The organism is Pseudomonas sp. V98_8 (assembly GCF_029967975.1).
Classification (GTDB): Bacteria; Pseudomonadota; Gammaproteobacteria; order Pseudomonadales; family Pseudomonadaceae; genus Aquipseudomonas; species Aquipseudomonas umsongensis.
The window spans coordinates 114,498-168,905 of the sequence record NZ_JASCAE010000085.1 but is presented as its reverse complement, the minus strand read 5'-3'; the positions used below and the strand labels follow the sequence as shown (position 1 = coordinate 168,905).

General features: G+C 59.4%; 48 protein-coding genes, 1 tRNA gene and 1 pseudogene. 26 read left to right on the top strand and 24 right to left on the bottom strand.

Annotated features, from left to right (window positions below; translation table 11 throughout):
- Positions 1-119: 119 nt before the first annotated feature.
- From QLG10_RS26980 to QLG10_RS26960, 5 genes are all read right to left on the bottom strand, one after another.
- The gene (locus tag QLG10_RS26980; RefSeq protein ID WP_110751977.1) at positions 120-722 is read right to left on the bottom strand and encodes a DUF924 family protein; all 603 of its coding nucleotides are present in this window, start codon (positions 720-722) and stop codon (positions 120-122) included.
- A gap of 3 nt (positions 723-725) precedes the next feature.
- Positions 726-1,736 (bottom strand): class 1 fructose-bisphosphatase, encoded by a 1,011-nt coding sequence (locus QLG10_RS26975; protein ID WP_015093094.1) that lies wholly within the window; start codon positions 1,734-1,736, stop codon positions 726-728.
- Between the two features lie 272 nt (positions 1,737-2,008).
- The gene (locus tag QLG10_RS26970; protein WP_282488315.1) at positions 2,009-3,388 is read right to left on the bottom strand and encodes a DUF3999 domain-containing protein; all 1,380 of its coding nucleotides are present in this window, start codon (positions 3,386-3,388) and stop codon (positions 2,009-2,011) included.
- A complete protein-coding gene (locus QLG10_RS26965) occupies positions 3,385-6,591 on the bottom strand; it encodes a DUF2339 domain-containing protein (protein ID WP_282488314.1) in 3,207 nt (1,068 codons plus the stop codon). Before QLG10_RS26965 ends, QLG10_RS26970 begins: the two co-directional genes overlap by 4 nt.
- 157 nt (positions 6,592-6,748) lie before the next feature.
- Positions 6,749-9,199 (bottom strand): glycogen/starch/alpha-glucan phosphorylase, encoded by a 2,451-nt coding sequence (locus QLG10_RS26960; protein WP_110751969.1) that lies wholly within the window; start codon positions 9,197-9,199, stop codon positions 6,749-6,751.
- A 258-nt stretch (positions 9,200-9,457) separates the two neighbouring features.
- Here QLG10_RS26960 and QLG10_RS26955 point away from each other — a divergent pair, with 258 nt between their 5' ends.
- The gene (locus QLG10_RS26955; protein WP_008058557.1) at positions 9,458-9,895 is read left to right on the top strand and encodes a YkgJ family cysteine cluster protein; all 438 of its coding nucleotides are present in this window, start codon (positions 9,458-9,460) and stop codon (positions 9,893-9,895) included.
- A 119-nt stretch (positions 9,896-10,014) separates the two neighbouring features.
- Here the strand turns inward: QLG10_RS26955 and typA are convergent, their stop codons facing one another.
- Both typA and thiI read right to left on the bottom strand, forming a co-directional pair.
- Positions 10,015-11,835 carry a translational GTPase TypA gene (gene typA, locus QLG10_RS26950; protein ID WP_008058555.1) on the bottom strand — a complete coding sequence of 607 codons (1,821 nt, stop codon included), beginning with the start codon at positions 11,833-11,835 and terminating at the stop codon, positions 10,015-10,017.
- Between the two features lie 139 nt (positions 11,836-11,974).
- A complete protein-coding gene (thiI, locus tag QLG10_RS26945; RefSeq protein WP_020797429.1) occupies positions 11,975-13,429 on the bottom strand; it encodes a tRNA uracil 4-sulfurtransferase ThiI in 1,455 nt (484 codons plus the stop codon).
- A 328-nt stretch (positions 13,430-13,757) separates the two neighbouring features.
- On the opposite strand from thiI, the gene glnA reads away from it, so the two are divergent.
- The 5 genes from glnA (at position 13,758) to ntrC (ending at position 19,073) form a co-directional block, all read left to right on the top strand.
- Positions 13,758-15,164, top strand: coding sequence for a type I glutamate--ammonia ligase (gene glnA, locus QLG10_RS26940; RefSeq protein WP_020797428.1), 1,407 nt, complete (start codon positions 13,758-13,760; stop codon positions 15,162-15,164).
- Positions 15,165-15,341: 177 nt separating this feature from the next.
- Positions 15,342-15,764 carry a cupin domain-containing protein gene (locus QLG10_RS26935; RefSeq protein ID WP_083350013.1) on the top strand — a complete coding sequence of 141 codons (423 nt, stop codon included), beginning with the start codon at positions 15,342-15,344 and terminating at the stop codon, positions 15,762-15,764.
- Positions 15,765-15,790: 26 nt separating this feature from the next.
- The gene (locus tag QLG10_RS26930; RefSeq protein ID WP_282488313.1) at positions 15,791-16,306 is read left to right on the top strand and encodes a DUF4124 domain-containing protein; all 516 of its coding nucleotides are present in this window, start codon (positions 15,791-15,793) and stop codon (positions 16,304-16,306) included.
- A 248-nt stretch (positions 16,307-16,554) separates the two neighbouring features.
- Positions 16,555-17,640: a nitrogen regulation protein NR(II) gene (gene glnL / locus QLG10_RS26925; RefSeq protein ID WP_020797424.1), complete on the top strand. Its 1,086-nt coding sequence runs from the start codon at positions 16,555-16,557 to the stop codon at positions 17,638-17,640.
- Positions 17,637-19,073, top strand: coding sequence for a nitrogen regulation protein NR(I) (gene ntrC / locus QLG10_RS26920; RefSeq protein ID WP_282488312.1), 1,437 nt, complete (start codon positions 17,637-17,639; stop codon positions 19,071-19,073). Before glnL ends, ntrC begins: the two co-directional genes overlap by 4 nt.
- A gap of 550 nt (positions 19,074-19,623) precedes the next feature.
- Here ntrC and QLG10_RS26915 read toward each other — a convergent pair.
- Positions 19,624-20,064, bottom strand: coding sequence for a hypothetical protein (locus tag QLG10_RS26915; protein WP_033044422.1), 441 nt, complete (start codon positions 20,062-20,064; stop codon positions 19,624-19,626).
- Here QLG10_RS26915 and trmL point away from each other — a divergent pair.
- A complete protein-coding gene (gene trmL / locus QLG10_RS26910; protein ID WP_110751963.1) occupies positions 20,063-20,518 on the top strand; it encodes a tRNA (uridine(34)/cytosine(34)/5-carboxymethylaminomethyluridine(34)-2'-O)-methyltransferase TrmL in 456 nt (151 codons plus the stop codon). The genes QLG10_RS26915 and trmL overlap by 2 nt on opposite strands.
- A gap of 131 nt (positions 20,519-20,649) precedes the next feature.
- Here trmL and secB read toward each other — a convergent pair whose 3' ends face one another.
- The 3 genes from secB to QLG10_RS26895 are packed head-to-tail and all read right to left on the bottom strand — an operon-like array spanning position 20,650 to position 21,847.
- Complete coding sequence (gene secB / locus QLG10_RS26905; protein WP_008058540.1) at positions 20,650-21,135, bottom strand: protein-export chaperone SecB; 486 nt, start codon at positions 21,133-21,135, stop codon at positions 20,650-20,652.
- A gap of 42 nt (positions 21,136-21,177) precedes the next feature.
- Positions 21,178-21,432 (bottom strand): glutaredoxin 3, encoded by a 255-nt coding sequence (gene grxC, locus QLG10_RS26900; RefSeq protein ID WP_008058538.1) that lies wholly within the window; start codon positions 21,430-21,432, stop codon positions 21,178-21,180.
- Between the two features lies 1 nt (position 21,433).
- Positions 21,434-21,847 carry a rhodanese-like domain-containing protein gene (locus QLG10_RS26895; RefSeq protein ID WP_110751961.1) on the bottom strand — a complete coding sequence of 138 codons (414 nt, stop codon included), beginning with the start codon at positions 21,845-21,847 and terminating at the stop codon, positions 21,434-21,436.
- 153 nt (positions 21,848-22,000) lie between these two features.
- Between QLG10_RS26895 and gpmI the strand changes: the two genes are divergently transcribed.
- The 5 genes from gpmI (at position 22,001) to QLG10_RS26870 (ending at position 28,762) form a co-directional block, all read left to right on the top strand.
- A complete protein-coding gene (gene gpmI, locus QLG10_RS26890) occupies positions 22,001-23,530 on the top strand; it encodes a 2,3-bisphosphoglycerate-independent phosphoglycerate mutase (protein WP_282488310.1) in 1,530 nt (509 codons plus the stop codon).
- A 253-nt stretch (positions 23,531-23,783) separates the two neighbouring features.
- A complete protein-coding gene (locus QLG10_RS26885; protein ID WP_110751957.1) occupies positions 23,784-25,079 on the top strand; it encodes a murein hydrolase activator EnvC in 1,296 nt (431 codons plus the stop codon).
- A 34-nt stretch (positions 25,080-25,113) separates the two neighbouring features.
- Complete coding sequence (locus QLG10_RS26880; RefSeq protein ID WP_110751955.1) at positions 25,114-26,433, top strand: S41 family peptidase; 1,320 nt, start codon at positions 25,114-25,116, stop codon at positions 26,431-26,433.
- 1 nt (position 26,434) lies between these two features.
- On the top strand, positions 26,435-27,217 hold the full coding sequence (locus QLG10_RS26875; RefSeq protein ID WP_188265081.1) for a divergent polysaccharide deacetylase family protein: 783 nt from the start codon (positions 26,435-26,437) through the stop codon (positions 27,215-27,217).
- 231 nt (positions 27,218-27,448) lie between these two features.
- Entirely contained in the window at positions 27,449-28,762 is a 1,314-nt protein-coding gene (locus tag QLG10_RS26870; RefSeq protein ID WP_110751951.1) for a Vps62-related protein, read from the top strand.
- Here QLG10_RS26870 and QLG10_RS26865 read toward each other — a convergent pair.
- The 7 genes from QLG10_RS26865 to QLG10_RS26835 all read right to left on the bottom strand — a co-directional run bounded on the left by QLG10_RS26865 (position 28,743) and on the right by QLG10_RS26835 (position 34,581).
- Positions 28,743-29,498 carry an ABC transporter substrate-binding protein gene (locus tag QLG10_RS26865; protein WP_282488309.1) on the bottom strand — a complete coding sequence of 252 codons (756 nt, stop codon included), beginning with the start codon at positions 29,496-29,498 and terminating at the stop codon, positions 28,743-28,745. The genes QLG10_RS26870 and QLG10_RS26865 overlap by 20 nt on opposite strands.
- Before the next feature lie 78 nt (positions 29,499-29,576).
- Complete coding sequence (hisF, locus tag QLG10_RS26860) at positions 29,577-30,347, bottom strand: imidazole glycerol phosphate synthase subunit HisF (RefSeq protein ID WP_007897430.1); 771 nt, start codon at positions 30,345-30,347, stop codon at positions 29,577-29,579.
- A gap of 9 nt (positions 30,348-30,356) precedes the next feature.
- A complete protein-coding gene (gene hisA, locus QLG10_RS26855; RefSeq protein ID WP_007972753.1) occupies positions 30,357-31,094 on the bottom strand; it encodes a 1-(5-phosphoribosyl)-5-[(5-phosphoribosylamino)methylideneamino]imidazole-4-carboxamide isomerase in 738 nt (245 codons plus the stop codon).
- A gap of 42 nt (positions 31,095-31,136) precedes the next feature.
- On the bottom strand, positions 31,137-31,394 hold the full coding sequence (locus QLG10_RS26850; protein WP_020795737.1) for a DUF2164 domain-containing protein: 258 nt from the start codon (positions 31,392-31,394) through the stop codon (positions 31,137-31,139).
- Positions 31,394-32,032, bottom strand: coding sequence for an imidazole glycerol phosphate synthase subunit HisH (gene hisH / locus QLG10_RS26845; protein WP_020795738.1), 639 nt, complete (start codon positions 32,030-32,032; stop codon positions 31,394-31,396). Before hisH ends, QLG10_RS26850 begins: the two co-directional genes overlap by 1 nt.
- On the bottom strand, positions 32,032-32,625 hold the full coding sequence (hisB, locus tag QLG10_RS26840; RefSeq protein WP_007939452.1) for an imidazoleglycerol-phosphate dehydratase HisB: 594 nt from the start codon (positions 32,623-32,625) through the stop codon (positions 32,032-32,034). The genes hisH and hisB overlap by 1 nt, the downstream gene beginning before the upstream one ends.
- Before the next feature lie 291 nt (positions 32,626-32,916).
- Entirely contained in the window at positions 32,917-34,581 is a 1,665-nt protein-coding gene (locus QLG10_RS26835; protein ID WP_282488308.1) for an OFA family MFS transporter, read from the bottom strand.
- Positions 34,582-34,989: 408 nt separating this feature from the next.
- Between QLG10_RS26835 and QLG10_RS26830 the strand changes: the two genes are divergently transcribed.
- The 4 genes from QLG10_RS26830 (at position 34,990) to QLG10_RS26815 (ending at position 38,727) form a co-directional block, all read left to right on the top strand.
- Complete coding sequence (locus tag QLG10_RS26830) at positions 34,990-37,215, top strand: AsmA family protein (RefSeq protein ID WP_282488307.1); 2,226 nt, start codon at positions 34,990-34,992, stop codon at positions 37,213-37,215.
- Positions 37,212-38,279: an A/G-specific adenine glycosylase gene (gene mutY / locus QLG10_RS26825; protein WP_033043801.1), complete on the top strand. Its 1,068-nt coding sequence runs from the start codon at positions 37,212-37,214 to the stop codon at positions 38,277-38,279. The genes QLG10_RS26830 and mutY overlap by 4 nt, the downstream gene beginning before the upstream one ends.
- On the top strand, positions 38,276-38,548 hold the full coding sequence (locus QLG10_RS26820; protein ID WP_282488306.1) for an oxidative damage protection protein: 273 nt from the start codon (positions 38,276-38,278) through the stop codon (positions 38,546-38,548). The genes mutY and QLG10_RS26820 overlap by 4 nt, the downstream gene beginning before the upstream one ends.
- Positions 38,549-38,651: 103 nt before the next feature.
- Positions 38,652-38,727, top strand: a tRNA-Phe gene (locus QLG10_RS26815).
- Positions 38,728-38,889: 162 nt separating this feature from the next.
- Here the strand turns inward: QLG10_RS26815 and QLG10_RS26810 are convergent.
- The 4 genes from QLG10_RS26810 to QLG10_RS26795 form a co-directional block, all read right to left on the bottom strand.
- Complete coding sequence (locus QLG10_RS26810; protein ID WP_110751943.1) at positions 38,890-40,269, bottom strand: APC family permease; 1,380 nt, start codon at positions 40,267-40,269, stop codon at positions 38,890-38,892.
- 183 nt (positions 40,270-40,452) lie between these two features.
- The gene (locus QLG10_RS26805; RefSeq protein WP_110751941.1) at positions 40,453-41,835 is read right to left on the bottom strand and encodes an aspartate aminotransferase family protein; all 1,383 of its coding nucleotides are present in this window, start codon (positions 41,833-41,835) and stop codon (positions 40,453-40,455) included.
- A 48-nt stretch (positions 41,836-41,883) separates the two neighbouring features.
- On the bottom strand, positions 41,884-42,681 hold the full coding sequence (locus QLG10_RS26800; protein ID WP_110751939.1) for a helix-turn-helix transcriptional regulator: 798 nt from the start codon (positions 42,679-42,681) through the stop codon (positions 41,884-41,886).
- A gap of 278 nt (positions 42,682-42,959) precedes the next feature.
- The gene (locus QLG10_RS26795; protein ID WP_282488305.1) at positions 42,960-44,450 is read right to left on the bottom strand and encodes an aldehyde dehydrogenase; all 1,491 of its coding nucleotides are present in this window, start codon (positions 44,448-44,450) and stop codon (positions 42,960-42,962) included.
- Between the two features lie 357 nt (positions 44,451-44,807).
- Here QLG10_RS26795 and QLG10_RS26790 point away from each other — a divergent pair, with 357 nt between their 5' ends.
- Positions 44,808-45,245, top strand: coding sequence for a hypothetical protein (locus QLG10_RS26790; RefSeq protein ID WP_248678721.1), 438 nt, complete (start codon positions 44,808-44,810; stop codon positions 45,243-45,245).
- A 150-nt stretch (positions 45,246-45,395) separates the two neighbouring features.
- Here QLG10_RS26790 and QLG10_RS26785 read toward each other — a convergent pair whose 3' ends face one another.
- Positions 45,396-45,842 (bottom strand): carboxypeptidase regulatory-like domain-containing protein, encoded by a 447-nt coding sequence (locus QLG10_RS26785; protein WP_110751933.1) that lies wholly within the window; start codon positions 45,840-45,842, stop codon positions 45,396-45,398.
- 119 nt (positions 45,843-45,961) lie between these two features.
- Here QLG10_RS26785 and QLG10_RS26780 point away from each other — a divergent pair.
- The 4 genes and pseudogenes from QLG10_RS26780 to QLG10_RS26765 all read left to right on the top strand — a co-directional run.
- Positions 45,962-46,149, top strand: a pseudogene (locus tag QLG10_RS26780) (DUF1016 N-terminal domain-containing protein); the annotation flags it as partial.
- Positions 46,150-46,298: 149 nt separating this feature from the next.
- Positions 46,299-47,261, top strand: coding sequence for an alpha/beta fold hydrolase (locus QLG10_RS26775; protein WP_188265087.1), 963 nt, complete (start codon positions 46,299-46,301; stop codon positions 47,259-47,261).
- A 38-nt stretch (positions 47,262-47,299) separates the two neighbouring features.
- The gene (locus QLG10_RS26770) at positions 47,300-47,716 is read left to right on the top strand and encodes a hypothetical protein (RefSeq protein WP_033038928.1); all 417 of its coding nucleotides are present in this window, start codon (positions 47,300-47,302) and stop codon (positions 47,714-47,716) included.
- 6 nt (positions 47,717-47,722) lie between these two features.
- Positions 47,723-48,175 (top strand): hypothetical protein, encoded by a 453-nt coding sequence (locus QLG10_RS26765; protein ID WP_110751927.1) that lies wholly within the window; start codon positions 47,723-47,725, stop codon positions 48,173-48,175.
- A 71-nt stretch (positions 48,176-48,246) separates the two neighbouring features.
- On the opposite strand, the gene gabP is transcribed toward QLG10_RS26765, so the two are convergent.
- Positions 48,247-49,638, bottom strand: a complete 1,392-nt coding sequence (gene gabP, locus QLG10_RS26760; protein WP_020795752.1) for a GABA permease — start codon at positions 49,636-49,638, stop codon at positions 48,247-48,249.
- 563 nt (positions 49,639-50,201) lie between these two features.
- Between gabP and QLG10_RS26755 the strand changes: the two genes are divergently transcribed.
- The 5 genes from QLG10_RS26755 (at position 50,202) to QLG10_RS26735 (ending at position 54,398) form a co-directional block, all read left to right on the top strand.
- Positions 50,202-50,975, top strand: a complete 774-nt coding sequence (locus tag QLG10_RS26755; RefSeq protein ID WP_007972784.1) for an ABC transporter ATP-binding protein — start codon at positions 50,202-50,204, stop codon at positions 50,973-50,975.
- 13 nt (positions 50,976-50,988) lie between these two features.
- Positions 50,989-51,735 carry an ABC transporter substrate-binding protein gene (locus QLG10_RS26750; RefSeq protein WP_020795753.1) on the top strand — a complete coding sequence of 249 codons (747 nt, stop codon included), beginning with the start codon at positions 50,989-50,991 and terminating at the stop codon, positions 51,733-51,735.
- A gap of 71 nt (positions 51,736-51,806) precedes the next feature.
- Positions 51,807-52,502 (top strand): ABC transporter permease, encoded by a 696-nt coding sequence (locus QLG10_RS26745; protein ID WP_020795754.1) that lies wholly within the window; start codon positions 51,807-51,809, stop codon positions 52,500-52,502.
- Positions 52,499-53,188, top strand: a complete 690-nt coding sequence (locus QLG10_RS26740; protein ID WP_110751925.1) for an ABC transporter permease — start codon at positions 52,499-52,501, stop codon at positions 53,186-53,188. Before QLG10_RS26745 ends, QLG10_RS26740 begins: the two co-directional genes overlap by 4 nt.
- On the top strand, positions 53,169-54,398 hold the full coding sequence (locus QLG10_RS26735; RefSeq protein ID WP_282488304.1) for a methyltransferase: 1,230 nt from the start codon (positions 53,169-53,171) through the stop codon (positions 54,396-54,398). Before QLG10_RS26740 ends, QLG10_RS26735 begins: the two co-directional genes overlap by 20 nt.
- The last annotated feature ends 10 nt before the right edge of the window (positions 54,399-54,408 follow it).

Below are 54,408 nucleotides of genomic sequence, written 5' to 3'. Positions count from 1 at the left end.
AATACCAACCGAAAACAAGTTGAGGGCTTCACCTCAACCATAGAATCTCCCACAGTTGAAACACATGCCCCTGTGGGAGCGAGCCTGCTCGCGAAAGCGGCATCAGCCGCGATGAAGATTCAGAACCTTGAACCGGGTTTCGACAGAAACTCCAATTCCTCAGCCGTAGACTCACGCCCCAACACCGCATTGCGATGCGGAAACCGTCCAAACTGCGCAATCACCTTCTGATGCCGCTCGGCAAAATCCAGATAATCGGCAAACAATGCCCGATCACTTTCCGGTTGTTGCGCCACCAGTTCGATATGGCGCGAGACGCCTTCGTTCTGCACCGCGAGGTTCTCGCTGTGCTCGAACACCAGAAGGATAAACACTTGCTGAATCGGTGATAACTGCCGGTCAAAATCCGCAGCAATGCCTTGGGCGGCCAGCTTCTGGGCCCGCAGATCACCGGAAAAGGCTTTGGGGGTGTCGCGAAAGATCATGCGGGGGAGTTGATCAAGCAACAGCACCAGTGCCAGCCAACCTTCGGGACATTGCATCCACTCGGTCAATCCGCCGGCCAGTGCCTGCTCGACCTGGTCCCCGAAACGCTCTCGCGCCTCGAGGTCCTGGCTGTCACGCTTGCCGAACCACAACTTGCCCTTGTCAGCCGCGATTGCCCTGGCTTCTTCGGCTGTACCGAACCACCAATCGAGCAACGGCTGCCAGGGCGCGTTCATGGTTTATTCCTTGTGGTAAGCCGTAACGCGTGCGACTTCTTCTTTCGAACCGAGGAACACCGCCACGCGCTGGTGCAGACCTTCAGGCTGGATGTCGAGAATACGTTGGTGACCATCGGTGGACGCGCCGCCCGCCTGTTCCACCAGGAACGACATCGGGTTGGCTTCGTACATCAGGCGCAGTTTGCCCGGCTTGGACGGCTCGCGGCTGTCGCGCGGATACATGAACAAGCCACCGCGGGTCAGGATGCGATGCACGTCGGCGACCATAGCCGCGACCCAACGCATGTTGTAGTTCTTTTTCAACGGGCCTTCGTCGCCTGCCAGCAGCTCGCCAACGTAGCGCTGTACCGGGGCTTCCCAGTGACGCTGGTTGGACGCGTTGATGGCAAATTCCTGGGTCGCTTCAGGAATGGTGATGTTTTCGTGGGTCAGTACGAAGCTGCCCATTTCACGATCCAGGGTGAAACCTTTCACGCCGTCGCCCAGGGTCAGGATCAACATGGTCTGAGGACCATAGATCGCGTAACCGGCGGCCACTTGCTGGGTGCCTGGCTGCAGGAAAGCCTTTTCATTCAAGGGCTCGTTCTGGCTCAGGTATTCGTTCGGGCAACGCAGTACCGAGAAGATAGTGCCGACCGGGGCATTGATGTCGATGTTCGACGAACCGTCCAGCGGGTCGAATACCAGCAGGTACGCGCCTTTCGGGTATTTGCCCGGGATCTGGTAGGCATTGTCCATTTCTTCGGACGCCATGCCGGCCAGGTGACCGCCCCATTCGTTGGCTTCCAGCAGGATCTCGTTGGAGATCACGTCGAGCTTCTTCTGCACTTCGCCCTGGACGTTTTCGGTGCCCATGCTGCCCAGAACGCCACCTAGGGCACCCTTGGACACGGCGTGGTTGATCTCCTTGCAGGCACGCGCCACCACTTCGATCAGGAAGCGCAGATCGGCAGGAGTGTTGTTGCTGCGGGTCTGCTCAATCAAATAGCGACTCAAGGTAACGCGGGACATGGAAGGCTCCGGTGGAATGGGGGACTAAAAACCCGCGCAGTTTAACGCGAGTCGGGGCGCATTTCCTCCTATCAGACGTGATCGGCTGAAGAGAGTTCAGGCGCGGGGTTCAGCGTAGTAGTAAATGGGCTGGATGTGAGCAGGAAAATAGCGGTCAAATCAGCATTTTTATTGACTGATCGACCGCCTTCGCGAGCAGGCTCGCTCCCACATGAAACGCATAACCTGTGGGAGCGAGCCTGCTCGCGAATGGTGCGTAGCGCCAGCCATTCTCAGGTGTTGGCGGGCGGCTTGCGCAGCAGGCTGAATGCCATCGCCGCCAGAAACAAAACCCCAAGCAGCAACACCGCCCACAGGCCAAACTTCTTCCAGTCGGTGCCCACCGCCGCCGGCAGTGTCGAAACAGCCGGCGTTGTCACCCTCCCACCATCAACCGACGCCTGGCCCAACGTCGCCAGCTTAGCCGGGCTGTAATCCGGAATCAGCGTCGCCAACGGCAAACTCGCCGCTTTCACCGTCGCATTACCCAACGCCAACGTATAAGGACCAGGTCCGCGCGCCAGAAAAACCAATTGCGTCGCCCTCACGGCGAACTTCACCGTTGGCGCCTGTGCGCCCAGGCCACCACCGCGCTCGTCCACGGTCAGTTTCAACTGTTGCATGGCTTGCCCCGGCAACTGCAACTCGTTCTGCACCACGTCCTCGCCATTCTGGGTCAGGCGATAGAGCAAGCCACTGCTCAACGGCTGCCACGGAAAGCTGCTGTCGCGCCGTCCAGACAGGATGACCGGCGCCAGGCTGTTAGGTTGACTCAATTCAACCTGCACTCGCTCGACGTTCAGCCCCCTCGGTAATTGCCAGGTGTACTCACCTGCCTTCACGCTATTGCCGTCCAACGCGTGGGACCAGGTCAACGGCAGCGGTAAGCTGCGCACGCTTTGCAGCTGCGCCGATGTCAGTATCGGCGCCGATTGCGGCGAGTCCCACAGCAAGCGCAGATAGCGTGCAGGTTGCCCCGGCAGGCCGACCTCATGCTGCTCAACCCGCTCATCGGCAAACGTCAGCCGCGCCAGTTGCCCCTCGCCCCAAGACTGCCAATGCTGCAAATCGTCGCTGGCCTCGATGCTGAACCGCTGGAAGCCATCACGCTCACTGGTCCAGTCGAGAATCAGCTGCTGCAAAGGCGCCTTGATGGCGCTGGCATCCAGTAGCCAGCCCCGTAACGCTTCCTCCCCCACCTCCAACTCAGTGGAAGGCTGCACTTGGACCAGGGTGCCATTGGCGCTCGCTTGCACGCGAACGCTCGGTGCATGCCCGGTGGCGTCCGCCGAGTCGTACAGCGGGAACCATTTGACGTCGGTCAACGTAGGGTTGTCGTCAGCGTGTGCGTTTGCCCGTGACAGGGCATAGGCTTGCGGTTCGCCAGCGGCGTTGAACACGCGCACATCACTGAGGTCAGTCTGGCGTGCGCTCAATTGCACGGCCAGGGGCAGCTCAAGGCGATACCACGGACCTTCACCGCTCAGGGACAACGGTACTTGCGTGGCGAAGTCCGCCGGTGTTTCCTGGGCCCGGGTTTCCTGGAAAGAGACAGAGAGTGCCATGCCCACTGCAAAGATACCCAACCAGGCCCGGTTCAGCTTTTGACTCAAGACGACACTCCTTCGGCTTGCGGCGCCGGTTTTTCGGGGGCCCCGGCAGTTTCGACGCGTTTGGGTGGCAACGGGGCGAAATAGCCCACTACCAGCAGCAGCACGCCCACGCCGATAAACGACACGATCCGCGCCAGCCCGCCACGGTTGCTCAGTTCCACGAAGAACAGTTTCGCCACCACCACGCCAATCAGTGCCGCACCGATCAACCAGACTTGACGCCGATGACGCAAATGGCCGCCAATCATCAAACCCAGCGCCATCAAGGTCCAGACGATGGACAGGCCGGCCTGGACCCGCATCGACTCGAGCAAGGCAGGCAGCTCGAACGGTACGCCGCCCCAATGGTGAGCCGTGCGCATCACCAGGGCAGTGAAGAACATGAACAGCGACGAAGCGACGATCGCTTGCACAGCGGCCGCCGCAGCAGCGCTGTAGCTCCCGGGAATCACCTGTTGCGCTGCCTCACTCCGGGACCAGGCGTAGACACCGAACAACGCAAACAGCAGGCCCAATTCCAGCGGGTTGAGCAGCGGTAAATAGGGCAAGGGATCAGCCTCGCCATCACTGATCATATTGGCCAGCCAGAACCAGCCCAGCATCAACAATGCCAAAGGCGCGGCGGCATACACACGGTATTCGCGAGAGTAGACCGATACCGGCCAGGGCCAGGCACGCGGTGCCGCCATAAGCACCAAATAGAGGCTCGGCAATATTGCCCAACCCAGCCAGCGCCAGGCGTTGTAGTGCTCGGACAACAGCAGCAAGCCATAACGCAGCTCCAGGGCCAGCACACCGATCAGCAACCAACACCCGAGTACGTGAGCGCTGCTCAGGGCAGCGCTCGGCAGGAGGGGCGCCAAGCGTCGCAGAGACAGGAAATGCACGATGAACACCACCGCCCACAGCAACCAGCCAGCGTTGGCGGCCGGATGAAAGCGCGGATGCCAAGCGGCGAGCAACACCAGGCCGGCAGTCGGGATCAGCAAGGTGCAGAGCACACCCAGCGCGGGCCACGCCAGGCGCAGCGCCAACACGGCCCAAAGCGCCACGCTGATTGCCGCAACTGCCAGCAGCAAAGTCGCCTGCAGGGGCAACGGTGCAAACAGCAGCACTTCACTGACCCAGGCCAGCGCCCACCACCCTGCTCCCCACGCCAGCAACACTCGCGACAAACGCTGCAGGTTCACACCATCGATCACCGTGACAGCAAAGGCGACTTGCAAACGCCACGCCCCGATCAATGCGACCAGGCCCAGCATCAGCGGTGACCAGAAGCCAGCATGAGCCAACGGCCGCACGCCTTCGCTGACCAAGGGTTCAGCCACCAGGAACAGTACGGCGCCCAGCAGCTGAACGACAAGCGCGCTCAGCAGGAATGTAGCCGAGCGCAGGTGCAGACCGACGAACAAAGTCAGCAGCCCGGCCATTGCCCAACTGATTGACGTGCCATGGGCGAAAAAGAACATCGGCGCCAGCAAGTAGACAAATGCCAGGCCGAGTGCGGCCAGGACCGGCAGTAAATGACGCTCCCGGGACGACACCTGCCCAGGCAAGGCCTTGTGCAACTGAAGGAAACTGAACAGCAATGCGCCGCCGAGCATCAACGCTCCCAGCGGCGTGCCATCAAGCAAGCTATTCTCGCCGCTGTGCAATTCACCGAGAAACACCAGCGCCGCGCCCGCTTGCAACAACAAGGCAAATGCACGAGCGAGCAAGCGTTGCTGGCGCAGACCCAGCCAGAAAATCCCCGCCCCTTCCACCGCCCATGCTCCACTCGTCCACCGCGCATCCAGCCCCAAGGGAATCGCCAGGCTGGCGAAAATAACACCCAGCGCCAGGCAGGTTTCCGCCAACAGCTGTGCTCGCCCTCCCATCAGCATCCGAGCCAGGCCCATGTAGATCATGCCGAGCGCCAGGGCGCTGAACGCGGCAGCGAACTCCAGATGCTGAACCACGGCGAATTGCAATCCAAAGCCAACCAGCGGTGGACCGAACAGCAGTGTGCCGTCGACGTAATCACCCTTGCGCGCGGACCAGCGCAACAGCGCCTCACGGCTGTCATCCTCGGGCGCGTCCCCCAGGTGCAGCAATTTACGTCGGGCGAACAACAAGCCAATGGCCAGGTACATCACGAAGAAAAGAATCAGGAACGGCTCGGTGCTCCACAGCAACTCTGGCGTATAGGCGCGCAAACCCCAGGCGAACCCGATACCGAAGGTGCCGGTGAAGCCGATCACATTGAGCAAGCGCCAGGCCTTGAACCAGGCAATAACGAGGATGCCGGCGTTGAGCAAGGCGAAGTAACTGAACAACGCGACGTGACTGCCGGCCCCCGTGGAAGCCAGCAGCGGCGCGGCGAATCCGCCCAGCGCGGCGGCGGCGGCCAGGCCCAGTGCGTCCTGGGTAATGGCCAGGATCGCCGAAAACACCGTCACCGCCACCAACAGGCCAAATGCCGCTGAGGGGTCGAGCAACGGATGCAGGCGCATCGCGGCAAACACCGTCAGGTACAGCACGGCAATGGCGGCGCCTTGCAGCATCAAGGCGTAATCACTGTTACGCGTTCGCAGCCACCAGCCCAGACCCAGCAGGCCCATCGCTACCGCCGCGACTCCGGCATAGCGTAATTCGATCGGCACCACCATGCCCTCGGTGGCGTAGCGCAGCAGGAAGGCCAGACCGAGGAACAACAGCATCACACCGACCCGCAGCACGGTGTTGCCACCCAGTAACCACGCACGCGCCGCGTTGATGGCGCGCTCGACGAGGCTTGGTTCGGGGGGATGGGCACGTTCGCGCACGACTGGCGCGGGTTTCCATGCATCGAAGGGCTGTGCATGGCTGGACTGGGTAGCCGCAGCGGTGGCCGTTTCCAGATCGGGCGGCAGTTCCCAGATCAGCTCAGGGGTTTCGACGGGGGCTTGAGTGACCGCGATGTCAGCAACTGGAGCGGTAGCGCTGGCTTCAGGCACCTTGATCCCAGGCCCCTCAAGCAAAGCCAAGCGTTGCTCGACCGCGCGCAGTGCCAGTTGCGCCTGTTCGAGCAGGCGACGCTGCTCACTGGCCTGGGATCCCAGCCTGCCAATGTGAACGGCCTGCCCGATACCCAACCCGAGTAACGCGCCCAGCAACGCATCGCTGAACGACTCGTCGAGTACCCAGCCCAGCACCAGGCCCACAAGCATGAACATCCATTGCATGGTCGATATCCCTAAGCGCAATCAAGGAAGATTAGCGCAGCCAGCTCCAAAAAGATCGCAGCCTCCGGCAGCCCTTACAAGGACATACAAATCCCTGTAGGCGCTGCCGGAGGCTGCGATCTTTTACGGCTGCCAGTATATCGACCCGCTGGAAAAGTTACTCCAACGCCTTCCAGATATCCGTGGCGTACTCGCGAATCGTCCGGTCAGACGAAAACCAGCCCATGCGCGAGGTGTTCAGCACCGCCGATCGCCACCATTCCTGGGAATCGTGCCAAAGGGCTTCGACGCGCATCTGCGCATTCCAGTAGGAGTCGAAATCGGCGCAGACCAGGAAGCGGTCGTAATCCACCAACGAATCGATCAAGCCGGTGTAACGGGACGGATCATCCGGCGAGAACACCCCGCCGCGAATGGCTTGCAATACATCATTGAGCCGATGGGACGCGGCAATGTCCGGTACCGCGCTGAACTCGTGGTTCTGCTTGCGCGCTTCGACCTGCTGGGCGCTGAGACCAAAGATGAACATATTCTCCGCGCCGATGCGCTCGGACATCTCCACGTTGGCACCGTCCAGCGTGCCGATGGTCAATGCACCGTTGAGGCCGAATTTCATGTTGCTGGTACCCGAGGCTTCGAAGCCGGCAGTGGAGATCTGCTCGGACAGATCCGCCGCCGGAATGATGCTCTCCGCCAGGCTGACGTTGTAGTTGGGCAGGAACACGACCTTGAGCAATCCGCGTACAGTCGGGTCGTTGTTCACCACCCGGGCGATGTCGTTGGTCAGCTTGATGATCAACTTGGCCTGGTGATAACTGGCCGCCGCTTTACCGGCGAAGATCTTCACCCGTGGCACCCAGTCGATTTCAGGTTCCGCACGAATCGCCTGGTACAACGCCACGGTGTGCATCAGGTTGAGCAGTTGGCGCTTGTATTCGTGGATCCGCTTGACCTGTACGTCGAACATCGCCGCCGGGTTGACCGCCACCCCCAAACGTTCGTGAATCAGGTAGGCCAGGGCCTTTTTGCTGTGCAGACGCTGTTCGGCGAAGGCTTTGCGGAACGCAGGCTTGTCGGCGAATGGCTGCAGGTCGAGCAGTCGATCCTCGGGCTTGTCCAGCAAGTCCGGGCCGAGGGCATCGACCAGCATTGAGGTCAGTTCCGGGTTGGCCTGGTACAGCCAGCGGCGGAACGTGATGCCGTTGGTCTTGTTGTTGATCCGTTGCGGATAAAGCTTGTGCAGCTCGGAGAACACCGTCTTGCGCATCAGTTGCGTGTGCAAGGCGGATACGCCGTTGACACTGTGGGAGCCGAGGAACGCCAGGTTGCCCATGCGCACGCGTCGACCATTGTCTTCCTCAATCAAAGACACCGCGCGCAACACATCGAAATCATGGATGCCCTTGGCCCGCAGCGAGTCGATGTGCTGGGCATTGATCAGGTAAATGATCTGCATGTGCCGTGGCAGCATGCGCTCCATCAGGCCCACCGGCCAGGTTTCCAGCGCCTCGGGCAGCAACGTGTGGTTGGTGTAGGAAAGCGTGTCGACCGTGACCTGCCAGGCCGCATCCCACGCCACGTCGTAGACATCCACCAATTGGCGCATTAACTCGGCCACGGCAATCGAGGGGTGGGTGTCGTTGAGCTGGATCGCTGCGTGATCGCCCAGGGTCAGGACCGAGGTGTGCATGTTGCGATGACGGCGCAGCAAGTCCTGCAGGGAGGCGGCAACGAAGAAGTATTCCTGGCGCAACCGCAGTTCCTGGCCGGCCTCGGTGCTGTCTGCCGGGTACAATACTCGAGAGATACTTTCGGCCCGGGCCACTTCCGCCACCGCTCCCAGGTGATCGCCGGCATTGAAGCGTTCCAGGTGCAAATCTTCCATGGCCCGCGCACGCCACAGCCGCAACGTGTTCACGCTTGCCCCGCGCCAACCGACCACGGGTGTGTCATAGGCAATGGCCCGTACGGTTTCCGCCGGGTGCCAGACTTGCTTGGATTTGCCTTCGCTGTCGGTCACGGTCTCGACGCCGCCACCGAAGCCGATCGGGTAAACCACTTCTGGCCGCTCGAACTCCCACGGATTGCCGAAGTCCAGCCAGTGCTCGGTCTGCTCCTGTTGCCAACCGTCGACGATGGCCTGACGAAACAGGCCGTGCTCGTAACGAATGCCGTAGCCATGACCCGCGATGCCAAGGGTCGACATGCTTTCCATGAAGCAGGCCGCAAGTCGTCCAAGACCACCGTTACCCAACGCCGCATCAGGCTCCAGCAGGCGGATGCGTTCAAGGTCGACGCCGAGTTCGGTCAGGGCTTCGCGTGCCACGTCGAGCAGGCCGAGATTGCTCAGGCTGTCGTAAAGCAGTCGGCCGATCAGAAATTCCAGGGAGAGGTAATAAACCCGTTTCTGCCCTTTGCGGTAAATCTGCCGAGTGTGGTCCATCCAGTGCTCGACCATATGATCACGCGCTGCCAGGGCAATGGCTTCGAACCAGTCATGATCGAAGGCGTGATCCGGGTCTTTGCCCACCGCGTAGGTGAGTTTGGTCAAGACGGCGTCGCGGAATGCGGCCACCTCTGCTTCGCGAACAAGTGGTTCTTGAGTCATCGATAGGACCTCGAGCGAGCTTGGAGTTGTCTGAGACTAGACGGTCTGACAAACGGTATAGACTCTGGTTCGGCAGTTTTTCCTGTTAATGCGCGTCAAGCCGGCAATACATTGTCATGTACCTGATTCAATGCAGGGGCCGTGCCGGATTAGTGGTGCTGCGTGGATGCCCATGAAAAAAAACTGGCGAAAGGTTGTTCAAAAATCCACCAGTCCCGGTATGATCGCGCGCCCTGATGCACACGCTGGTAACAACCGATGATGAAGCCCAACCTGATCGCCGCCGCGGAGATCGACCGACTCGACACCTGGGCCAAGTACTCTGCCCCAATGTGCGGCTCCTGCCTATCGAGCTGCTGCACCCTGCCGGTCGAGGTCAAGATCAAGGACCTGATCCGCATCGGCATCGTCGACGAGTTCGAACGCGGCGACCCGCCAAAGAACATCGCCAAGCGCCTGCAGAAGGAAGGGATCGTCGAGCGCTATAACCAGAAGTCCGAGATCTTCACCCTCCAGCGCATGAGCAACAACGATTGCCTTTATCTGGATCGTAAGAGCCGTCTGTGCACTATTTATGAAAAGCGCCCGGATACGTGCCGCAACCACCCGAAAATCGGCCCGCGGCCGGGGTATTGCGCGTACAAGCCCAAGGAAGTGGTGCGTGAAACCAATTCCCGGAGTATCGAGCGGTTCTGATCTGATCGTTCACACGCTCCGCGTGGGAACGATCAACCTGGCACAGCACAAATCGCAGACAAACAAAAACGCCCCCGATCTCTCGACCGGGGGCGTTTTCGTTCAGCCTGGGCTAAATCTTATGCCTTGGCTTTCTTGGCAGCGCGGGTACGCTCGCTTTCGTCCAGGATCTTCTTGCGAAGACGGATGGACTTAGGCGTCACTTCGCACAGCTCGTCGTCCTGGATGAATTCCAGGGCCTGTTCCAGGGTGAAGCGAACAGGTGGAACCAGGGCGATGGTTTCGTCTTTACCCGAAGCACGCATGTTGTCGAGCTTCTTGCCCTTGGTAGGGTTGACGCCCAGGTCGTTGTCACGGCTGTTCAGACCAACGATCTGACCGTTGTAGATTTCCTGACCGTGTTCAACGAACAGCTTGCCACGCGCCTGCAGGGTTTCCAGGGAGTAGGTCAGTGCCTTGCCGGTTTCAACCGAAACCAGAACGCCGTTCTGACGGCCGGACATGTCGCCGGACTTCATCACGTCGTAACGGTCGAAGATCGAGGTCAGGATGCCAGCACCGTTGGTCAGGGTCAGGAACTGGTTACGGAAACCGATCAGACCACGAGCAGGGATGTTGTATTCCAGACGCACACGGCCCTTGCCATCCGGCACCATGTTGGTCAGGTCGCCCTTACGCAGGCCCATCTCTTCCATCACCTTGCCTTGGGATTCTTCCGGCAGGTCGATGGTGACGTTTTCGTACGGTTCGTGCTTCACGCCGTCAACCAGACGGATGATCACTTCCGGACGGCCTACAGCCATTTCGAAACCTTCGCGACGCATGGTTTCGATCAGAACCGAGAGGTGCAGTTCGCCACGGCCCGATACCTTGAACTTGTCAGCCGAGTCGCCTTCTTCAACGCGCAGTGCAACGTTGTACAGCAGCTCTTTGTCCAGACGTTCCTTGATGTTACGGGAAGTCACGAACTTGCCTTCTTTACCGCAGAATGGCGAGTCGTTTACCTGGAAGGTCATGGAAACGGTTGGCTCGTCGACGGTCAACGGCTTCATCGCTTCGACATTGTCCGGGGTGCACAGGGTGTCGGAGATGAACAGCGATTCCATACCGCTGATGCACACGATGTCGCCTGCAGCAGCTTCTTCAACGTCTACACGGTGCAGACCGTGGTGACCCATCAGCTTCAGGATACGACCGTTACGCTTCTTGCCGTCGGCGCCGATAGCCACAACCGGAGTGTTCGGCTTGACGCGACCACGAGCGATACGGCCAACACCGATAACACCCAGGAAGCTGTTGTAGTCCAGTGCGGAGATCTGCATCTGGAACGGACCGTCACGGTCTACAGCTGGCGCTGGTACGTTGTCGACGATCGACTGGTACAGCGGGGTCATGTCTTCAGCCATTTCGTTGTGGTCCAGACCGGCAATACCGTTCAGGGCCGAGGCGTAGACGACTTTGAAGTCCAGCTGTTCTTCGGTGGCACCCAGGTTGTCGAACAGGTCGAAGATCTGGTCCAGAACCCAATCCGGACGCGCGCCTGGACGGTCAACCTTGTTGATGCACACGATCGGACGCAGGCCGGCTTCGAAAGCCTTCTTGGTCACGAAACGGGTTTGCGGCATAGGGCCGTCTTGAGCGTCAACCAGCAGCAGAACGGAGTCGACCATCGACATTACGCGTTCTACTTCGCCGCCGAAGTCGGCGTGGCCCGGGGTGTCCACGATGTTGATGTGGTAGCCGTTCCAGTTGATGGCGGTGTTTTTCGCCAGAATGGTAATACCGCGCTCTTTCTCCTGGTCGTTGGAGTCCATCACGCGCTCGTCGTTGAGCTCGTTGCGCTCCAGGGTGCCGGATTGACGCAGGAGTTTGTCTACCAGGGTGGTTTTACCATGGTCAACGTGAGCAATGATGGCGATGTTACGTAGATTTTCGATCACTTGTGTATCTCGATCAGAGGATTCGGTGCGCTGACAAGTCTTGGCAGCGATTTACAGTAGAGTCAGGCCTTGCCGTTACAGCTTGACGGCGGCGTCGGGGGGCCGGTGACGCAAGCCACAGGCAAACAGCCCCGGGCACTTAGCTCGGTCGATAAACGCGCACATTGGCATGTCCCTCACTGAGCAAATGGTGGGCATGCAGGCGACTCATCACGCCTTTGTCGCAATAAAGCAGGTACTGGCGAGTAGGGTCCAGTTCCTTGAAACGAGCGTTCAGTGCATAAAACGGCATCGTTTGTACCTCGATGCCAGCAAGGTCCAGCGGGTCATCTTCAGCGGCATCCGGGTGACGGATGTCGATCACGATCTGACCGGCCAGCGCTTCGCTGACTTCTTCAATTTGCAGGTCCTGGCCCAATTCGTCGATCACGCGATCGATCGGTACCAGTTTGGCGTTCTCGAGCGCACGCTCAAGGACTGCCATGTCGAATTCTTTCTCTTCGTGCTCCACGCGATGGCGCTTGGCAGCAGTCTTGGGGTTCACCGAGATGACCCCGCAGTACTCCGGCATGTGCCTGGCGAAGTCGGCGGTGCCGATTTCGTTGGCCAGGTCGATGATGTCCTGCTTGTGACTGGCGATCAGCGGACGCAAGACCAGCTTGTCGGTCACGCAGTCGATCACGGACAGGTTCGGCAGGGTCTGGCTCGATACCTGGGAGATCGCCTCTCCGGTGACCAGCGCGTCGATGTGCAGTCGATCGGCAATTTGGGAGGAAGCGCGCAACATCATACGCTTCAATACTACGCCCATATGACTGTTATCGACTTTGCCGAGAATTTCTCCCAGCACTTCTTCGAACGGCACACTGACAAATAACACGCGTTGCGAGCTGCCGTACTTCTTCCAGATGAAATGCGCGACTTCCATGACGCCCAATTCGTGGGCACGCCCGCCCAGGTTGAAGAAGCAGAAATGCGCCATCAGGCCGCGGCGCATGATCTGGTAGGCGGCGACAGTGGAATCGAAGCCGCCGGACATCAGCACCAGCGTCTGCTCCAGCGCACCCAGCGGATATCCGCCGATACCGTTGTGCTGGCTGTGGATCACGAACAACCGTTGGTCGCGAACTTCGATGCGCACTTCGATTTCAGGCTTTTTCAGGTCAATCCCGGCGGCACCGCACTGTCGGCGCAACTGGCTGCCGACATATTTCTCGATGTCAATCGAGCTGAACGGGTGCTTGCCGGCGCGCTTGCAACGCACCGAAAAAATCTTCCCGGCCAGCGCATCACCGTAGTGCTGCTTGCACTTCTCGACGATGTCATCGAAGTCACCCAACGGGTACTCGTCGATTTGCAGGAAATGCGCAATGCCCGGCATGCAGCTCAGGCGCTCGCCCATCTCCTTCAGGGCCTTGGGCTCGCTGACGCGGGTCTCCAGCTCGAGATTGTCCCACACGCCGTTCACCACCACAGCCGGGTCCAGATCGCGGAGCACGGCACGGATGTTCTTGGCCAACTGGCGGATAAAACGCATCCGTACCGGGCGGCTCTTGATGGTGATCTCTGGAAAGACTTTTACGATTAATTTCATGGAAACAGCGCGCGCGAGGCCTGCCGAAAAAGGGGGGCGCGGATTATAGCGGAAATTGCTCAAGGTTTAACCAGTTAATGTGCAGAAGGTTTTGCACGCACCAAAACAGGTCATTTATTGAAATAAGCGCCACATTGTAGGGCGATATTTTCCGCATTAAGGTGCTTAACCGCCTTACAAGCGTGAAATTGGGGCAAAAAACCCATGGTGGGGCACTGGCATGCAATTTGCTCCCTTGTGAGGCAGGTTGCCTTGGCAGAGTATTCGCGCCGGCATCACAAACATCTAAGGGCATCCACTACCAGCCCTAATCCACCCGGAGGACACTATGTCGAAGTCGGTTCAACTCATCAAAGATCATGACGTCAAGTGGATTGATCTGCGCTTCACAGACACCAAGGGCACTCAGCACCACGTGACCATGCCGGCTCGCGACGGTCTGGATGAAGACTTCTTCGAAGTCGGCAAGATGTTCGACGGCTCCTCCATCGCTGGCTGGAAAGGCATTGAAGCTTCCGACATGATCCTCATGCCGGACGACAGCACTGCCGTACTGGACCCGTTCACCGAAGAGCCAACCCTGATCCTGACCTGCGACATCGTCGATCCTTCGAGCATGCAAGGCTACGATCGCGACCCACGTGCGATCGCCAAGCGCGCTGAAGAACACCTGAAAGCCTCCGGCATTGGCGACACCGTATTCTGCGGCCCGGAGCCAGAGTTCTTCATCTTCGACCAAGTGAAGTTCAAGTCCGACATTTCCGGTTCCATGTTCAAGATCTACTCCGAACAAGGTTCGTGGATGTCTGACCAGGACATCGAAGGCGGTAACAAAGGTCACCGTCCAGGCGTCAAGGGCGGCTACTTCCCGGTTCCACCGTTCGACCACGACCACGAAATCCGTACCTCCATGTGCAACGCACTGGAAGAAATGGGCCTGACCGTCGAAGTTCACCACCACGAAGTGGCAACTGCCGGCCAGAACGAAATCGGCGTCAAGTTCAACACCCTGGTGAAGAAAGCCGACGAAACCCAAACCCTGAAGTACGTCGTGCACAACGTAGCCGATGCCTACGGCCGTACCGCTACCTTCATGCCTAAGCCTCTGTACGGCGACAACGGTTCGGGCATGCACGTTCACATGTCCATCTGGAAAGATGGCAAGAACACCTTCGCAGGCGAAGGTTATGCCGGCCTGTCCGACACCGCCCTGTACTTCATCGGCGGCATCATCAAGCACGGTAAGGCCCTGAACGGCTTCACCAACCCGGCGACCAACTCCTACAAGCGTCTGGTTCCAGGCTTCGAAGCACCGGTCATGCTGGCCTACTCGGCCCGTAACCGCTCCGCATCGATCCGTATTCCTTACGTGTCGAGCCCGAAAGCCCGCCGTATCGAAGCGCGCTTCCCGGATCCGGCTGCCAACCCGTACCTGTGCTTCGCCGCACTGATGATGGCTGGCCTGGACGGCATCCAGAACAAGATCCACCCTGGCGACGCAGCTGACAAAAACCTGTACGACCTGCCGCCTGAAGAGGCGAAAGAGATCCCACAAGTTTGCGGCAGCCTGAAAGAAGCCCTGGAAGAGCTGGACAAAGGTCGTGCGTTCCTGACCAAAGGCGGCGTTTTCAGCGACGACTTCATCGACGCCTACATCGCCCTGAAAAGCGAAGAAGAAATCAAGGTTCGTACCTTCGTACACCCACTGGAATATGAGCTGTACTACAGCTGCTGATCCGGTAGCGCCTGCGCAAGCGGCGTGACAAAGAGGCCTCCTTCGGGAGGCCTCTTTTTTGTAGGCAACTTCTCACGCAGGGGGTCCATGTTTCCCCGGGCATTCACGGCAACGTCCGGCATAAAAAAATATCGGCTAACCGTAGCCTGTACCGTCTTGAACTCAAAGGACGGCAACATGAAACCTTCCATGCTCACCCCCCTGTTTACCGCCCTCATCGCCCTTGCCCTACAGGGCTGTAGCAACTCAGCGTCCACGGCAGCGATCGAACGCAAAGTCCTGTTGCAAAGCAGCGCCTCCTGGGACAGCACGCCTTACACCCATTACCCTTACGCCGAACCACAACTTTCGGTGCTTAAATTGAAAATTCCGGCCAATACGCAACTTCCATGGCATCGCCACGCCATGCCAAATGCGGCGTATGTCCTCAGCGGGGAGCTGACGATAGAAAGCAAGGAAAGCGGCCAGGTTCGACGCGTCAAACAAGGCGAAGCGGTGGCCGAAATGGTCAATATCACCCACCGCGGAGTCACCGGCGAGGAACCGGTAGAACTTATCGTGTTCTATGCTGGGAGCGAGGGCATTCCTTTGTCAGAGTAATTTTTCGCTGCTCGCAGGGAGCCTGAATGCGACCATTCTTATTATTTCTGGGGCTTTTATCAGGCTTTCCTGCAACGGCCCAAATCTACAAATACACCGATGCTGCCGGCAACACGGCCTACAGCAATCAACCACCCAATGGTGTTAGCGCCCAGACGGTTGATTTACCCCCGCTTAACAGCGTCGATAGTCAACCGGCCAACGAACCTCCTGCGCCCGCCCCCATCGGCAACCCCGAGCAGATAAACAGCACCTACGAGATTCTTGAGCTGACTGGCCTGCCCAACGAAGGGGCCTTGCGCGCCAACAACGGCACCTTCACGGTCAACGTGCTGATCAAACCACGCCTGCAAGGCTCGCATCTGTTCAGGTTGTTACTGGACGAGCAACCCTATGGCCAACCAGGCAACGTTCCGAGTCTTCAACTGGTAAACATCGATCGCGGCCTGCACAGGCTCGCCGTTCAAGTGATCGACGGCGATACGGTGATACAACAAAGTCCCATCGTGACCTTTACCTTGCAGCGGGTGCACAAGCGTTGAAAGCCTGAGCGCGTTTCGCTTCTTTTAACCTCATACAGGATTACGCACTATATTGGTGCGATAGGTTGCACCGCGTTCCAATCACAGCCCATTTTGGTTCGAAACTTCCCGCGAAAGCTGGCAGAACGCCACGCAATCGAGCGTCAAACGCCTGTTTCAGGGGTTTAGCGCTTCTTTTCGGAGCCTTGGTTTGGTTTTTGCATTTTCCTCGCATCAGCTCTTTATTCATGCGCCAAAAGAGGTCCTGAATGACCATCAGCGACGCACTACACCGCTTGCTACTCGACAACCTGACCACCGCCACCATCCTGCTCAACGCCGAGTTGCGCCTTGAGTACATGAACCCCGCGGCGGAGATGCTCCTGGCCATCAGCGGCCAGCGCAGCCATGGGCAGTTCATCAGCGAGCTGTTTACCGAGTCCACCGAAGCGCTCAACTCTTTGCGCCAGGCGGTCCAGCAGGCGCACCCGTTCACAAAACGCGAAGCAATGCTCACCGCCCTCACCGGCCAGACCCTGACGGTCGATTACGCGGTAACACCGATCCTGAGCAATGGCGACACTCTGCTTCTGCTCGAAGTCCATCCCCGCGACCGCTTGCTGCGCATCACCAAGGAAGAGGCCCAGCTGTCGAAGCAGGAAACCAGCAAGATGCTGGTACGGGGCCTGGCCCATGAAATCAAGAATCCGCTGGGCGGTATTCGCGGCGCGGCACAGCTGCTGGCCCGCGAACTGCCGGAAGAAAGCCTGCGTGACTACACCAACGTCATCATCGAAGAGGCCGACCGCCTGCGCAACCTGGTCGATCGCATGCTCGGCTCGAACAAGCTGCCATCACTGGCCATGTGCAATATTCACGAAGTGCTGGAACGCGTCTGCCATTTGGTCGAGGCCGAGAGCCAGGGCTGCATCACGTTGGTGCGCGACTACGATCCGAGCATTCCGGACGTCCTGATCGATCGTGAACAAATGATCCAGGCCGTGCTGAACATCGTGCGCAATGCGATGCAGGCCATCAGCAGCCAGAATGAGCTGCGCCTGGGCCGCATCAGCCTGCGCACCCGCGCCATGCGCCAGTTCACCATTGGCCACGTGCGCCACCGCCTGGTGACCAAGATCGAAATCATCGACAACGGCCCGGGCATTCCTGCGGACCTTCAGGAAACCATCTTTTTCCCCATGGTCAGCGGCCGTCCGGACGGTACCGGGCTGGGCCTGGCCATTACCCAGAACATCATCAGCCAGCACCAGGGCTTGATCGAATGTGACAGCCACCCCGGCCACACCACATTCTCGATCTTTCTGCCACTGGAACAAGGAGCCACATCGACATGAGCCGTAGTGAAACCGTGTGGATCGTCGATGACGACCGTTCTATCCGTTGGGTCCTGGAAAAAGCCTTGCAGCAGGAAGGCATGACCACGCAAAGCTTCGACAGCGCCGATGGCGTGATGAGCCGCCTGGCGCGCCAGCAGCCCGACGTGATCATCTCCGACATCCGCATGCCCGGCGCCAGCGGCCTGGACCTTCTGGCGCGGATTCGCGAGCAACACCCACGGCTGCCAGTGATCATCATGACCGCGCACTCCGATCTGGACAGCGCTGTCGCGTCCTATCAAGGCGGCGCGTTTGAATACCTGCCCAAGCCGTTCGATGTCGACGAAGCGGTTTCCCTGGTCAAGCGCGCCAACCAGCACGCTCAGGAACAACAAGGCCTGGAAGTCCCGGTCGCACTGACCCGCACCCCGGAAATCATCGGCGAAGCACCCGCGATGCAGGAAGTGTTTCGCGCCATCGGGCGCTTGAGCCACTCCAACATCACCGTGCTGATCAACGGCGAATCCGGCACCGGTAAAGAACTGGTGGCGCACGCCCTGCATCGCCACAGCCCGCGCGCCGCTTCGCCATTCATTGCACTGAACATGGCAGCGATCCCCAAGGACCTGATGGAATCCGAGTTGTTCGGCCATGAAAAAGGCGCGTTCACCGGCGCCGCCAACCTGCGCCGCGGGCGATTCGAACAGGCTGACGGGGGCACGCTGTTCCTCGATGAAATCGGCGACATGCCGGCCGACACCCAGACTCGTTTGCTGCGGGTCCTGGCCGATGGCGAGTTTTACCGCGTCGGTGGTCACGTCCCGGTCAAAGTCGATGTGCGGATCATCGCCGCCACGCACCAGAACCTGGAAACCCTGGTGAATGCCGGGAAATTCCGTGAAGACTTGTTCCACCGTCTCAACGTGATCCGCATCCACATACCGCGCCTGTCGGACCGACGCGAAGACATCCCGACCCTGGCCAAGCACTTCCTCAGCCGTGCAGCGCAGGAGCTGGCGGTCGAGCCGAAACTGCTGAAAACCGAAACCGAGGAGTATCTGAAAAACCTGCCATGGCCGGGCAACGTTCGCCAACTGGAGAACACTTGCCGCTGGATCACCGTGATGGCCTCGGGTCGCGAAGTGCATATCGGCGATCTGCCTCCGGAGTTGCTGAGCCTGCCGCAGGACTCGGCCCCGGTGACCAACTGGGAACAGGCGCTACGCCAGTGGGCCGACCAGGCACTGGCTCGCGGTCAATCCAGCCTGCTGGACAGCGCCGTACCGACTTTCGAGCGGATCATGATCGAAACTGCCCTCAAGCACACCGCCGGCCGCCGGCGCGATGCCGCCGTATTGCTGGGATGGGGGCGAAACACCCTGACTCGCAAGATCAAGGAATTGGGGATGAAGGTTGATGGTGGGGATGATGATGAGGGGGATGAGGGTTAATCAGCCTTAGTTCTTCACTGACCGTCACACCCAATTCGCGAGCAGGCTCGCTCCCACAGTGGATTTGTAGTGTTCTCACTATCGAGTGAACGCTACCGAACCTTGTGGGAGCGAGCCTGCTCGCGAAGCTTTTTGGGCTCCCATGCACCGCCTGAAGGCACCGTGAACCGCAATCGCGCACTGCAACGGCTCCGAAATTCCGCCTCCGTTCGTAATCGAACCCCTATTGAAGAAACACGAAAGCCCCGGATTACGGGGCTTTCAGCTTTACTACGCGACTTTCTGTTTCAACTTGTTAAAACCTGGCACGCCCCCTGCAATAGTCTCATCAGTGATGCAGATCACCACCCAGTTTCGGGGACCTTGGTACAGGCAGGCCGGGGATTCCCCTCTTTACACCGGGCTCATACCGCACAAGCGACGAGCCCCCAGTTTTGGGGTCCTTGGTACAGGCAGGCCGGGGATTCCCTCTTTACACCGGGTTCAAGCGCAACGCGCGAGCCCTCCCGTTTTGGGGACCTTGGTACAGGCAGGCCGGGGATTCCCTCTTTTATTGCTCCCGGAGATGGATCTCCAGCCGCCAGCGGTCATCGACCTCGCTACCGGCCCACTCACCCTGCAGGGGACGGGCCGCCACCAGCGTCAACAACAATCCCCCGTCACTCAAGCGCACCCGCCAGTTCACATCCTTGCCGTTGAGCTTGAGCTGGCCTTTTTGCGCCTTGCCTTGAGCTTCGAACAACAACGCAACACTGCCTTCCACGATCTCGCCGTGGGTCTTGGGCTCATTGTTGAACCACACCACCAACCCGTCGCTGGTCACTTCGATCTGTTGCAATTCGCTGGGGTCTGGAGTGGTCAGACGACCAATCATCAACCCCACCATTACCCCCACAATGGCCAGTGAAGCCATCACACGCGGGAATAGTTTCGAACGAGGGTCGGCTTGCGGCGTAGAATGCCGCTCATCTCTACCTTCGGAGCCGTGCATGTTTCACGTCATCCTTTTCCAACCAGAAATTCCGCCGAACACCGGCAACGTTATCAGGCTGTGCGCCAACAGTGGCTGCCACCTGCATTTGATCGAACCGCTGGGCTTTGAGATGGACGACAAGCGTCTGCGCCGGGCGGGCCTCGACTACCACGAGTATGCCACCTTGCAACGTCACGCGGACCTGGCCAGCTGCCTGGAAAGCCTCGGTCATCCGCGCTTGTTCGCCTTCACCACAAAGGGCTCGCGGCCGTTTCACGACGCCAGCTTCGCCCCTGGTGACGCCTTCCTGTTCGGTCCGGAAAGCCGCGGCCTGCCAGCCGAGGTGCTCGACGCTTTGCCCGCTGAACAACGCCTGCGCCTGCCGATGCGCGAAGGCTGTCGTAGCTTGAACCTGTCCAACACCGTGGCCGTCGCCGTGTACGAAGCCTGGCGGCAGAACGACTTCAAATAACACCACATAACAAATGTGGGAGCGGGCTTGCTCGCGAATGCGGTGTGTCAGTCGACTTCAATCTTGACTGATACACCGCATTCGCGAGCAAGCCCGCTCCCACATTGGACTTGCTTCGACACTCAGACCGCTTATTGAACGGTCGGAGTCTCGCCCGCCGCTTGCATGCGTTGCAGTTCTTGCGCGTACAAGGCATCGAAGTTCACCGGAGCCAGCATCAGGGCCGGGAACGAGCCGCGGGTCACCAGGCTGTCCAGCGCTTCGCGAGCGTACGGGAACAGGATGTTCGGGCAGAACGCGCCCAGGGTGTGACTCATCGAAGCGTCGTCCAGGTTCTTGATCAGGAAGATACCGGCCTGTTGCACTTCGGCGATGAATGCCACTTCTTCACCGTTCTTCACGGTGACCGACAGGGTCAGCACAACTTCATGGAAGTCGCCTTCCAGCGCCTTTTGACGGGTATTGAGATCCAGACCGACACTCGGTTCCCACTGCTGGCGGAAGATCGCCGGGCTTTTCGGGGCTTCGAAGGACAAGTCACGTACGTAGATGCGCTGCAAGGAGAATTGCGGTGCGGTTTCTTCTTCGCTAGCTGCAGTGTTCTGTTGGTCAGTCATCTCAGATCCTTTCTGATCTTGGGCTTTTATAGGGTATGGAATTCAGGCCTTGAGCAGCGCGTCGAGCTTGCCGGCGCGCTCCAGGGCAAACAAATCATCACAACCGCCAACGTGGGTGCTGCCGATCCAGATCTGCGGCACGGACGTACGCCCGGCCTTCTGAGCCATTGCGGCGCGCACCTGCGGCTTGCCATCGACCTTGATCTCTTCGAAGGCCACGCCTTTGTTCTCGAGCAGGTATTTGGCTCGTGAGCAATAAGGGCAGTAATCGCTGGAATAGACGACGACGTTGCTCATATCACTTCACCAGCGGCAGATTGTCGGCTTTCCAGCTGGAAACACCACCGGACAGTTTGGCAGCGGTGAAGCCAGCCTTTACCAGTTCGCGAGCGTGAGTCCCGGCCGTCTGGCCCATCGCGTCGACCAGGATGATGGTCTTGGCCTTGTGCTTTTCCAGCTCGGCAACACGGGCAGCCAGTTTGTCGTGAGGAATGTTCAATGCACCAACAATGTGACCGGCGGCGAAATCCTTGGCAGGACGAATGTCGATTACCACGCCCGCGTCTTTGTTGACCAGGCCAGTCAATTCGCCAGTGCTCAGGCTACGACCGCCGCCCTGCATCTGATAGGCAATCAGCAACGCCAGCAGTACGACGAAGATACCGACGAGGATGTAGTGGTTAGTGGCAAATTCAATCAGGTGAGCAACCATCGAAGGAGGTTCCAGGGCGTTAAAATGTCGGCCAGTATACACAGCCACTATGGTGGGCCAAACCCCGTCCGGCGGTGACGTGGCCGGAACTTCGCTTTAAACTGCCACTCCCTTTTCCATCGCCCTCTTTTATCTCAGCCACGAGTGGACTCCATGACTACCACGCCTAAACCTTTGGTCCTGATTATTCTCGACGGCTTCGGTCACAGTGAGAGCCCTGAATCCAACGCCATCTTTGCGGCGAAGAAGCCCGTACTGGACCGTTTGTGGGCCACCGTGCCCAATGGCCTGATTTCAGGCAGCGGCATGGACGTCGGCCTGCCGGACGGCCAGATGGGCAACTCCGAAGTCGGCCACATGAACCTCGGTGCCGGTCGCGTGGTGTATCAGGACTTCACCCGTGTGACCAAATCGATCCGCGACGGCGATTTCTTCGAGAACCCGACCATCTGTGCCGCGGTGGACAAAGCTGTCGCTGCCGGGAAGGCCGTGCACTTCATGGGCCTGCTGTCCGATGGCGGCGTGCACAGCCACCAGGATCACCTGGTCGCCATGGCCGAACTTGCCGCCAAGCGCGGCGCCGAGAAAATCTACCTGCACGCCTTCCTCGACGGCCGCGATACGCCGCCGAAAAGCGCGCAATCGTCGATCGAACTGCTGGACGCTACCTTCCAGGCCCTGGGTAAAGGCCGGATCGCCAGCCTCATCGGTCGTTATTTCGCCATGGACCGCGACAACCGTTGGGACCGTGTCTCCCAGGCCTACAACCTGATCGTCGAAGGCCAGGGCGAATTCAACGCCGCCACCGCTCAGGAGGGCCTGCAGGCGGCTTACGAGCGCGGCGAAAGCGATGAATTCGTCAAGGCCACTTCCATTGGCGAGCCGGTGAAAGTCGAAGACGGCGACGCCGTGGTGTTCATGAACTTCCGCGCCGACCGCGCCCGCGAGCTGACCCGCGTTTTCGTCGAGGACGACTTCAAGGAATTTGCACGTAGCCGTCAGCCAAAACTGGCCGGTTTCGTCATGCTGACCCAATACGCCGCGAGCATTCCCGCACCTTCGGCCTTTGCCGCCGGCAGCCTGGAAAACGTGCTGGGCGACTACCTGGCGAAAAACGGCAAGACCCAGCTGCGTATCGCCGAAACCGAGAAGTACGCCCACGTGACCTTCTTCTTCTCTGGCGGTCGAGAAGAACCGTTCCCGGGCGAAGAGCGCATCCTGATCCCGTCGCCCAAAGTCGCTACCTATGACTTGCAGCCGGAGATGAGCGCGCCTGAAGTCACCGACCGCATCGTCGACGCCATCGAAAACCAGCGCTACGACGTGATCGTGGTCAACTACGCCAACGGCGACATGGTCGGCCACAGCGGCGTGTTTGAGGCAGCGGTCAAGGCTGTTGAGTGCCTTGACCAGTGCGTCGGCCGCATCGTCGATGCCCTGGAAAAAGTCGGCGGCGAAGCGCTGATCACCGCAGACCATGGCAACGTCGAGCAGATGTCCGACGAAACCACCGGCCAGGCCCACACCGCGCACACCACCGAACCGGTGCCGTTCATCTATGTCGGCAAGCGTGACCTGAAGGTTCGCGAAGGCGGCGTGCTGGCAGATGTGGCGCCAACCATGCTGAAGCTGTTGGGCCTGGAGAAGCCGGCGGAAATGACCGGTACTTCAATTCTGGTGTAACCGGGATATCCCAATCACCGAAAAACCCTGTGGGAGCGGGCTTGCCCGCGATGGCGTCGTGAAATTCAACATCAATGTTGAATGACAGAGTGCAATCGCGAGCAAGCGCGCTCCCACAGTGGTTTATGGTGTTTTCGAAATGGAATTCAGTCTGGCACTTGCTCCAGTCATCACACAGTCAGAAATGGGCATTTTTTTTGCTGCTCATGGCGGGCATACTAGGACGTCCCTTTCTTTGGTGTCGCCCGCCTCTATGCTTCGCGTCCTGATAGCCCTCGCCCTGACTTGCCTGCTCCAGCCGGCCTTCGCCGATGAGCGCGCGCAAACCCAGCAACAATTGGACGCCACGCGTCAGGACATTGCCGAGTTGAAAAAACTGCTGGGCAAGCTGCAGGAAGAAAAGTCCGGCGTGCAGAAAGACCTCAAGGGCACTGAAACCGAGATGGGCAAGCTCGAGAAGCAGGTCGACGCCCTGCAAAAAGAGCTGAAGAAAAGCGAAACCGAGTTGCAACGACTCGATGCAGAGAAAAAAAAACTCCAGAGCGCGCGCACTGAACAACAGCGACTGATCGCCATCCAGGCCCGCGCGGCTTATCAGAACGGCCGGCAGGAATACTTGAAACTGCTGCTCAACCAGCAGAACCCAGAGAAGTTCGCCCGCACGCTCACCTATTACGACTACCTGAGCCAGGCTCGCCTGGAGCAGTTGAAGAATTTCAACGAAACCCTGCGCCAGCTCGCCAATGTCGAAAAAGACATCGGCCTGCAGCAGGCGCAATTGCTGGTGCAGCAAAGCAGCCTGGAAACCCAGCGTGGCGAGCTCGAGAAAGTACGTCAGGAGCGCCAGCAAGTCCTGGCCAGGCTCAACGATGACGTGAAGGCTCGCGACCAGAAACTGGCAGCCCGTGAGCAGGATCAGGCAGACCTGTCTAAAGTCCTTAAAACCATTGAGGAAACCTTGGCCCGCCAGGCTCGTGAGGCAGAAGAGGCGCGACAAAAAGCGCTGATCGCCCAGCAGGAAGCCGAAAAAAAGCGTTTACGTGAGGCCCAGGCGCTGGCAGATGCCAACGACGATGCCCCACGCAAACCGGTTAAATCGACACCCGGCCCACTGGTTTCCAGTTCCGGCGAAACCTTTGGCGGCGCATTTGCTTCAACTCGCGGCAAACTTCCATGGCCTGTCGATGGTCGACTGTTGGCGCGCTTCGGTGAAAGCCGTGGCGACGACGCCCGGACCAAGTGGGACGGCGTAATGATCAGCGCTTCTGCAGGCAGTGCGGTGCATGCGGTGCATGGCGGTCGAGTGGTGTTCGCCGACTGGTTGCGCGGCGCCGGGCTGCTGGTGATTCTCGACCACGGTAACGGTTTCCTGAGTCTTTATGGTCACAACCAGACATTGCTCAAGTCTGCGGGTGACGTGGTAAAAGCCGGTGAATCCATCTCCACTGTCGGTAACAGTGGCGGGCAGGACACACCAGCGCTGTACTTTGCTATTCGTCAGCAGGGTCACCCGAGTGATCCGGCGCAATGGTGCCGCGCGCAAGGATAGGCGCTGAGTCACCTACATTAGGAGTTCGTTCGACATGCTGCATTTGTCCCGCCTTACCTCGCTGGCCCTGGCGATCGCCCTGGTGATCGGCGCGCCTCTGGCGTTTGCCGCTCAACCGGCCCCGGCAGTCGCGCCTGCGGGCACTGCCGCGACCACCAAGGCGCCACTGCCGCTGGAAGAGTTGCGCACCTTTGCCGAGGTCATGGATCGGATCAAGGCCGCGTATGTCGAACCGGTAGACGACAAGACCCTGCTGGAAAACGCGATCAAGGGCATGCTCAGCAACCTTGACCCGCACTCCGCCTACCTGGGACCTGAAGACTTCGCTGAACTGCAGGAAAGCACCAGTGGCGAATTCGGCGGCCTGGGCATCGAAGTCGGCGCCGAGGACGGCTTCATCAAAGTGGTGTCGCCAATCGATGACACACCGGCCTCCAAGGCTGGCATCCAGGCGGGCGACTTCATCGTCAAGATCAACGGCCAACCCACCCGCGGACAGAGCATGACCGAAGCCGTGGACAAGATGCGCGGCAAGATCGGCCAGAAAATCACCCTGACCCTGGTACGTGACGGCGGCACGCCGTTCGATGTGACCCTGGCCCGCGCCATCATTCAGGTGAAGAGCGTGAAGAGCCAGCTGCTCGAATCCGGCTATGGCTACATCCGCATCACCCAATTCCAGGTCAAGACCGGCGAAGAAGTGTCCAAGGCCCTGGCGAAGCTGCGCAAAGACAACGGCAAGAAACTCAAGGGCATCATCCTCGACCTGCGCAACAACCCGGGCGGCGTACTGCAATCGGCGGTCGAAGTGGTCGACCATTTCATCACCAAGGGCCTGATCGTCTACACCAAGGGTCGCATCGCCAACTCCGAACTGCGTTTCTCTGCCACCGGCAAGGACGAAAGCGAAGCCGTGCCAATGGTCGCGCTGATCAATGGCGGCAGCGCCTCGGCCTCGGAAATCGTCGCCGGCGCCCTGCAAGACCAGAAGCGCGCGGTGATCATGGGCACGCCGAGTTTCGGCAAAGGCTCGGTGCAAACCGTGCTGCCACTGAACAACGACCGTGCCCTGAAGATCACCACGGCGCTGTACTACACGCCAAACGGCCGCTCGATCCAGGCCCAGGGCATCGTCCCGGACATCGAAGTGCGCAAGGCCAAGATCACCAACGAGCAAGACGGCGACTACTTCAAGGAAGCCGACCTGCAAGGTCACTTGGGCAACGGCAACGGTGGCGCCGACAAACCGAGCAGTTCCGGCGGCAAGGCCAAGCCGATGCCGCAGGACGACGATTACCAACTGGCCCAGGCCCTGAGCCTGCTCAAAGGGCTGAGCATCACATCCGGCCGCTGAGATGCTAGCGCGGGTAGTCCTGGGGCTGTTGTGTTGCCTGGCGGGTGTTATTCACGCTGCGCCCGCCCCTCAAAAGGCTTACATCAGCCTGATCATCGATGACCTGGGGCAAAACCTGCCCCGGGATCGCCAGGTGCTGGCCCTTCCGGGGCCGGTGACGGCGGCGATCATGCCCGATACCCCTCACGCCACCGAATTCGCCCGCGAAGCCCATCGTGCCGGTAAAATCGTCATCCTGCACATGCCCATGGACCCGGCCACCGGTCCGTTCGCCTGGCATCCCGACTTGCCTGTCGAAGAGCTCGAGAAACGCCTGAACGCAGCGCTCAAGGTCGTACCCTACACCGCTGGCATCAACAACCACATGGGCAGCCGCATGACAGCCCAGCGACCGGCCATGGCCTGGTTGATGGCTGACCTGCAGCGTCGGCACAAGCTCTTCTTGGACAGTCGCACCAGTGCGCAGACCGTGGCGGCGGCCGAAGCGCAAAAGATTGGATTGGCGAGTATTTCGCGTGATGTGTTTCTGGATGATGAGCGCACTGAAGCGGCAATTTTCACCCAATTGCAGACAGCAATCAGCCTTGCGCAAAAGCAGGGTTCGGCGGTGATGATCGGGCATCCGTATCCGCAGACGCTGGCGGTACTGGAGCGTGAACTGCCCAAGCTCAAGGCTCAGGGCATCGAGTGGATTGATATCAAGCAGATGGTCAGTGTGCGCGGCAATCAGGCGACGCCTGCACATGGCAAAAACGGACGCTATCTCAACGCCTCAGCCTTCTGAACACCTTCGATGCCACACCGCCGCTGCCCTTCTTTCACAGCGGCCCAGGCATATTCTCTAGTGCACCTGCCCGTCGAGCGACGTCAGCCGGCAGGAACTCCTATCACACAAAGCTCCAGTTATTTATCACGTCCTATAAATAATTACCGCCAGCTGCCTCGCCCCTGCCCGGATAGTGAGACCTGAACAGATCGCGGCTCCCCCGAGCCCTTTGAACTCTCAGGATTGACTATGAACACGAATGGCAATGTGGCCTTACCCACCCGACAGATGACTTCAATAAAATTCAAGAACCTGCTGATCAACTTTACGACGGAATTCCACAGCATCACTTCCACGCAGACCTCGGCTTCGAACCCTGGCAATTTTTGGCGTCCCGCGCCGGCACCTGACGTACTGCCTGGATTTTTTCCGCTGGGCGATGTAATCGCGTCCGAGGACGGCGACATCAACGGCAAAAGAGTGGTAGCGGTTGTCTGTGAGGGCGACCTGCAGAGTGGCGATTCTGCGCAAACCAAAGCACTCAGTCCGCCGGACGACTATGAGCAACTCTGGAGAGATTCAAACTCAAAACAGGGCGGTGCAATGTGGCGACCTATCGCCCCTGATGGATATATTGCACTGGGCGTGGTGTGCAGCCGTGGCGACGAAAAACCACCACTTCATGCAGTACGCTGTGTGCGGGCTGATCTGGTCATTTCTTCGCGCGTAGGCAATTCGATCTGGAACAATTGGGACAGTGGCGCAGAGGAGAGCTTTAGTGCCTATCAAGTAGAGCCTCCGGTTCCTGCAGCAGGAGAAATCTATTTTGCACCAGGCACCTTTATCGGCTTCAAGAAAGACAGCCAATCTTCCATACTCGTTGAAGCTTTTTCATTGCGTATGGAGATACCCCTCAAGATCAATCCGGCGCCAACGCCGCCAGTGCTTTCGGGATTCGAATCACCCTCGTCTCTAGAACCCTCCCAAGCCACTCAAATTGCCACGATTCCCTGGTTCGCGGTCAAAGACATCGCACTGCGCCCCATCGATCAATTTCGAACATCACCTTACTACTACCTGAACAGAACGGACCATTACGTACTGATCGGGCACAGCCATAACACGGGTGACGAGGAAAGTGCGTTCAAATGGACAGCGGGACGAGTGCTGGTCAGCAACGTCTTACAGATTTTCATACGCGAAACATCCATCCAGGTCCAAACCGAATGGACTAGCGGCACTTCAGACGCTGGTCAGCCTGTAAATTTCTCGGCCAAACTAAGCGAGAGTTTTATTCACAATGAAACGTCGTCCAGTGGATGGAGCAATTCCAAAACCGAAACGGTCGAGGCCATCGTTCCACCAAACAAGATGGTGGCTGTTTATCAGTTGCAGAGCCATTACGACCTGCTACGCGAAGATGGCACTGAAGCGGCAGTCAATTTTTCTTATGCCGACAGGGGCCGTTTCCATTTCACCGAATACCCACCTGGAGGTAACGCACCGTTGGTTGCCCCTCAACCGCCGACCGACTCGACAGCGATTACAGATACCGCCCCATGATCTCGTCGACCATGCCATCTTTGCGTAGCTGATCCAGCGCAGCCTGCAACTTGGCCACGGTTTCGTCCGGCACGTTTTTGTTCAGCGCCAGGTACAGTTCAGCGCTGTTGAAACGCAACACGGTCTTCAGCCCGTTTACCCCGTCCTGGCGCGCCAGATAGCGCCCGGCCGGGTCGCCGGTGGCCCACAGGTCGATCTGTCCGCTGACCAGCTTCTTCGCATTATCCTGATCACGTAGCACCACGATGGGCTTCAGGCCCTGCTTGGCGAGCGTCTCGGCAATCGCATCGCCCTTGTACGCGCCAATCCTGTACTTGCGCGCGTCCTCCAGGCTCTCGAGGGAGATTTTGCTGTCAGCCTTGGCCAGCATGATCCAGTCATCCGGACCGATCGGCCCGACCCACTTGAAAAGCCGCTCGCGGTCCGGCAAACGGGCCATTACGAATGCTCCGTAACCGGGGTTTTCCAGCGCGAGTTTGTAGACCCGCTCCCAGGGGAAACGCAGGGTCAGGCTATAGGTGACGTTGCCGCGCTTGAACATCTCGCGAACGATGTCCACGGCGATACCATTGATGTTCTCGTCCTGAGCGAAGTTCTTGCCGTTCTTGGCCATGTTGTAGGGCGGGAAGTTTTCCGTCAGCAACACCAGTTCCGTGGTGGAGCTGTCGGCGGCGCGTGCGCTACTGATGAGCAACAAGGAAGCGCTGGCGAGAACAAGAAGAATGCGTTTAAACATGTCTGGCTACCGAAATCCATGGCGTACTCAAGAGTGCCCTGAGCCCGCCATGATGTCCACTGGCCTGTACCGGTTTGTTCAGCGCATCACAATACCGCGGTGGGCCATATAGGCCTTGGCTTCTTGAACGGTGTATTCACCGAAGTGGAAAATACTCGCTGCCAACACTGCACTGGCGTGGCCCTCGAGAATGCCGTCGGCCAGGTGCTGCAGGTTGCCGACACCACCGGAAGCGATCACCGGAATGCCCAATGCATCGCTGATGGCGCGGGTGACACCCAGGTCGAAGCCGTTTTTCATGCCGTCCTGGTCCATGCTGGTCAAGAGGATCTCACCGGCACCCAGGCCTTCCATCTTCTTCGCCCATTCGACCGCGTCGAGCCCGGTTGGCTTGCGCCCGCCGTGGGTGAAGATTTCCCAGCGCGGGGTTTCGCCAGGTCCCGAGACCTTCTTCGCATCAATGGCAACCACGATGCATTGCGAACCGAAGTGCTGCGCCGCTTCACCGACGAATTCCGGGTTGAACACGGCAGCGGTGTTGATCGAGACCTTGTCCGCACCGGCATTCAGCAGGTTACGAATGTCCTGCACGGTGCGTACGCCACCGCCCACGGTCAGCGGGATAAACACCTGGCTGGCCATGCGCTCGACGGTATGCAGCGTGGTGTCGCGACCGTCGACGCTGGCAGTGATGTCGAGGAAAGTAATCTCGTCGGCACCCTGCTCGTCATAACGACGGGCGATCTCCACCGGGTCGCCCGCGTCACGGATGTTCTCGAACTTCACACCTTTGACGACCCGGCCGTTGTCCACGTCCAGGCAAGGGATGATGCGTTTGGCCAGCGCCATGGTCAGTCCTCAGCCTTTGTACGAATCACAGAAAGCTTGCGCTTCCGCGACGTCGAGGGTGCCTTCATAAATCGCGCGACCGGTGATCGCACCGATGATGCCCGGCGCCTTGGCGTCAAGCAGGGTCTTGATGTCACCCAGGTTGTGGATGCCGCCGGAAGCGATCACCGGGATCTTCGTGGCAGCCGCCAGCGCAGCGGTGAACGGCACGTTGCAACCCTGCATCATGCCGTCTTTGGCGATGTCGGTATAAACGATGGCGGACACGCCGTCGGCTTCAAATTGCTTGGCCAGGTCGATCACCTGGATGGTGCTGATTTCAGCCCAGCCATCGGTAGCGACGAAACCGTCCTTGGCGTCCAGGCCGACAATTACCTTGCCCGGGAACGCGCGGCAGGCTTCGGCAACGAAGGCCGGGTCTTTCACGGCCTTGGTGCCGATGATCACGTAGCTCACGCCCGCTTTCACGTAGTGTTCGATGGTTTCCAGGGAACGGATGCCACCGCCAATCTGGATCGGCAGGTTCGGGTAGCGCTTGGCAATCGCAGTGACCACTTCGCCGTTGACCGGCTGGCCTTCGAACGCACCGTTCAGGTCGACCAGATGCAGACGACGGCAACCGCCCTCCACCCACTTGGCAGCCATGCTCACCGGGTCATCGGAGAACACTGTGGAATCTTCCATGCGGCCCTGGCGCAGACGAACACAGGCACCGTCTTTAAGATCGATAGCGGGAATAATCAGCATCTGGCAAACCTTCAAATTTGAATGTTCAGCTTGGCTCGGAAATCAGTTTTTCTCGAGCGCCCACAGGTCGCTTTCGATGCTTTCGAACCTCTCCTTGAGGTGCGCCTGCACATCGAATATCGCCCTGTTGTAATAGTGCGGAGCAATTTCGCGGGTAAACAGCTCAAGGATTTCGGCCGCTTCGAACGAACCCAGGTCCAGTTCGAAGCGATCCTCCATGAAGCGCTTGATCTTGTGATTGGCCTCACTCTCCTGTTCAGGAGTGAGGGTCAGGATCGGCGGCTTCTTCTTGACCGCCATTACCAGCGACCGTCCCACGCGGCGAAGTTCTGCAGCAACTGCAGGCCATGGGTATGGCTTTTCTCCGGGTGGAACTGCACGGCGAAACGCGAGCCTTCGGCCAGTGCTGCGGCAAAGTCGACCCCGTAATGACCGCCACCGACCACCTGCCGCGCATTACCGGCGGCGATGTAGTAGCTGTGCACGAAGTAAAACCGCGCCATGTCTGGAATATCGTGCCACAGCGGGTGACTCACCTTCTGCTTTACTTCGTTCCAGCCCATGTGCGGGACTTTCAGGTGTTCGCCATCCTCGACAAGATCCTTGCCGAAGAACTTCACCTGGCCCGGGAACAGGCCGATGCAGTCGACGCCGTCGTTCTCTTCGCTGTGCTCGAGCAAGGCCTGCATGCCAACGCAGATGCCGAGGAACGGGCGATCCTGGCTGACTTCACGTACCAGTGAATCGAAACCCAGTCGACGGATCTCCGCCATGCAGTCGCGGATCGCGCCAACACCGGGGAAAACCACCCGGTCGGCTTCGCGAATCACGTTCGCATCGCTGGTAATCAGGACCTTGCCAGCCCCCACGTGCTCGAGGGCCTTGGCCACCGAGTGCAGGTTGCCCATGCCGTAATCGATAACCGCGACCGTCTGCATTACAGGACGCCCTTGGTCGATGGCATTTGCCCGGCCATGCGGTCATCGAGTTCCACGGCCATGCGCAGGGCGCGACCGAAAGCCTTGAACACGGTTTCGATCTGGTGGTGGGTGTTGTGCCCACGCAGATTGTCGATGTGCAAGGTAACGTTGGCGTGGTTGACGAAGCCCTGGAAAAACTCCTGGAACAGGTCAACATCGAAACCGCCGACGGTGGCGCGGGTATACGGCACATGCATCTGCAGGCCTGGGCGGCCGGAGAAGTCAATTACCACGCGCGACAGCGCTTCATCGAGCGGCACGTAGGCGTGGCCGTAGCGACGGATGCCTTTCTTGTCGCCGATGGCTTTGGTGAATGCCTGACCCAGGGTGATACCGACATCTTCCACCGTGTGGTGGTCATCGATATGCAGGTCGCCTTTGCTGACGATATCCAGGTCGATCAGCCCGTGACGGGCGATCTGGTCCAGCATGTGCTCAAGAAAAGGTACACCGATATCAAATCGGGCCTTTCCGGTGCCATCCAGGTTGATCGAGGCTTTGATCTGGGTTTCCAGAGTGTCGCGCTCGACTGACGCCATACGTTCGGCCATCACCAGCTCCGCAAAATCATTGGGCGAAAAAGGCAACCATTATAGGGGCGCGGGCGCGAAACAGAAACACGGGAGGTGATATCGCTGACGGAGTGAATCCCCGGTCGTCGGGGATAGACATGTCCATACAAGCCATTTCAAGCACCACAAAACAAATGTGGGAGCGGGCTTGCTCGCGAACGGGGCTGCACATGCAACATATTTGTCGACTGTCAGACCGCATTCGCGAGCAGGCTCGCTCCCACAGGGTTTGGTGTTGGCCTGAAGATGTCAGGCCAGACCCTCAGCCTCTTAGTGGAACAGTACCGCTGTTTTTTGCAGCGTCACCCACACACCCCACGTCAATGGAATACCCACCGCCAGCCAGGCAGCCACCGCCAGTGGCTTGGTGCCCGCCGCCGCTTTCCACTCCAGCACGGTGCTGCTGTCAGCCCCTTTGTCGTGACCCAGCGCCTGTTCGGCAGCCAGTTCAGCGTCGGTCATGAAGTACTTGTCGGCCACCGGACGTACCAGCAGGTTGCAGATAAAGCCCAGTACCAGCAGGCCCGCCAGGATGTACAAGGTGATGTCATATGCCGCTGCACGCTCGACGCCGATGCTCAGCTGATATTCACGCAGGTAGTTCACCAGCACCGGCCCCAACACGCCCGCCGCCGCCCACGCCGTCAGCAGGCGACCATGGATAGCACCGACCATTTGCGTGCCGAACAGGTCAGCCAGGTAAGCAGGGACCGTGGCAAAACCACCGCCGTACATCGACAGGATGATGCAGAACGCTGCCACGAACAGCGCGACACTGCCCAGATGCCCAAGGTTCGGGATCAGTCCGTACAAAGCAAAGCCCAGGGCGAAGAACACGAAGTACGTATTTTTGCGGCCCAGGTAATCCGAAAACGAAGCCCAGAAGAAACGCCCGCCGATATTGAACAGGCTCAGCAAACCGGTAAAACCTGCAGCGATGGCGGCGATCGAAGCCAGTTGCGAGGCGTCCAGTTGACCAAATGTCAGGTCATTGCCCAGCAACTTGCCGGCAAAAACCTCCTGCAACAGTGGCGATGCCATGCCGAGGATGCCGATACCGGCGGATACGTTCAGGCACAACACCAGCCATACCAGGCGAAATTGTGGCGTCTTCCACGCCACGTTAACGTGCACGTGACGGTGGGTGATCATCGCGTTCGAGGCTTTTTTCGCAGGTGCCGTCCAGCCTTCAGGCTTCCAGCCGGTAGGCGGCACTCGATACGACAGCGCGCCGCCGATCATGAACACGAAATAAATCGCCGCCATGACCAGGAAGCTTTGCCACACGCCGACACTGGTAGGCGAGGCAAAATGACTCATCAACGCCGCCGCCAAGGGCGCACCGACCATTGCACCCCCGCCGAAACCCATGATCGCCATGCCGGTCGCCATGCCGCGTTTGTCCGGGAACCACTTGATCAAGGTCGACACCGGCGAGATGTAGCCCAGGCCCAGGCCGATACCGCCAATGACCCCGGAGCCGATCCACATCAGCCAGATCTGGTGGGTATAGACCCCCAGCGCAGAAATCAGCAGACCGCCGCACCAGCACAGCGCCGAGACGACACCCGCCTTGCGTGGGCCGGCATGCTCCAGCCAGCCACCCCAGATGGCGGCCGAGCAACCCAGGAAGATGAAGAACAGGGTGTAGATCCAGCCGAGCATCGAAATCGGCCAGTCGCATTGCGAAGAAAACACTTGAGCGATGAAGCTCATGTCGGGCGCACAAGCCACTGGCGCGGTGATGCCCAGCGCTTTGGACAGAGGCAACCAGAACACCGAAAAGCCATACGCCATGCCGATACACAGATGGATAGCCAGTGCGGCCGGTGGCACCAGCCATCGGTTGAAACCGGGCCTGGCGATAATGCGCTCCTTGGAAAGGAACGCGGGCTGGCCGGCTTGAAGGCCGTCTGCCGTGATGCTCGTGGTCATTGTTTATCCCCCAATTGTCAGTAGTGTTCGCCAACCACTCTTCACCCCCAGCCTTAATGCACGCAGACATGACCGTTTTTTAGGGAAAGGCTCGTTTTTCCTGCGACATCACGTCGCAGAGGGGCGGACGAACCGGTGCAGGGTAGCATTTGCCAGTGACCGAAAAACCAAACTGACATCACGTTTTCGAAGTTGTCCGTTTTCGTACCACTGAAGGAACCTCCCTCGCGATCATTGTCGAACTGATCAACCACTTCTTCTGCGGTACAGATCCTGATTACACGCAGGAAAAATCACTTTTTGCCTGGCTGCTCGACGCTCTGTCCTAGTGATCTGCCCGGTCGGGCGCTGCGGAGCGCTATACTCCCCGGCTAAATTTCGAATTCGACTAACTACAAGGACTCGCCCATGAAAGCGTTCGGCAAAATCCTGGGTCTGGTACTTCTCGGGCTGTTGCTGATCGTAGTGGCGCTGGGCTTTGCCCTGACCCACCTCTTCGATCCCAACGACTACAAAGACGAGATACGCCAGATTGCCCGCGACAAGGCCCACATCGAGCTGACGCTCAATGGCGATATCGGCTGGAGCCTGTTCCCTTGGCTGGGCCTGGAACTGCACGATGCGGCGGTCGCTACCCTGGCCAAGCCCGCCGAGCCGTTCGCCGACCTGCAGATGCTCGGCCTGTCGGTCCGCGTTCTGCCATTGCTACGCCGTGAGGTGCAGATGAGCGATGTGCGCGTCGAAGGCCTGAACCTGCGCCTGAACCGCGACAAAGATGGCCACGGCAACTGGGAAGACATCGGCAAGGTGCCCAAGCCTGCAACCACGGCCACGCCTGCCGATGCCACCAGCGAAGCTGAGCAGCCAACCACCGCCCAGGTGGAAAAACCGGCACAGCCCATTCGCCTGGACATCGACAGCCTGACCGTCAACAACGCCCGCGTGGAATACAGCGACGAAAAAACCGGCAAGCAATTCAGCGCCGAAAGCATCCAGCTCAGTACCGGCCCGGTGCACGACTCCACCAATATCCCGGTCAAGCTCACCGCGTTCCTGGGCACCAACCAGCCGGTCCTGCGGGTGCGCACCGAGCTCAACGGCGAATTGCGTTTCGAACGCGCGCTGCAGCGCTACAAGCTCGAAGACATGAAGCTGTCCGGTGAAGTCGCCGGCGATCCGCTGCAAGGCAAGACCGTGACTTTCGCGGCGCAAGGCCAGCTGTTGCTGGACAAGGCCGCCAACGTCGCCGAATGGACCGGGATCAAGGTCTCCGCCAACCAACTGCGAGCGTTGGGCGAGCTAAAGGTCAATGACCTCGATAAAACCCCGCAGGTTAACGGCGGCTTGTCGATTGCCCAGTTCGACCTGGCGAAATTCGTCGACAGCATCGGCCAGAAACTCCCGGCGATGGCCGAAGGCAGCCTGAGCAAGGTCGAACTGGCCACACGCCTGACCGGCACGCCCTCCAGCCTTACACTCGATGACATCAACCTGAAACTCGACGACAGTACCTTCACCGGCCGCATCGCTGTCGAGGATTTTGCCAAGCAATCCCTGCGCGCAACCCTCAAGGCCGATACCTTCAACGTCGACCGTTACCTGGCGCCGAAGTCGGCCGAGGCCAACAGCGCCAAGCAAGTGCGTCAGGCCGAAGTCGCCAGCACCGAAGCGGATGCCCTGGCCGGGGCCGGCAGTACACCCCTGCCGCAATCCCCAACCAAAGAAGCCTGGAGCAACGAGCGCCTGCTGCCGGTGGAACGCCTGAGCAAGCTGGATGTAGACGCCGACCTGACCTTCGGCCAGTTGATCCTGGAAAAACTGCCGATTCAAAACGCCGTGCTCAAGGCCAACGGCCAGGGCGGACTGTTGACGCTGAGCAGCCTGCGCGGTGACCTGTACGAGGGCAACTTCGAAGCCAAAGGCACCCTCGACGTGCGCCAGCAGGCACCCGTGTTGAACTTGCAGACGCAGATCAGCCGGGTGCCAGCGGAAAAAATCCTCGAAAGCCAGGGCAAGGAGCCGCCGGTCAAAGGCCTGGTTACACTCAACAGCACCCTCACCGGTAGCGGCAACAGCCAGAAAGCGCTGATAGAGACCCTTAACGGCAACGCCAGTTTCGTCATCAACAATGGCGTGCTGCTCAATGCCAACCTCGAACAACAGCTGTGCAAAGGCATCGCCACGCTCAACCGCAAGTCCCTCAGCGGCGAGCCACGGGGCAAGGACACACCGTTCCAGGAGCTCAAGGGCACCCTGACCTTTAGAAACGGTGTCGCGAACAACCCGGACCTGAAAGTGCGCATCCCCGGCATGACCGTCAACGGCGATGGCGATATCGACCTGCGCGTACTGGGCATGGATTACCGCGTGGGCATCATTGTCGAAGGCGACAAGAGCGACATGCCGGACCCGGCCTGCCAGGTAGGCGAGAAATTTGTCGGCATCCAGTGGCCGTTGCGTTGCCGCGGCCCACTGGAGCTCGGCGCCAAGGCCTGCCGCCTGGACAACGAGCGCATGGGCCAGGTCGCGAGCAAACTGGCGGGCGAGCGCATCAGCGAAAAAATCGACGAAAAGTTGGGCGACAAGGTCAGCCCGGAACTCAAGGACGCACTCAAGGGGCTGTTCAAGCGATGAGAGCCGAGCAGTTTTCATTGGCGGTGCTGGAATGGTTCGACCGCCACGGCCGCCACGATTTGCCCTGGCAACAGGGCATCACCCCTTATCGGGTGTGGGTCTCGGAAATCATGCTGCAACAAACCCAGGTCAGCACCGTGTTGAACTACTTCGACCGGTTCATGGCCTCGCTGCCGACGGTCGAAGCCCTGGCGGCGGCGCCCGAGGACGAAGTGCTGCACCTGTGGACGGGCCTGGGGTACTACACCCGCGCGCGTAATCTGCAGAAGACCGCGAAGATCGTCGTCGAGCAGTACGGCGGTGAATTCCCACGGGACGTGGAAAAACTCACCGACCTGCCCGGCATCGGCCTGTCCACGGCGGGCGCGATCGCCAGTATCAGCATGGGCCTGCGCGCGCCGATCCTCGATGGCAATGTCAAACGCGTGCTGGCGCGCTTTACCGCACAAGAGGGTTACCCGGGCGAGCCGAAGGTCGCCAAACAGCTCTGGGCGAACGCTGAGCGCTTTACGCCGCACGATCGGGTGAACGCCTACACCCAGGCGATGATGGACCTTGGCGCCACGCTCTGCACCCGCAGCAAGCCGAGTTGCCTGCTCTGCCCGCTGGAAAAGGGCTGTGAAGCGCACATGCTCGGCCTGGAAACCCGCTACCCGATTCCCAAGCCACGCAAAGCCATCCCGCAGAAACGCACGCTGATGCCGATGCTTGCCAATGCCGAAGGTGCGATCCTGCTTTACCGTCGACCTTCCACGGGCTTGTGGGGCGGCTTGTGGAGCTTGCCGGAACTCGATGACCTCGACGACCTGCAACACCTCGCCTCGCAGCACTCGCTGGAGTTGGGCAACCCGCAGGCGCTGCCGAACCTGGTGCACACCTTCAGCCATTTCCAGTTATCCATCGAACCCTGGCTGGTTCAGGTCCAGGAGGCTGGCCAGCACGTGGCCGAGGCCGACTGGCTCTGGTATAACCTCGCCACCCCGCCGCGCCTGGGCCTTGCCGCCCCGGTCAAGACCTTGCTCGAACGCGCGGCCGCCGTATTGAACGCAGGAGAGTCGTCATGACCCGCACCATCATGTGCCGCAAGTACAAAGAAGAATTGCCCGCCCTGGAGCGCGCTCCATTCCCGGGTGCCAAAGGCCAGGACATTCTTGACCACGTCTCGGCCAAGGCCTGGGGCGATTGGCAAAAACACCAAACGCTGCTGATCAACGAAAAGCGCCTGAACATGATGAACGCCGAAGACCGCAAATATCTTCAGGGCGAGATGGACAAGTACTTCTCCGGTGAGGATTACGCCAAGGCCGAAGGCTACGTTCCGCCTGCCGAGTAAGCCCGTGGAATCGGGGGGTCGGATCGTAAGCGACGGTAATAGTTAAATTTTTTTGATAACTTGCTTGACGACCCTCTGAAAAACCCGTTTAATGCGCCCCGTTGCCCAGATAGCTCAGTCGGTAGAGCAGGGGATTGAAAATCCCCGTGTCGGCGGTTCGATTCCGTCTCTGGGCACCACCTTTCGTTTTCAGGTGATGCCAAGCACACCTGGAAGCACACAAAAAACCCGCCTAGTGCGGGTTTTTTGCTTTTCAGGGTTTGTACCCTTGCATGCCCCCCGTGAAAGCTTGGCAAGCGATCACAAGGGGCGGCTGGAGTAGCCCGGCCTCAGCAGTCCGCTCACTCCGCCATCTGCAACTCCGGCAGCTTCATCCGGAACCCACGCGTAACGCCCATCAGACAAAGTAACCCTAACCCCATCCAGCCAAGACCAATCATGAACGACATGCTGGACAGGCTGGTCCACAGCCAAATGGTGCTGAGGAAGCCCAGGGCCGGCACCAGACCGTAGATCAGGCAATTGCGCAGGCCGCGCAGCTTCTGGTCGACGAGGTAATGCTTGATCACCGCCAGGTTCACCGCCGAGAACGCGAAGAGCGCGCCGAAGCTGATCATGTTGGCCACGGTATCCAGGGTGATGAACAGGGCAATCAGCGAAAACAGGCTGACCAGCATGATCGCCGTGGCCGGCACCCGCTTCTTCGAGACCAGCCTGCCGAACACCCGCGGCAGCGCACCGTCCCGACCCATGGCGAACAGCACCCGGGAGACGCTGGCCTGGGAGACCATCGCCGAGGCAAAACACCCAGCCACGTAGGTGGCGGTAAAGGCGGTCACCAGCAGCTCACCCCCCACGCGGCGCATGACGTCCAGCGACGCCGAGTCCGGGTCGGCAAAGGTGTTCCATTGTGGGTAGACCATTTGCGCGAAATACGAAACAAGGACAAACAGCAGGCCGCCGAGCAGGCTCACCACCATGATGGCGAGGGGGATGAGACGCCGCGGGTTGGGCGTCTCCTCGGCCATGGTCGACACGGCGTCGAAGCCGAGGAAGGACAGACACAGGACTGCTGCGCCGGTCATGATCAGCGGAACACTGAAGCCCTCGTGGTGGAAGGGTGCGAGCAACGAAACCGGCTCCGACTGATCCCCCAGGTTATGGATCGACAACGCCACGAACACAACGATGAAGACCAACTGGACGACAACGAGCAGCAAGTTGACCCGGGTGATGGATTCGATACCGATCAGGTTGAGGAAGGTCACCAGGGCAATGGAGCCGACCACCCACACCGCAGCGGGAACCGCGGGGAAGTATTCGGACATGTAGATGCCGATCAGCAGATAACTGAGCAGCGGCAGGAAGATATAGTCCAGCAACAAGGTCCAGCCGGCCATGAAGCCAAAGTAGCTACCGAAGGCCTTACGCGTATAGGAGTACACCGATCCCGAATACGGATGTGCCTGCACCATGCGTCCGTAGCTGTAGGCAGTCAGCAGCATGGCGGCAAGGGTCAGCAGGTAGGCGGTAGGCAAGTGGCCCTTGGTCATCTGGGTCACCAGGCCATAGGTGGTGAACACCGCCAGTGGGACCATGTACGCCAGGCCGAAGAGGACCAGCGCGGTAAGACCCAGGGATTGTCGAAACCTGCCAGGCGAAACCGATTCCGATGGGGTGTGATGGGAAGGAGTGTCGGCCACGCTTGTTATTGTATTCATTGCTGACTCCTGAAAATTTGAATGCAGGACGCTGCGGTATCCGAAGAACGGTCACCGTTAGTGAATGATCTGCTGAAGGGTGGGCTGCCCGATTTCCGACAGCCACTTGTTCAATCGATAGGCATACAGGGCGATGCAACGCTGTTGATCACCGCCCCGAGCATGCCTGGCCCACAGATGAGCTCAGAGCTTTCCCGCGATCCGTGCAGTGCGGTCTACCGCGATACGGGTCTTTTCAACCAGCTCGTCCAGCTCCGCGCGCGTTGCCACAAGTGCCGGCGCCATGATCATGCGGCCCAAGGTCGAACGAATGATCACGCCCTCTTCAAAACCAAAGGTGCGGCACTGCCAGGCCAGGTCGTTTTCGTTGACGAAGCGTTTGCGCGTAGCCTTGTCCTCAGCGAACTGCAAGGCTGCGACGAGGCCCGCGCCCTGGATCTCGCCGATCAGCGGGTGGTTGCCGAACACTTCGCGCAGGATCCGCTGCAAGTACGGTCCGGTATCTTCCTTCACCTGGCGCACGATGCCTTCATCACGCAACGCCTTGAGGTTGGCGAGCGCTACCGCGGCCGCGACCGGGTGTCCGGAATAGGTCAGGCCGTGGGCGAAGACGCCGCCCTGCTCCACCAGCGCATCGGCAATGCGCTTGCCCAGCACCAGGCCACCCATCGGCACGTAACCGGAAGTCAGGCCCTTGGCGATCGACAGGGTGTCCGGCTCGAAACCGAAATACTGGTGGGCGAACCACTCGCCCGTGCGACCAAAACCACCGATCACTTCATCGGCACACAGCAGTACATCGTATTGACGGCAGATGCGCTGGATTTCCGGCCAGTAGCTCTCGGGCGGGAAAATCATGCCGCCAGCGCCCTGGAAAGGCTCGGCGATAAAGCCCGCGACATTTTCGGCGCCCAGCTCAAGAATCTTCTCTTCCAGTTGCAGGGCACAGCGCCGACCAAATTCGGCCGGGGTCAGCTCGCCGCCCTGGGCGTACCAGTAAGGCTCATCGATGTGCGCGACGTCTGGAATCGGGCCGCCCATCTCGTGCATGAATTTCATCCCGCCCAGCGCAGTGGCTGCCAGGGTCGAACCGTGATAACCGTTCCAGCGGCCGATCATGATTTTCTTCTGTGGCTTGCCAACGACCTGCCAGTAACGGCGAACGGTACGGATCAGCACCTCGTTCGCTTCGGAGCCGGAGTTGGTGTAGATGACGTGGCTGTAGTGGCCCGGCAGCAGGCTGAACAGCAGCTCGGACAGTTCGATCACCGCTGGATGCGTGGTGTGGAAGAACATGTTGTAGTACGGCAATTGGTCCATCTGCGCAGCCGCCGCGGCGGTCAGGTCCTTGCGACCGTAGCCGAGCTGGGTGCACCACAGGCCCGACATGCCGTCCAGGTAGCGTTTGTCATCGTTGTCCCAGAGATACAGTCTCTCGCCGCGTACCATCACTCGAGGGCCTTCGGCATTGAGCGCCTTCTGATCCACAAATGCATGGATATGGTGGGCTGCATCGGACTTCTGATAATCCTGAGTCTGCCGTTTCGGTTCGAAGGGTGCATTCATGGCTTTTTTCTCTTTTGTTGGTAGTCACGCGAGGGGGAGCAAGTCCGTTCAGCGGCTCTTGCTCATGTAGCTTTCAAGCGGGTCTTTGCTGAGCACGCCCTGGGCTTCGGCCAACGAATCGATGAACAGTGAGAACAATTCCGATTGCGTGCCGATGTCGAGCTTGCAGTAGACGTTTTTACGGTGAGACTTGATGGTGTCCTCCGACACCCCCAGGCGCTCGGCCAGGGAGCGGGTCGAATGGCCACGCAGGATCAGTTGGGCGATTCGGCATTCGCGCTCGGTCAGGATCGACGAGCCGAAGTTATCCAGTGCCGAGTGGATGCGCTGCTCCAACAGGTTTTCGAAGCGAGCGCCGCGCGTGTCCAGGCCGACAAAATGCTTTTTCAGCAAGGTCAGGACCCAGGGCGCGATGCGCTTGAACTGCTGCGTCGTGGCGGCGTCCAGTTTTTCCGTGAACGCCAGCGAGACAGCCAGGCTCAGTCCGGGAGACAACTGCAGGATGTAGTTCAACTCATCCTGAAGGTGCGAGTGCCGATAGAACGACTGGTAGTACTCGCTGAGTTCGAAGTGGTCGGGAGCGACCTCGGCGAGGTCATAGCAACCGGAGCTGAAGCCTTCCACACAGGCACCGTAGAACGGGTCAAGCAGGTAGAACCCGGACAGGTACTGACGCACATTGCCTTGCGGCAGCCAGGGGCCGTCAAGTTCGAACAGCGCGCTGGGCATGCCACCATGCGGATACTGGTAAAGCGTCGTCGCCTGAATGGGCCAGATACAGCCCAGGGTTTCGAACAGCGTCGCGGTGAATCCCGGTTGACCGATACTCTCGGTCACCTTGGCCATCTGTTCGAACCATTGCGCAGAAACAAACCGATCGTTTTCCACTTCAAAGACTCGCCAAAAGAACGGTTGGGAACGACACGAGGTGACTGGTGCCGGGGTTGAAATGATGTTCCCACGCTCGGAAAACTGCCGATATCACCCGATAGGGTGAGTCGACCAAAGGGTGCCAAACGGCCGCCCCAGATGCCCCACAAGCAGGAAAAGCACGCCACTCCGAGGAGTGCGTGCGGTCGGGTTTTCCCCTGCCACGTCTTGCGACGTGGCCTATGGAAGCGGTGTTAACGAAGCTGGAACCAGGTGGTTTTAAGTTGCGTGTACTTGTCGAATGAATGGAGAGAAAGATCGCGCCCGAAGCCGGACTGCTTGCCGCCACCGAAAGGAATGGCGACATCCAGTGCATCCATGGTGTTGACCGAGACAGTCCCGGCTTTCAATGCCCGTGCCACACGATGAGCTCGGTTCAGGTCATCGCTCCAGACTGAGGCGGCGAGACCATAGATGCTGTCGTTGGCCAACTCAATCGCCTCCTCCTCGGAGTCGAAGGCACTGATGGCCAGCACTGGACCGAAAACCTCCTCACGCGCCAGGCGCATGTTTCTATCCACGCCAGCGAAAATCGTCGGCTGGATGAAGTTCGAAGAGCCATTGAACGTCAGGCGTTCGCCGCCTGCCAGGAGTTTCGCGCCGTCACCACGGGCTTGTTCGATCGCCTGCATGATACGAGCGGCTTGCTCGCTATCCACGATCGCACCGGCTTTGCTTTCAGGGTCCAGCGGATCACCGGGCAGCCAGGCCCGAGCCTTGGCGATCAGGCGCTCGACGAATTCATCATGGATAGAACGTTGCACGTAGAGCCGGGAGTTGGCCGAGCAGACCTCGCCCTGATTGAAGAAAATGCCGAACGCGGCTTTTTCCGCAGCCAGGTCCAGGTCCTGGCAGTCTTCGAAGACCAGGTTCGGGCTCTTGCCGCCGCACTCCAGCCAGACCTGCTTGAGGTTGGACTGCGCCGAGTACTGCATGAAATATTTACCGACCTGGGTCGAGCCGGTGAACACCAGGCAGTCCACATCAGGGTGCAGGCCCAAGGCCTTTCCAGCGCTTTCGCCCAGGCCGGGGACAACGTTCAACACCCCTTTCGGGATGCCGGCTTCGAGCGCCAGTTGACCCAGGCGCAAGGCAGAGAACGGCGATTGCTCGGCGGGCTTGAGGACCACGCTATTACCGGCGGCCAATGCCGGCGCGAGCTTCCAGGCCGCCATGTCCAGCGGGAAGTTCCATGGCACCACGGCAGCAACCACCCCCAGTGCCTCGCGAGTGATGGTGGCGAGGGCATTGCGCGCGGTGGGCGCGACCTGATCGTAGAGCTTGTCCAGGGCCTCACCGTACCAGGAGAACACACTGGCCGCGCCAGGCACGTCGATGTTGTAGGCATCCATGACCGGCTTGCCCATGCTCAGCGAGTCGAGCAATGCCAGCTCCTCGCGGTTGGCCAGGAGCAGTTCGGAGAGCCTGATCAGGATCTTCTTGCGCTCCACCGGAGCCATGTGAGCCCACGTCCCCTCTTCGAACGCCTGGCGAGCCGAACGTACCGCAAGGTTCACTTCGTCCTCGCCACATGCCGCGACACAGGCCAGCCGCTGGTTTGTCGCCGGATTGATCACCTCGAAAGTCGCCCCCGAGGCGCACGCGACCGGCTGCCCTGCGATCAAGGCATTTTCAATGAATGTTTGGCGGGCAGCCCGCTGCTGCCAGTAGTTGAGATCAAGCACACGCTACTCCCATGCCGACCGCCGATACGGTCAGTTTTTATTGGTTTCGCAGGATCATGCTCGACTCTCGCAGCGGGGAAAAATAGTAAAAATGTGTTCGGTTCCCAAGAAAAAACTGGGTAGCAACGAAGTTCTGGAGCAGCAGGCAAGATTCCGTTTTTTTATGCTCGGGATCTAACAAATCTACCGTCTTTGAAATTCCTACATCTACCTGGCACTCCTTCCCACCAGTTGTGCCCAATCTTCATACAACGCTTTCAGATCCTTCTCATAGAGGGGATCGGCTCACCTCATTGAAACTATTGCAGCAGCAAATCTGCCTGCATGCATTCACGTTTCAACGTAAGGAAGCAGCTCTTGAATAAGAAATTAAAACTCCTGGCCTTATCCGCAATCATTGCCACCGCCAGCGGCTGTGTCAGCTACAACAACAGCCAGCCGTCCTCGCCTATCGACAGTACCGTCAAGGCAGACTTGAAAGCGGACATCGCTGTCGGTGACGCGATCTCCGGCCAGTCTTCGGTCAACGTTCTGTTCGGTTTCCTCAAATTTGGTGGCGATTCCCAGTTTGCAGACGGTGTCAGCTATGGCGGTGAGAGCGGCGCCTTGAGCGGTCTTGGCCTTGATCCGGTCAGCGCAGTCAAATCTGCTGCAGCCTACAAAGCGGTCAAATCGTCCGGTGCCGACCTGATCGTCGCCCCTCGCTATGAAGTGAATGAAGAAAACTACTTCATCTTCAAGAAAGTCTCCGTCACGGTAAAAGGTAATAAGGGCAATATCCGCAGCATCCGCTAAAACATCCCCCCCAAGGTGTTTGTTCAGCAAACCATCCATCGCGCGTTTGCAAACCGCAAACTCTAGCGCGCGATACTCCGCAAACAGCTGTGAAGCCAGCTGTTTGCGGATTTAAGAGTTGAGGAATTCGCCGCGCGCCTTTCGGCACGGCTAACTGTCACTCCAGTGAAATACCAGGTTGCGCGCGGCCCCGGAGCCAACATCCGCGGTATCACGTCGCTCCTGACCAGCACGCGATGCAACGACCGTGTACTTGCCAGGCGGCAGCTGAACGTAAACCAGCGGACCGGCCTCAGTCAGGGTCAACACGCTTTTCCCCTGCGCATTTTGAATGGCGACATTTACATCCGGAATGTATTCGTTACCGACGCCGACGGAGAATGTCATATGCAGGTTGTAACCCTTGGTTTGCTGGATGGCCTTCGCCTCATCTTCACCGATACCACCCGACAGGTAGGCAACTCCGTTTTGTTCCTGGCGTTGGACCTGCACACCCGAAGTGTCGATCGGCTCAAGGTTGGCGGCCTGCGCAACAGGATTCATCAACACGCCGAAAGCGACAAAAAAGGGCAGGAATAGTGACTGCACGTACTTCATGATGACGCCTCCCGGGTTCCGCGGAACCCAATCGTTACTTAATTTTGATTTCCGGCGCGGTCGTCATGTTTTAGAACGATTTGTACTTGAATGCGCTACGAAACGTACTACAAGGATCGGCTCGGCGTGCGGGCTACGGAAAACTATTGCTTTCGACGTTGGCCAAGGTACTGACAGTAGAGTTTGGCAATGGCTTTGACGCCTCCAACCTTCGTACATGCGCCTGTTCTATAAAGCGTTCCCACTTTGTGACGCACTGCGTCACGAATTGAGCTGGACCCACTATCGCAGGCTGCTGCGGGTCGACAGAGACCCGGTTGTGCTGGAGTTTCTTGGCCTGCCGCTGGATCGAGAGCGGGCAGTGCTTGAAGAGCGGCTTCATCGGGAGCCATGATGGATTGTTCATGTACGGTGCGAAGACTATTGTAGGCAGCTACCCGCAAAGGTCCGACGCCAATGAATTTGCAGGACGCCCCCTCACTCGCCCCGACTCAAATCGAGCTGCCGCTAACGGCTGGCACTTCGGGCGAACCGTTCAAGCAAGCTGCCGCCGACGGTTTCATCCTTGGCGGCTTCACCTGGCGGCATGCGCGGCAGGACACCTCCCGGGCAGTGGTCATCATCAACGCCGCCACGTCGGTCCGCTGCCGACACTACTCGCGTTTCGCCGATTACCTGTTTGCCAACGGCTTCGATGTCATCACCTACGACTACCGCGGTATTGGCGAATCACGGCCAGCGTCTATGAAAGGACTGAAAGCGACCTGGTCCGACTGGGGCGCCCTGGACTTCGAGGCGATGCTCAAGCGCGTACAGCGTGAATTTCCCGGCCAGCCGATCGACGTGGTCGGTCACAGCTTTGGAGGCTGCGCTGCGGGCCTGGGAGCATCCGGCCAGCTCATTCGCCACCTGGTGACGGTCGGCGCGCAATTCGCTTACTGGCGCGACTACGCGTCCGCTCACCGCTGGCGGATGTTTGCCAAGTGGCATGTGGTAATGCCGCTGGTGACGAGGCTATGTGGATATTTTCCCGGCAAACGCCTCGGCTGGCTGGAAGACACCCCAGCCGGTGTAGTCCAAGACTGGAGCACGCCCACCGCTCGTTACGAAAAGCGCCCCAGCGGCCAGGACAGCCATGTCAGGAACTTCGCTGCGGTCACCGCGAAAACCCTGGCGATCAGCATCAGCGACGATCCCTACGGCACAATCGCGGCCATTGAACGCCTGCTCGGCTACTTCACTGGCAGCACAAACACCCACCTGCGCATTACCCCTGAAGACATCGGCGAACAAGAAGTTGGACATTTCGCCTTTTTTCGCAGCGCATACCAAGCCACACTATGGCCCATCGCACTGTCCTGGCTGCAAGCCGGCGAGCTGGCCCCCGGTACGCCCGGGCAAACAGTGCCACGCAACTGAGCCACCAGCCCTTTTCAACGAAATACGGAACGACGCCCATGGCCTCCGCCAACAAGCAGCACAAACGCGCCTCCCGCGCCAAGGCCAAGGCCAAGCAGAACCGCACCCAGCGAGCTGCCGCGCCGGTCGAGCTCGACCCGAACGACGACCGCATCGATTTCGAATCGGTGGACCTTACCGAGTTGTTCAAGAAAATGATCGACGCCGAGAAGATCAGCCAGCAAGCCATGTGCGCGGCCTTCCTCGAAGACCCGTTGCTGGAACTGGTGTACGAGCAGGAAGGCGAAGAAGGCGCGATGGACTTTATCCTCGCCGCACTGATTGAATATCGCCAATGGTCGGCCGAAACCGACGAAGCGGGCGCCCTGGCGTGGATCGAATCACCAGCCTTCCAGGCTGACTACGTGGCGGCGTCCGACGCCATCGCGGCACAAACCCAACAGAAACCGAACTGAGTTCCCATGGCCTCCCTGAACAAGCAACAGAAACGCGCCAAACGCGCAAAAGCCAAAGCCAAGCAGATCAATATCCACGGCAGAAAACCCGCCGCGCTGGACGATGACCTTGGCGAAATCGGCGAGCCGATCCCGGAATACACCCTGGCCATGTTCAGCAAAATGCGCGACGCCGAAGCCCTCAGCCGCAGCGAAATGCTCTCCGTGCTGCTGACGAATCTCGCCTTCATCATCATCGACCATCCAGAACTGCTGGACATGGAAAACGCCGATGACGAAGGCATGGCCGCCACTCACCTGGCCGCCGATATGCTGATCGACTACCGCATGTGGGCCGATGGCATGGACCGCGACGCCGCCCAGGCATGGCTGAGCGAGCCACAGTTCATCGCCGATTTCAGCGCAGCACTGGATGTCTACCGCGAGTCGCTGGAAACACCGGAAGAAAAAGCCGAGTAACGGTTACGCCTCAAACAAAAACGGCCGCTTGTCATCACTGACAGCGGCCGTTTTGCGTTACGCGGTATGAATCAGTTCAACACCACCGCGCCACCTTTTTCCAGCTTGCGGCGGCGAGCCACCAGCAAACCAGCAGCCACCACCAGCACGCTGAGCAGGCCAGTCGCGAGGATTTCCACACGATGAGCTTCCTGGAACAGCATGATGGTCAGGGCACCGACGATGAAAATGATCACCGCGTAGGTCAGGCCCGGGAACAACCACATGCTGAAAACGATTTTCTCGCCGCGAGCCATACGCTGCTTGCGCATGCGCAGTTGCGAGATCGCAATTACCAGGTAAACCAGCAACGCAATGGCGCCGGAGCTGGCCAGCAGGAACTCGAACACCGCAGCCGGGGCCACGTAGTTGGCGAAGGTTGCCAGGAACGCAGCACCAGTGGACAGCATCACCGCCCAGTAAGGGGTGCCGCTTTTGTTGGTGCGAGTAGACATGGCCGGCGCATCGCCGCGCTTGCCCAGGGAGAACAGCATGCGCGACGAGGTGTACAGCGCCGAGTTCAGGCAGCTGGTCACGGCGACCAGTACGACAATATCGACGATCATCTTGGCGTTAGGAATGCCCATGCGCTCAAGCACGGTCTGGTAGGAGCCCAGGCTCGCCAGCACCGGATCGTTCCAAGGCACCAGGGCCACGACGATGAAAATGGATACGAGGTAGAACAAGCCGATCCGCCAGATCACCGAGTTGGTGGCCTTGGAGATTTGCTTGCCAGGGTTCTTCGATTCCGCGGCCGCAATGGTCACGATCTCGGTGCCCATGAAGGAGAACATGGTGGTCAGGATGGCGCCCAACACCGCGCCCATGCCGTTTGGCAGGAAGCCCTGGGTGTCGAACAGATGGGAAACGCCGCTGACCTGGCTGCCCGGCAGGAAGCCGAAAATGGCCATGACGCCCAGAACAATGAAGCCGATGATGGCCAACACTTTGATCAGGGCAAACCAGAACTCGAACTCACCGTAGTTCTTCACGCTGAACAGGTTGGTCACGGTCAACAGCATAGTGATGACCAGGGCAAAGGCCCAGATATCCACACCTGGGAACCAGGCGTGCAGGATGGTTGCGGCGGCGTTGGCTTCCAACGGGATCACCAGGACCCAGAACCACCAGTACAGCCAGCCGATGGTGAAACCGGCCCAGTGACCAATCGCGCGATCGGCGTATGTCGAGAAGGAGCCCGTGTCCGGCGAGGCAACAGCCATTTCACCGAGCATGCGCATCACCAGCACTACCAGCATGCCGGCGGCGGCGTAAGCCAAGAGCACGGCCGGGCCTGCTGCAGCGATGGCGTGGCCCGAGCCAACGAACAGGCCGGCGCCGATAACCCCGGCGATCGACAGCATGGTGACATGCCGCGGTTTGAGCCCCTGTTCGAGGCCGTTAGAGCTTTGGATACTGCTCATTGAAACTACCTTTGTAAGGAAAAGCGAATGCATGCATCCCGCTTGTGTTCCTTCTTGTAAAAAGAAACAAACGGGGCGTTCCGGAATCTGCACGCAATAATTGCGCCAAAATGTTTCAAAGCCGTCTAACTCGGGAATTCCCCCCTGACCGGACAGTCATCGCAAGCCATTGATATTAATGGCACTTTGCCAGAGCGTTACCCTGCGACTCACTTTAGGAGCGATCCAGCGCACCGGAAACACACGTAAAAATTCCTCGACGCACGATAAAAGGGCAGATCCGGCACCTTTGGCCCGTTAGCGCTTCCAACCCCCCGCCAAAGCTGGCAACATCGCGCCCTTTTTTACGCGACAGCCGCCGCGCTTTTGTCTGAAAGCAGGGTTCAAACGACTGTTCGGTTGTTGATGGGGCGACAGTCTGCTGTGCCGATGCGACAACCTGCCACATACCACCCGTTTACTGCCCGTAGCGCTGTTGGCTGCCCTTGAAACGCTATGCTAGCTTGGCCGCCTCGCCAGGAAGGCCACCAACAGCAGGAGCGAATACACAATGAGGAACGCACATGGCTGAGGCCACGCCCGCGCTTGAAATCCGCAACTTGCACAAACGCTACGGCTCGCTGGAGGTACTCAAGGGTATCTCGCTGACCGCCCGCGACGGCGACGTGATCTCGATCCTCGGCTCTTCCGGCTCCGGCAAGTCCACGTTCCTGCGTTGCATCAACCTGCTGGAAAACCCACACCAGGGTCAGATCCTGGTGGCCGGCGAGGAACTCAAGCTCAAGGCCGCGAAGAACGGCGAACTGGTCGCTGCCGACGGCAAGCAGATCAACCGACTGCGCAGCGAAATAGGCTTTGTGTTTCAAAACTTTAACCTGTGGCCGCACATGAGCGTGCTCGACAACATCATCGAGGCCCCGCGCCGCGTGCTCGGCCAAAGCAAGGCCGAAGCCATCGAAGTCGCCGAAGCCCTGCTGGCCAAGGTCGGCATCGCCGACAAGCGCCACGCCTACCCGGCGCAATTGTCCGGCGGCCAGCAACAACGCGCGGCCATCGCCCGCACCCTGGCCATGCAGCCCAAGGTCATCCTGTTCGACGAGCCCACTTCCGCGCTTGACCCGGAAATGGTCCAGGAAGTACTTAATGTCATCCGCGCACTGGCCGAAGAAGGCCGCACCATGCTGCTGGTCACCCATGAGATGGGCTTTGCCCGTCAGGTCTCCAGCGAAGTGGTGTTCCTCCACCAGGGCCTGGTAGAAGAGCAAGGATCGCCACAGCAGGTGTTTGAAAACCCGCTTTCGGCGCGCTGCAAACAATTCATGTCCAGCAACCGCTAACGGAGCTAACCGCATGCGCAATTACAAGAAGGTCTTCCTGGCCGCCGCCGTTACCCTGGCGTTCAGCGCCGGTGCCATGGCCGAAACCCTGAAGATGGGCATCGAAGCGGCCTACCCGCCGTTCAACAATAAAGATGCCAGTGGCAATGTCGTCGGCTTCGACAAGGAAATCGGCGACGCCCTGTGCGCCAAGATGAAAGTCGAGTGCACCGTCGTGACCTCCGACTGGGACGGCATCATCCCGGCCCTCAACGCCAAGAAGTTCGACTTCCTGATCTCCTCGATGTCGATCACCGACGAGCGCAAGCAAGCGGTGGACTTCACCGACCCGTACTACTCCAACAAGCTGCAGTTCATCGCCAAGAAGGACGTCGATTTCAAGACCGACAAGGCTTCCCTGCAGGGCAAAGTGATCGGCGCGCAGCGCGCGACGCTGGCGGGTACCTGGCTGGAAGACAACATGGAAGGCGTTGAAGTCAAACTCTACGACACCCAGGAAAACGCTTACCTGGACCTGACTTCCGGTCGCCTGGACGGCATCCTGGCCGACAAGTACGTCAACTACGAGTGGCTCAAGAGCGACGCAGGCAAATCCTACGAGTTCAAAGGCGACCCAGTGGAAGAAAGCGACAAGATCGGTATCGCCGTTCGCAAGAACGACCCTATCCGCGAGAAGCTGAACACTGCGCTCAAAGAAATCGTTGCCGACGGCACCTACAAGAAGATCAACGACAAGTACTTCCCGTTCAGCATCTATTGATCCTGACCTGCCTGACCGGCGCCTGATGGCGCCGTTCACGGTATTGCCTGCCGCGATTTGAAAAGAAATCCATGATTATCGACCTCTACGGATTCGGCCCGGCGCTCGCCGCTGGCGCGCTGATGACTGTGAAACTGGCACTCTCGGCCCTGTGCCTGGGGCTGGTGCTCGGTCTGCTCGGCGCCTTGGCCAAGACTTCCCCGTACAAGCCGTTGCAATGGCTTGGCGGCACATACTCGACACTGGTTCGCGGCATCCCGGAGCTGCTCTGGGTGCTGTTGATCTACTTCGGCACCGTTAACCTGATGCGCGCCCTGGGCGAGTTTTTCGGTAACCCCGACCTTGAGCTCAATGCCTTCGCAGCGGGCGTCATTGCCCTGGGCCTGTGCTTTGGCGCCTACGCCACGGAAGTATTTCGCGGTGCGATCCTCGCCATCCCCAAAGGCCATCGTGAAGCCGGCGTGGCCCTGGGCCTGTCGAAATTTCGCATCTTCACCAAGTTGATCATGCCGCAGATGTGGCGCATCGCCCTGCCGGGCCTGGGCAACCTGTTCATGATCCTGATGAAGGACACCGCGCTGGTGTCGGTGATCGGCCTGGAAGAAATCATGCGTCACGCGCAAATCGGCGTGACCGTCTCCAAGCAACCGTTCACCTTTTATATGGTTGCGGCGTTCATGTATCTGAGTCTGACGATTCTGGCCATGACCGGCATGCACTTCCTGGAAAAACGCGCCGCTCGCGGCTTCGCGAGGAGCGCCCAATGAACTGGGAAGTCATCATCAAGTGGCTGCCGAAACTGGCCCAGGGCGCAACCCTGACCCTGGAACTGGTCGCCATTGCCGTCATCGCCGGCCTGCTGCTGGCGATTCCATTGGGCATCGCGCGTTCGTCGCGCCTGTGGTGGGTGCGAGCGTTTCCCTACGCCTACATCTTCTTTTTCCGTGGTACGCCATTGCTGGTCCAACTGTTCCTGGTCTATTACGGGCTGGCGCAGTTCGACGTGATCCGTAATAGCTCAATGTGGCCCTACCTTCGCGACCCGTTCTGGTGTGCCACGGCGACCATGACCCTGCACACCGCCGCCTACATCGCTGAAATCCTGCGCGGCGCGATCCAGGCGATACCGCCGGGTGAGATCGAAGCGGCACGGGCGCTGGGCATGTCCAAGGCCAAGGCGCTGATCTACATCATGCTGCCCCGCGCCGCGCGCATCGGCCTGCCGGCCTACAGCAACGAGGTGATCCTGATGCTCAAGGCCAGCGCCCTGGCCAGCACCGTGACGTTGCTGGAACTGACCGGCATGGCCCGCACCATCATTGCCCGAACCTACCTGCCGGTGGAGATATTCTTCGCCGCTGGCATGTTCTATCTGCTGATGGCCTACGTGCTGGTACGCGGCTTCAAGCTGCTGGAGCGCTGGTTGCGCGTCGATGCCTGCCAAGGGCGTTGATCCTCAGGTGCTGACGGGCGAGGAACTGCTCGCCCGTTTCACCGTGCTGGACACTTTTCTGACAGCGCATCAGGCCCTGTGGAAACCTCGCCCCTTCACACATCTGCAACTGCCCTGGGAAACCACCTACCCCGAACTCGCCACCTGGCTTCGCGGGCGATCGCTGGAAGAGGCGGAAAGCGCTCACAACCACCCTGCCCTTGTGGATGCGCCGCAGCCTTTTGCTTCGTTGGCGGATATTTCCCTGGCGCTGAGTGCGCTGGATGAATTGCCTGCTCATACGCTCGAAGCGCCAGCTCATCGATTGAATGTGGATGTACCAGGGCGCAAGTGGCAGCAAATTGAAGCCTTTGCCGGTCGACTGCAGTTTGCTGATTCCGCCAGGCATTGGCTGGACTGGTGCTCGGGCAAGGGACACCTGGGCCGCCGCCTGCTACAACCCGGACAGCAACTCACCTGCCTGGAATACGATCCAGCGCTGGTTGCCAGCGGCCAGGCACTCAGCCAGCACCATCGACTGCACGCGCTGCATGTCGAACAGGACGTACTGGCGGCCAATGCGGCAGCGCTATTGGAAGCTCGACATACACCCGTCGCACTGCATGCCTGCGGCGATTTGCACGTGCGACTGATCCGGCTCGCCAGCGCAGCCGGCTGCAAGCAACTGGCCATCGCCCCTTGCTGCTACAACCGGACCCACCTGACACGGTATTCGCCGATGTCCTCGGCCGCGCAACACTCTGACCTGCAGCTGTCCCTCGATGATCTGGGGCTGCCAATGAGTGAAACCGTCACCGCCGGCGCTCGTGTACGGCGTCAACGCGATACGTCGATGGCCCGACGCCTGGGCTTTGACTTGTTGCAAAGGCAACTGCGCGGCGTCGACGAGTACCTGCCAACCCCATCCCTGCCCAGCGCCTGGCTGGAAAAACCCTTTGCCGAATACTGCCAGCACTTGGCCGAACTCAAAGAGTTATCCACAGTCGGCGCCCAAAATTGGCCCGAGCTCGAGGCCGCCGGATGGCAGCGCCTTGCCCAAGTACGCAACCTAGAGCTCCTGCGCGGACTTTTCCGACGCCCATTGGAGCTTTGGCTGGTGTTGGATCGTGCTCTTTTCCTGCAAGAACAGGGTTACACCGTTCGCCTCGGCACCTTCTGCGAACCCTCGATCACACCGCGTAACATCCTGCTGCTGGCGGAACACCCTTAACGCCTCACAG

Coding starts and splice junctions, on each gene's coding strand:
- QLG10_RS26880 (WP_110751955.1), top strand. CDS start 25,114: ATGCTGCATTTGTCCCGCCTTACCTCGCTGGCCCTGGCGATCGCCCTG.
- QLG10_RS26870 (WP_110751951.1), top strand. CDS start 27,449: ATGAACACGAATGGCAATGTGGCCTTACCCACCCGACAGATGACTTCA.
- secB (WP_008058540.1), bottom strand. CDS start 21,135: ATGACTGACCAACAGAACACTGCAGCTAGCGAAGAAGAAACCGCACCG.
- glnA (WP_020797428.1), top strand. CDS start 13,758: ATGTCGAAGTCGGTTCAACTCATCAAAGATCATGACGTCAAGTGGATT.
- QLG10_RS26960 (WP_110751969.1), bottom strand. CDS start 9,199: ATGACTCAAGAACCACTTGTTCGCGAAGCAGAGGTGGCCGCATTCCGC.
- gabP (WP_020795752.1), bottom strand. CDS start 49,638: ATGAGCAGTATCCAAAGCTCTAACGGCCTCGAACAGGGGCTCAAACCG.
- QLG10_RS26955 (WP_008058557.1), top strand. CDS start 9,458: ATGATGAAGCCCAACCTGATCGCCGCCGCGGAGATCGACCGACTCGAC.
- QLG10_RS26980 (WP_110751977.1), bottom strand. CDS start 722: ATGAACGCGCCCTGGCAGCCGTTGCTCGATTGGTGGTTCGGTACAGCC.
- QLG10_RS26735 (WP_282488304.1), top strand. CDS start 53,169: ATGCCTGCCAAGGGCGTTGATCCTCAGGTGCTGACGGGCGAGGAACTG.
- QLG10_RS26875 (WP_188265081.1), top strand. CDS start 26,435: ATGCTAGCGCGGGTAGTCCTGGGGCTGTTGTGTTGCCTGGCGGGTGTT.
- QLG10_RS26805 (WP_110751941.1), bottom strand. CDS start 41,835: ATGAATGCACCCTTCGAACCGAAACGGCAGACTCAGGATTATCAGAAG.
- QLG10_RS26835 (WP_282488308.1), bottom strand. CDS start 34,581: ATGACCACGAGCATCACGGCAGACGGCCTTCAAGCCGGCCAGCCCGCG.
- QLG10_RS26885 (WP_110751957.1), top strand. CDS start 23,784: ATGCTTCGCGTCCTGATAGCCCTCGCCCTGACTTGCCTGCTCCAGCCG.
- QLG10_RS26810 (WP_110751943.1), bottom strand. CDS start 40,269: ATGAATACAATAACAAGCGTGGCCGACACTCCTTCCCATCACACCCCA.
- QLG10_RS26765 (WP_110751927.1), top strand. CDS start 47,723: ATGGCCTCCCTGAACAAGCAACAGAAACGCGCCAAACGCGCAAAAGCC.
- QLG10_RS26865 (WP_282488309.1), bottom strand. CDS start 29,498: ATGTTTAAACGCATTCTTCTTGTTCTCGCCAGCGCTTCCTTGTTGCTC.
- QLG10_RS26740 (WP_110751925.1), top strand. CDS start 52,499: ATGAACTGGGAAGTCATCATCAAGTGGCTGCCGAAACTGGCCCAGGGC.
- mutY (WP_033043801.1), top strand. CDS start 37,212: ATGAGAGCCGAGCAGTTTTCATTGGCGGTGCTGGAATGGTTCGACCGC.
- QLG10_RS26755 (WP_007972784.1), top strand. CDS start 50,202: ATGGCTGAGGCCACGCCCGCGCTTGAAATCCGCAACTTGCACAAACGC.
- grxC (WP_008058538.1), bottom strand. CDS start 21,432: ATGAGCAACGTCGTCGTCTATTCCAGCGATTACTGCCCTTATTGCTCA.
- QLG10_RS26930 (WP_282488313.1), top strand. CDS start 15,791: ATGCGACCATTCTTATTATTTCTGGGGCTTTTATCAGGCTTTCCTGCA.
- QLG10_RS26800 (WP_110751939.1), bottom strand. CDS start 42,681: ATGGCCAAGGTGACCGAGAGTATCGGTCAACCGGGATTCACCGCGACG.
- QLG10_RS26770 (WP_033038928.1), top strand. CDS start 47,300: ATGGCCTCCGCCAACAAGCAGCACAAACGCGCCTCCCGCGCCAAGGCC.
- QLG10_RS26895 (WP_110751961.1), bottom strand. CDS start 21,847: ATGGTTGCTCACCTGATTGAATTTGCCACTAACCACTACATCCTCGTC.
- QLG10_RS26745 (WP_020795754.1), top strand. CDS start 51,807: ATGATTATCGACCTCTACGGATTCGGCCCGGCGCTCGCCGCTGGCGCG.
- QLG10_RS26785 (WP_110751933.1), bottom strand. CDS start 45,842: ATGAAGTACGTGCAGTCACTATTCCTGCCCTTTTTTGTCGCTTTCGGC.
- QLG10_RS26820 (WP_282488306.1), top strand. CDS start 38,276: ATGACCCGCACCATCATGTGCCGCAAGTACAAAGAAGAATTGCCCGCC.
- glnL (WP_020797424.1), top strand. CDS start 16,555: ATGACCATCAGCGACGCACTACACCGCTTGCTACTCGACAACCTGACC.
- trmL (WP_110751963.1), top strand. CDS start 20,063: ATGTTTCACGTCATCCTTTTCCAACCAGAAATTCCGCCGAACACCGGC.
- QLG10_RS26750 (WP_020795753.1), top strand. CDS start 50,989: ATGCGCAATTACAAGAAGGTCTTCCTGGCCGCCGCCGTTACCCTGGCG.
- QLG10_RS26830 (WP_282488307.1), top strand. CDS start 34,990: ATGAAAGCGTTCGGCAAAATCCTGGGTCTGGTACTTCTCGGGCTGTTG.
- thiI (WP_020797429.1), bottom strand. CDS start 13,429: ATGAAATTAATCGTAAAAGTCTTTCCAGAGATCACCATCAAGAGCCGC.
- QLG10_RS26935 (WP_083350013.1), top strand. CDS start 15,342: ATGAAACCTTCCATGCTCACCCCCCTGTTTACCGCCCTCATCGCCCTT.
- QLG10_RS26775 (WP_188265087.1), top strand. CDS start 46,299: ATGAATTTGCAGGACGCCCCCTCACTCGCCCCGACTCAAATCGAGCTG.
- QLG10_RS26965 (WP_282488314.1), bottom strand. CDS start 6,591: ATGCAATGGATGTTCATGCTTGTGGGCCTGGTGCTGGGCTGGGTACTC.
- QLG10_RS26850 (WP_020795737.1), bottom strand. CDS start 31,394: ATGGCGGTCAAGAAGAAGCCGCCGATCCTGACCCTCACTCCTGAACAG.
- gpmI (WP_282488310.1), top strand. CDS start 22,001: ATGACTACCACGCCTAAACCTTTGGTCCTGATTATTCTCGACGGCTTC.
- hisB (WP_007939452.1), bottom strand. CDS start 32,625: ATGGCCGAACGTATGGCGTCAGTCGAGCGCGACACTCTGGAAACCCAG.
- hisH (WP_020795738.1), bottom strand. CDS start 32,032: ATGCAGACGGTCGCGGTTATCGATTACGGCATGGGCAACCTGCACTCG.
- ntrC (WP_282488312.1), top strand. CDS start 17,637: ATGAGCCGTAGTGAAACCGTGTGGATCGTCGATGACGACCGTTCTATC.
- QLG10_RS26915 (WP_033044422.1), bottom strand. CDS start 20,064: ATGCACGGCTCCGAAGGTAGAGATGAGCGGCATTCTACGCCGCAAGCC.
- hisF (WP_007897430.1), bottom strand. CDS start 30,347: ATGGCGCTGGCCAAACGCATCATCCCTTGCCTGGACGTGGACAACGGC.
- hisA (WP_007972753.1), bottom strand. CDS start 31,094: ATGCTGATTATTCCCGCTATCGATCTTAAAGACGGTGCCTGTGTTCGT.
- QLG10_RS26975 (WP_015093094.1), bottom strand. CDS start 1,736: ATGTCCCGCGTTACCTTGAGTCGCTATTTGATTGAGCAGACCCGCAGC.